This window comes from Streptomyces sp. NPDC094143 (assembly GCF_040303825.1).
Classification (GTDB): domain Bacteria; phylum Actinomycetota; class Actinomycetes; order Streptomycetales; family Streptomycetaceae; genus Streptomyces.
This window is the reverse complement of record NZ_JBEOTZ010000029.1, coordinates 69,455-120,476: the sequence shown is the minus strand read 5'-3', so window position 1 is coordinate 120,476 and position 51,022 is coordinate 69,455. Positions and strand designations below refer to the sequence as shown.

46 protein-coding genes, 2 tRNA genes and 4 pseudogenes are annotated in these 51,022 nt (G+C 69.0%); 12 read left to right on the top strand and 40 right to left on the bottom strand.

The genetic code is table 11. The features are described 5' to 3' along the window. Positions 1–122: 122 nt before the first annotated feature. From ABTZ58_RS30220 to ABTZ58_RS30095, 26 genes and pseudogenes are all read right to left on the bottom strand, one after another. Positions 123–554, bottom strand: a pseudogene (locus ABTZ58_RS30220) (DUF2550 domain-containing protein); the annotation flags it as partial. A gap of 130 nt (positions 555–684) precedes the next feature. Beyond that, positions 685–1,062 carry a F0F1 ATP synthase subunit epsilon gene (locus ABTZ58_RS30215; RefSeq protein ID WP_309094277.1) on the bottom strand — a complete coding sequence of 126 codons (378 nt, stop codon included), beginning with the start codon at positions 1,060–1,062 and terminating at the stop codon, positions 685–687. A 131-nt stretch (positions 1,063–1,193) separates the two neighbouring features. Then, entirely contained in the window at positions 1,194–2,642 is a 1,449-nt protein-coding gene (gene atpD / locus ABTZ58_RS30210; protein ID WP_094055914.1) for a F0F1 ATP synthase subunit beta, read from the bottom strand. Between the two features lie 3 nt (positions 2,643–2,645). After that, a complete protein-coding gene (locus ABTZ58_RS30205; protein WP_309097131.1) occupies positions 2,646–3,563 on the bottom strand; it encodes a F0F1 ATP synthase subunit gamma in 918 nt (305 codons plus the stop codon). Between the two features lie 20 nt (positions 3,564–3,583). Then, positions 3,584–5,173 (bottom strand): F0F1 ATP synthase subunit alpha, encoded by a 1,590-nt coding sequence (gene atpA / locus ABTZ58_RS30200; protein WP_351363414.1) that lies wholly within the window; start codon positions 5,171–5,173, stop codon positions 3,584–3,586. Between the two features lie 124 nt (positions 5,174–5,297). Next, positions 5,298–6,113, bottom strand: a complete 816-nt coding sequence (locus ABTZ58_RS30195) for a F0F1 ATP synthase subunit delta (protein ID WP_351363411.1) — start codon at positions 6,111–6,113, stop codon at positions 5,298–5,300. Next, a complete protein-coding gene (locus tag ABTZ58_RS30190) occupies positions 6,110–6,658 on the bottom strand; it encodes a F0F1 ATP synthase subunit B (protein ID WP_309097134.1) in 549 nt (182 codons plus the stop codon). Before ABTZ58_RS30190 ends, ABTZ58_RS30195 begins: the two co-directional genes overlap by 4 nt. Positions 6,659–6,700: 42 nt before the next feature. Next, on the bottom strand, positions 6,701–6,931 hold the full coding sequence (gene atpE, locus ABTZ58_RS30185) for an ATP synthase F0 subunit C (RefSeq protein WP_030049631.1): 231 nt from the start codon (positions 6,929–6,931) through the stop codon (positions 6,701–6,703). 76 nt (positions 6,932–7,007) lie between these two features. Further along, positions 7,008–7,826: a F0F1 ATP synthase subunit A gene (atpB, locus tag ABTZ58_RS30180; protein WP_502996150.1), complete on the bottom strand. Its 819-nt coding sequence runs from the start codon at positions 7,824–7,826 to the stop codon at positions 7,008–7,010. A gap of 225 nt (positions 7,827–8,051) precedes the next feature. Continuing rightward, positions 8,052–8,489, bottom strand: coding sequence for a Cg1360 family ATP-synthase-associated protein (locus ABTZ58_RS30175; RefSeq protein ID WP_351363407.1), 438 nt, complete (start codon positions 8,487–8,489; stop codon positions 8,052–8,054). Between the two features lie 297 nt (positions 8,490–8,786). Then, entirely contained in the window at positions 8,787–10,133 is a 1,347-nt protein-coding gene (locus ABTZ58_RS30170) for an MraY family glycosyltransferase (protein WP_351363404.1), read from the bottom strand. Positions 10,134–10,261: 128 nt separating this feature from the next. Next, positions 10,262–11,500 carry a serine hydroxymethyltransferase gene (gene glyA / locus ABTZ58_RS30165; protein ID WP_351363401.1) on the bottom strand — a complete coding sequence of 413 codons (1,239 nt, stop codon included), beginning with the start codon at positions 11,498–11,500 and terminating at the stop codon, positions 10,262–10,264. Positions 11,501–11,568: 68 nt separating this feature from the next. Continuing rightward, positions 11,569–12,246 (bottom strand): arsenate reductase/protein-tyrosine-phosphatase family protein, encoded by a 678-nt coding sequence (locus ABTZ58_RS30160; RefSeq protein ID WP_351363398.1) that lies wholly within the window; start codon positions 12,244–12,246, stop codon positions 11,569–11,571. Then, positions 12,243–12,890: an L-threonylcarbamoyladenylate synthase gene (locus ABTZ58_RS30155; RefSeq protein WP_309097139.1), complete on the bottom strand. Its 648-nt coding sequence runs from the start codon at positions 12,888–12,890 to the stop codon at positions 12,243–12,245. Before ABTZ58_RS30155 ends, ABTZ58_RS30160 begins: the two co-directional genes overlap by 4 nt. Positions 12,891–12,987: 97 nt before the next feature. After that, a complete protein-coding gene (prmC, locus tag ABTZ58_RS30150; RefSeq protein ID WP_309097140.1) occupies positions 12,988–13,833 on the bottom strand; it encodes a peptide chain release factor N(5)-glutamine methyltransferase in 846 nt (281 codons plus the stop codon). 30 nt (positions 13,834–13,863) lie between these two features. Beyond that, a complete protein-coding gene (prfA, locus tag ABTZ58_RS30145; RefSeq protein WP_351363393.1) occupies positions 13,864–14,940 on the bottom strand; it encodes a peptide chain release factor 1 in 1,077 nt (358 codons plus the stop codon). Between the two features lie 108 nt (positions 14,941–15,048). Continuing rightward, the gene (gene rpmE / locus ABTZ58_RS30140) at positions 15,049–15,270 is read right to left on the bottom strand and encodes a 50S ribosomal protein L31 (protein WP_003992975.1); all 222 of its coding nucleotides are present in this window, start codon (positions 15,268–15,270) and stop codon (positions 15,049–15,051) included. A gap of 187 nt (positions 15,271–15,457) precedes the next feature. After that, on the bottom strand, positions 15,458–16,594 hold the full coding sequence (locus tag ABTZ58_RS30135) for an LCP family protein (protein ID WP_351363389.1): 1,137 nt from the start codon (positions 16,592–16,594) through the stop codon (positions 15,458–15,460). 207 nt (positions 16,595–16,801) lie between these two features. Continuing rightward, positions 16,802–18,598, bottom strand: a complete 1,797-nt coding sequence (locus tag ABTZ58_RS30130) for a trypsin-like serine protease (protein WP_351363429.1) — start codon at positions 18,596–18,598, stop codon at positions 16,802–16,804. 122 nt (positions 18,599–18,720) lie between these two features. After that, positions 18,721–20,742, bottom strand: coding sequence for a transcription termination factor Rho (gene rho / locus ABTZ58_RS30125; protein ID WP_351363386.1), 2,022 nt, complete (start codon positions 20,740–20,742; stop codon positions 18,721–18,723). Between the two features lie 403 nt (positions 20,743–21,145). After that, the gene (gene thrB, locus ABTZ58_RS30120) at positions 21,146–22,075 is read right to left on the bottom strand and encodes a homoserine kinase (RefSeq protein ID WP_351363383.1); all 930 of its coding nucleotides are present in this window, start codon (positions 22,073–22,075) and stop codon (positions 21,146–21,148) included. Positions 22,076–22,438: 363 nt separating this feature from the next. Continuing rightward, complete coding sequence (gene thrC, locus ABTZ58_RS30115; RefSeq protein ID WP_351363380.1) at positions 22,439–23,497, bottom strand: threonine synthase; 1,059 nt, start codon at positions 23,495–23,497, stop codon at positions 22,439–22,441. A gap of 6 nt (positions 23,498–23,503) precedes the next feature. Then, entirely contained in the window at positions 23,504–24,796 is a 1,293-nt protein-coding gene (locus tag ABTZ58_RS30110; protein WP_351363377.1) for a homoserine dehydrogenase, read from the bottom strand. 169 nt (positions 24,797–24,965) lie between these two features. Next, complete coding sequence (gene lysA / locus ABTZ58_RS30105) at positions 24,966–26,357, bottom strand: diaminopimelate decarboxylase (protein ID WP_351363374.1); 1,392 nt, start codon at positions 26,355–26,357, stop codon at positions 24,966–24,968. 14 nt (positions 26,358–26,371) lie between these two features. Then, complete coding sequence (nrtL, locus tag ABTZ58_RS30100; protein ID WP_351363371.1) at positions 26,372–27,499, bottom strand: ArgS-related anticodon-binding protein NrtL; 1,128 nt, start codon at positions 27,497–27,499, stop codon at positions 26,372–26,374. Between the two features lie 369 nt (positions 27,500–27,868). Beyond that, a pseudogene (locus ABTZ58_RS30095) lies at positions 27,869–28,246 on the bottom strand (response regulator); the annotation flags it as partial. 166 nt (positions 28,247–28,412) lie between these two features. Here ABTZ58_RS30095 and ABTZ58_RS30090 point away from each other — a divergent pair. Further along, positions 28,413–28,484, top strand: a tRNA-Arg gene (locus tag ABTZ58_RS30090). 232 nt (positions 28,485–28,716) lie between these two features. Here ABTZ58_RS30090 and ABTZ58_RS30085 read toward each other — a convergent pair. From ABTZ58_RS30085 to ABTZ58_RS30040, 10 genes and pseudogenes are all read right to left on the bottom strand, one after another. Next, positions 28,717–30,123, bottom strand: coding sequence for a tyrosine-type recombinase/integrase (locus ABTZ58_RS30085; protein ID WP_351363368.1), 1,407 nt, complete (start codon positions 30,121–30,123; stop codon positions 28,717–28,719). Then, a complete protein-coding gene (locus tag ABTZ58_RS30080) occupies positions 30,120–30,314 on the bottom strand; it encodes a helix-turn-helix transcriptional regulator (RefSeq protein ID WP_351363365.1) in 195 nt (64 codons plus the stop codon). Before ABTZ58_RS30080 ends, ABTZ58_RS30085 begins: the two co-directional genes overlap by 4 nt. Beyond that, positions 30,290–31,591, bottom strand: a pseudogene (locus ABTZ58_RS30075) (replication initiator). Before ABTZ58_RS30075 ends, ABTZ58_RS30080 begins: the two are co-directional and overlap by 25 nt. A gap of 157 nt (positions 31,592–31,748) precedes the next feature. Further along, positions 31,749–31,994, bottom strand: coding sequence for a SpdD protein (locus tag ABTZ58_RS30070; RefSeq protein ID WP_351363362.1), 246 nt, complete (start codon positions 31,992–31,994; stop codon positions 31,749–31,751). A gap of 25 nt (positions 31,995–32,019) precedes the next feature. Then, positions 32,020–32,214: a hypothetical protein gene (locus tag ABTZ58_RS30065; RefSeq protein WP_102910781.1), complete on the bottom strand. Its 195-nt coding sequence runs from the start codon at positions 32,212–32,214 to the stop codon at positions 32,020–32,022. Between the two features lie 14 nt (positions 32,215–32,228). Continuing rightward, positions 32,229–32,420 carry a mobile element transfer protein gene (locus ABTZ58_RS30060; RefSeq protein ID WP_351363359.1) on the bottom strand — a complete coding sequence of 64 codons (192 nt, stop codon included), beginning with the start codon at positions 32,418–32,420 and terminating at the stop codon, positions 32,229–32,231. Positions 32,421–32,430: 10 nt separating this feature from the next. Continuing rightward, a complete protein-coding gene (locus tag ABTZ58_RS30055) occupies positions 32,431–33,102 on the bottom strand; it encodes a DUF2637 domain-containing protein (RefSeq protein ID WP_351363356.1) in 672 nt (223 codons plus the stop codon). Between the two features lie 83 nt (positions 33,103–33,185). Next, positions 33,186–34,562, bottom strand: coding sequence for an FtsK/SpoIIIE domain-containing protein (locus ABTZ58_RS30050; RefSeq protein ID WP_351363353.1), 1,377 nt, complete (start codon positions 34,560–34,562; stop codon positions 33,186–33,188). Then, the gene (locus ABTZ58_RS30045; RefSeq protein ID WP_351363350.1) at positions 34,562–34,918 is read right to left on the bottom strand and encodes an SCO3933 family regulatory protein; all 357 of its coding nucleotides are present in this window, start codon (positions 34,916–34,918) and stop codon (positions 34,562–34,564) included. Before ABTZ58_RS30045 ends, ABTZ58_RS30050 begins: the two co-directional genes overlap by 1 nt. Before the next feature lie 166 nt (positions 34,919–35,084). Beyond that, on the bottom strand, positions 35,085–35,873 hold the full coding sequence (locus ABTZ58_RS30040) for a GntR family transcriptional regulator (RefSeq protein ID WP_351363347.1): 789 nt from the start codon (positions 35,871–35,873) through the stop codon (positions 35,085–35,087). 107 nt (positions 35,874–35,980) lie between these two features. Between ABTZ58_RS30040 and ABTZ58_RS30035 the strand changes: the two genes are divergently transcribed. The 5 genes from ABTZ58_RS30035 to ABTZ58_RS30015 all read left to right on the top strand — a co-directional run bounded on the left by ABTZ58_RS30035 (position 35,981) and on the right by ABTZ58_RS30015 (position 42,443). Continuing rightward, complete coding sequence (locus ABTZ58_RS30035) at positions 35,981–36,388, top strand: NUDIX hydrolase (RefSeq protein WP_062931480.1); 408 nt, start codon at positions 35,981–35,983, stop codon at positions 36,386–36,388. 46 nt (positions 36,389–36,434) lie between these two features. After that, positions 36,435–36,860 carry an ATP-binding protein gene (locus ABTZ58_RS30030; protein ID WP_351363344.1) on the top strand — a complete coding sequence of 142 codons (426 nt, stop codon included), beginning with the start codon at positions 36,435–36,437 and terminating at the stop codon, positions 36,858–36,860. Next, positions 36,860–37,240, top strand: coding sequence for a hypothetical protein (locus tag ABTZ58_RS30025; RefSeq protein ID WP_351363426.1), 381 nt, complete (start codon positions 36,860–36,862; stop codon positions 37,238–37,240). Before ABTZ58_RS30030 ends, ABTZ58_RS30025 begins: the two co-directional genes overlap by 1 nt. Before the next feature lie 336 nt (positions 37,241–37,576). Beyond that, positions 37,577–39,226: a GmrSD restriction endonuclease domain-containing protein gene (locus tag ABTZ58_RS30020; protein WP_351363341.1), complete on the top strand. Its 1,650-nt coding sequence runs from the start codon at positions 37,577–37,579 to the stop codon at positions 39,224–39,226. A gap of 1,564 nt (positions 39,227–40,790) precedes the next feature. Then, positions 40,791–42,443, top strand: a complete 1,653-nt coding sequence (locus ABTZ58_RS30015) for an N-6 DNA methylase family protein (protein ID WP_351363338.1) — start codon at positions 40,791–40,793, stop codon at positions 42,441–42,443. Here the strand turns inward: ABTZ58_RS30015 and ABTZ58_RS30010 are convergent. Continuing rightward, positions 42,424–43,059 (bottom strand): hypothetical protein, encoded by a 636-nt coding sequence (locus ABTZ58_RS30010; RefSeq protein WP_351363335.1) that lies wholly within the window; start codon positions 43,057–43,059, stop codon positions 42,424–42,426. The genes ABTZ58_RS30015 and ABTZ58_RS30010 overlap by 20 nt on opposite strands. Before the next feature lie 413 nt (positions 43,060–43,472). Between ABTZ58_RS30010 and ABTZ58_RS30005 the strand changes: the two genes are divergently transcribed. Then, positions 43,473–43,555 (top strand) — tRNA-OTHER (locus tag ABTZ58_RS30005). Between the two features lie 555 nt (positions 43,556–44,110). Next, on the top strand, positions 44,111–44,593 hold the full coding sequence (locus tag ABTZ58_RS30000) for an Asp23/Gls24 family envelope stress response protein (protein WP_351363332.1): 483 nt from the start codon (positions 44,111–44,113) through the stop codon (positions 44,591–44,593). A 22-nt stretch (positions 44,594–44,615) separates the two neighbouring features. On the opposite strand, the gene ABTZ58_RS29995 is transcribed toward ABTZ58_RS30000, so the two are convergent. Together ABTZ58_RS29995 and ku are read right to left on the bottom strand one after the other, a co-directional pair. Next, complete coding sequence (locus ABTZ58_RS29995; protein WP_351363329.1) at positions 44,616–45,488, bottom strand: MBL fold metallo-hydrolase; 873 nt, start codon at positions 45,486–45,488, stop codon at positions 44,616–44,618. 48 nt (positions 45,489–45,536) lie between these two features. After that, a complete protein-coding gene (ku, locus tag ABTZ58_RS29990) occupies positions 45,537–46,556 on the bottom strand; it encodes a non-homologous end joining protein Ku (RefSeq protein WP_502996149.1) in 1,020 nt (339 codons plus the stop codon). Between the two features lie 63 nt (positions 46,557–46,619). On the opposite strand from ku, the gene ligD reads away from it, so the two are divergent. Then, positions 46,620–47,501 (top strand): non-homologous end-joining DNA ligase, encoded by an 882-nt coding sequence (gene ligD, locus ABTZ58_RS29985; RefSeq protein ID WP_351363326.1) that lies wholly within the window; start codon positions 46,620–46,622, stop codon positions 47,499–47,501. 193 nt (positions 47,502–47,694) lie between these two features. On the opposite strand, the gene ABTZ58_RS29980 is transcribed toward ligD, so the two are convergent. Then, positions 47,695–48,498 (bottom strand): nuclease-related domain-containing protein, encoded by an 804-nt coding sequence (locus tag ABTZ58_RS29980; RefSeq protein WP_351363323.1) that lies wholly within the window; start codon positions 48,496–48,498, stop codon positions 47,695–47,697. 186 nt (positions 48,499–48,684) lie between these two features. Between ABTZ58_RS29980 and ABTZ58_RS29975 the strand changes: the two are divergent. The 3 genes and pseudogenes from ABTZ58_RS29975 to ABTZ58_RS29965 all read left to right on the top strand — a co-directional run. Continuing rightward, positions 48,685–49,165 (top strand): annotated as a pseudogene (locus tag ABTZ58_RS29975) (protein-tyrosine phosphatase family protein). 109 nt (positions 49,166–49,274) lie between these two features. Beyond that, positions 49,275–50,099 (top strand): hypothetical protein, encoded by an 825-nt coding sequence (locus ABTZ58_RS29970; RefSeq protein WP_502996148.1) that lies wholly within the window; start codon positions 49,275–49,277, stop codon positions 50,097–50,099. After that, on the top strand, positions 50,096–51,022 hold a 927-nt coding region (locus tag ABTZ58_RS29965), incomplete at its 3' end, for a HAMP domain-containing protein (RefSeq protein WP_502996147.1). The genes ABTZ58_RS29970 and ABTZ58_RS29965, both read left to right, overlap by 4 nt.

Below are 51,022 nucleotides of genomic sequence, written 5' to 3'. Positions count from 1 at the left end.
ACAAAAAAAACTGGCTGGGCAGTCCCCTGTTTCCCTACCCCTATCCCCCCAACTCCCCCCCCCCCCCCCCGGCCCGGGGGGCCCCCCCCCCCGGGGGCTCCGCGGCCCACCCCCCCCCCCCCCCGCTGTCCGGGCGGGGCCGCCTCAAGCCACGCGAGGAAACCGGTCAGCGCGTCCTCGCTCATCGCGAGCTCGAGACGCGTGCCCCGGTGCAGACAGGCCAGGATCACGTGGTCGGACAGGAGCGCCAGCTCCTCCTCGCCCTCCGGTACCCGGCGGCCCGCCACCTCGATCGCGGACCGCTCCAGGACGCGGCGCGGGCGCGGCGAGTACGAGAAGACGCGGAACCACTCGACGCGGTCGCCGTTGTACCGGGCCACCCCGTACGCCCAGCCCTTGCCGTTGGTGTCGCTCTGCTCCGCGACGTCCCAGCGCAGGCTGGCGTCGAAGGTGCCGCCCGAACGCTGGATCAGCCGGCGGCGCAGCCCGAAGACGAACAGGCCCACCACCACGAGGGCCACCACGATTCCGCACACAGTCAGAGCGAGGACCATCGACACCGACCTCCTCGTCTCCTAGGTAACGGAACGTAAAAAACACCCACATCCGCCTCAGCCGCGGCCGGGTCCGGATCTCTCCGGTACCCAGCCGCGGCTGAGTGACGTCTTCACACGGCCGGCGGCGTCAGCGCGCCGCCGTCGCAGCCCGCAGCCGGACGTCCGCGCGGCGCTTGGCCTCCGCGTCGTCCTCCGCCTTCGCGCGCTCCAGCTCCCGCTCCGCGCGCTGGACGTCGATCTCGTCCGACAGCTCGGCGACTTCCGCCAGCAGCGAGAGCTTGTCGTCGGCGAACGAGATGAAACCGCCGTGCACCGCGGCGACGACCGTCCCGCCGTCGCTCGTGCGGATGGTCACCGGGCCCGACTCCAGCACACCGAGCAGCGGCTGGTGACCGGGCATGACGCCGATGTCGCCGGACGTGGTGCGCGCGACGACCAGGGTGGCCTGGCCGGACCAGACCTCACGGTCGGCCGCGACCAGCGCGACGTGCAGCTCAGCAGCCAAGGGTGGCTCCTCGGGTCACCACCCGGCGGGAGTGCCGGGTGTTGGTTACAAGTCTAATGGGCGTGACGAAGGGGGCGGGACGTTCCCCGCCCCCTCCGGCGTGAGCACGAGGCTCACATCGAGCACGAGGCTCAGGAGACGCCGAGCTCCTTGGCGTTCTTCTTCAGGTCCTCAAGACCACCGCACATGAAGAACGCCTGCTCCGGGAAGTGGTCGTACTCGCCGTCGCAGATCGCGTTGAACGCGGCGATCGACTCGTCCAGCGGCACGTCCGAACCGTCCACGCCGGTGAACTGCTTGGCGGCGTGGGTGTTCTGGGACAGGAAGCGCTCCACGCGACGGGCACGGTGGACGACGAGCTTGTCCTCCTCGCCGAGCTCGTCGATACCGAGGATCGCGATGATGTCCTGCAGGTCCTTGTACTTCTGCAGGATGTTCTTCACGCGCATCGCGGCGTTGTAGTGGTCCGCCGAGATGTACCGCGGGTCGAGGATGCGGGACGTCGAGTCCAGCGGGTCCACGGCCGGGTAGATGCCCTTCTCGGAGATCGGACGGGACAGAACCGTCGTCGCGTCGAGGTGGGCGAAGGTGGTGGCCGGGGCCGGGTCGGTCAGGTCGTCCGCGGGGACGTAGATCGCCTGCATCGAGGTGATCGAGTGACCACGGGTCGAGGTGATGCGCTCCTGCAGGATGCCCATCTCGTCGGCCAGGTTCGGCTGGTAGCCCACCGCGGAGGGCATACGGCCGAGCAGGGTCGACACCTCGGAACCGGCCTGGGTGAAGCGGAAGATGTTGTCGATGAAGAACAGCACGTCCTGCTTCTGGACGTCGCGGAAGTACTCCGCCATCGTCAGGCCGGCCAGGGCCACGCGCAGACGGGTGCCCGGGGGCTCGTCCATCTGGCCGAAGACCAGGGCGGTCTTGTCCAGAACGCCGGACTCTTCCATCTCCGCGATGAGGTCGTTGCCCTCACGGGTGCGCTCGCCGACGCCCGCGAAGACGGAGACGCCCTCGTGGAGGTTGGCGACACGCATGATCATTTCCTGGATCAGCACGGTCTTGCCGACACCGGCACCACCGAACAGACCGATCTTGCCGCCCTTGACGTACGGGGTGAGCAGGTCGACGACCTTCAGGCCCGTCTCGAACATCTCGGTCTTCGACTCGAGCTGGTCGAACGCGGGGGCCTTGCGGTGGATGGGCCAGCGCTCGCCCGTGTGGACCTCGTCGCTGTTCAGCACCTCACCGAGGGTGTTGAACACCTTGCCCTTGGTGAAGTCGCCGACGGGGACGGAGATGCCCGCGCCGGTGTCGGTCACCGGGGCCTGGCGGACGAGACCGTCGGTGGGCTGCATCGAGATGGCGCGGACCAGGCCGTCACCCAGATGCTGGGCGACCTCCAGGGTCAGCGTCTTCTTCTCGCCCGCCAGCGCCGGGTCGGCGACCTCGACGTGAAGGGCGTTGTAGATCTCCGGCATCGCGTCGACGGGGAACTCCACGTCGACGACCGGGCCGATGACCCGCGCGACGCGGCCAGTGGCCACGCCAGCAGGAGCGGTCGGCTCAACAGTGGTGGTCATTTGTCAGTCACTCCCCGCGGTCGCGTCGGCCAGGGCACTGGCGCCACCGACGATCTCGCTGATTTCCTGGGTGATTTCGGCCTGGCGGGCCTGGTTGGCAAGCCGGGTGAGCGTCTCGATGAGCTCGCCGGCGTTGTCGGTGGCCGACTTCATCGCGCGCCGCGTGGCGGCGTGCTTGGAGGCGGCCGACTGGAGCAGCGCGTTGTAGATGCGGCTCTCCACGTAACGCGGCAGCAGGGCGTCCAGGACGTCCTCCGCCGAGGGCTCGAAGTCGAACAGCGGGAGGATCTCGCCCTTGGCGGGCTTCGCCTCCTCGGCGACCTCGTCGAGGCTGAGCGGCAGCAGCCGTGCCTCGATCGCCGTCTGCGTCATCATCGACACGAACTCGGTGTAGACGATGTGGAGCTCGTCCACGCCGCCCTCGGCCGTCTCCGTCTCGATGGCCTCGATCAGCGGTGCCGCGACCTTCTTGGCGTCCGCGTACGACGGGTCGTCGGTGAAGCCCGTGAACGACTCCGCGACCTTGCGCTCGCGGAAGTTGTAGTGGGCGACACCACGGCGGCCGACGATGTAGCTGACGACCTCCTTGCCCTCGGCCTCCAGCTTCGCCGTGAGCTTCTCCGCGGCCTTGATGGCGTTGGAGTTGAAGGCGCCGGCCAGACCGCGGTCGCTCGTGAGGAGCAGGACCGCGGCGCGGGTCGGGTTCTCCGCCTCCGTCGTCAGCGGGTGCTTGGTGTTGCTACCGGTGGCGACCGCCGTGACCGCCCGGGTGAGCTCGGTCGCGTACGGGGTGGAGGCCGCCACCTTGCGCTGCGCCTTGACGACGCGCGAGGCGGCGATCATCTCCATCGCCTTGGTGATCTTCTTGGTCGCGGTGACGGATCGGATGCGACGCTTGTAGACCCGGAGCTGGGCTCCCATGAGTCAGGTCCCTTCCGTCGTCACTTGCCGGCAGCCGGGGCGTCCTCGCCGAGCAGCTTGCCGTCGGAGGTCTCGAACTGCTTCTTGAACTCCGCGATGGCCTCGGCGACGGCCTGCAGGGTGTCGTCGGACATCTTGCCGCCCTCACGGATGGAGGTCATCAGGCCCTGCTCCTTGCGGTGCAGGTACTCCAGCAGCTCCTTCTCGAAGCGGCGGATGTCGGCGACGGGGACGTCGTCCATCTTGCCGGTGGTGCCGGCCCAGACGGAGACGACCTGGTCCTCGGTGGCCATCGGCTGGTACTGCGGCTGCTTCAGCAGCTCGACCATGCGCTGACCGCGCTCCAGCTGCGCCTTCGACGCGGCGTCCAGGTCGGAACCGAAGGCGGCGAACGCCTCCAGCTCACGGAACTGGGCGAGGTCCACGCGCAGACGGCCGGAGACCTGCTTCATCGCCTTGTGCTGCGCGGAACCACCGACTCGGGAGACGGAGATACCCACGTTCAGCGCGGGGCGCTGACCGGCGTTGAACAGGTCCGACTCCAGGAAGCACTGGCCGTCGGTGATGGAGATGACGTTGGTCGGGATGAACGCCGAGACGTCGTTGGCCTTGGTCTCGACGATCGGCAGACCGGTCATCGAACCGGCGCCCATCTCGTCGGAGAGCTTGGCGCAGCGCTCCAGCAGACGGGAGTGCAGGTAGAAGACGTCACCCGGGTAGGCCTCACGGCCCGGCGGGCGGCGCAGCAGCAGCGACACGGCGCGGTAGGCGTCGGCCTGCTTCGACAGGTCGTCGAAGATGATCAGGACGTGCTTGCCCTGGTACATCCAGTGCTGGCCGATGGCCGAACCGGTGTACGGCGCCAGGTACTTGAAGCCGGCCGGGTCGGACGCCGGGGCGGCGACGATGGTCGTGTACTCCAGCGCGCCGGCCTCCTCCAGAGCGCCGCGCACGCCGGCGATGGTGGAGCCCTTCTGGCCGATGGCGACGTAGATGCAGCGGACCTGCTTGTTCGGGTCGCCCGTGCGCCAGTTGTCGCGCTGGTTGATGATCGTGTCGACGGCCAGGGCGGTCTTGCCGGTCTGACGGTCACCGATGATCAGCTGGCGCTGGCCGCGGCCGATCGGGGTCATCGCGTCGACGGCCTTGTAGCCCGTCTCCATCGGCTCGTGCACCGACTTGCGGACCATGACGCCCGGGGCCTGCAGCTCCAGGGCGCGACGGTCTTCGGTCTCGATCTCGCCGAGGCCGTCGATCGGGTTGCCGAGGGGGTCCACCACGCGGCCGAGGTAGCCCTCGCCCACCGCGACGGAGAGAACCTCGCCGGTGCGGGAGACCGGCTGTCCCTCCTCGACGCCGCTGAACTCGCCGAGGACGATGGCACCGATCTCGCGCTCCTCGAGGTTGAGGGCGAGGCCGAGGGTGCCGTCCTCGAACTTCAGCAGTTCGTTGGCCATGGTCGAGGGCAGGCCCTCCACCTTCGCGATGCCGTCGCCGGCAAAGGTGACCGTACCGACCTCCTCGCGCGAGGCCGCGTCCGGCTTGTACGCCTGGACGAAGTTCTCCAGCGCGTCCCGGATCTCCTCCGGCCGGATCGTGAGCTCCGCCATCTGGGTTCCCTGCTCTCCTTGTTGGGCCCGAAGTTTCTTAGGGGGTCTGGGGGCGACCCCCAGGATTCTTCTGCACGGCCCAACCAGGGCCGTCGTAAGTACGTTGTGCCTATTGAGTTGCTGCTCAGCCGGCGAGCCGGCGGCTGGCGTCCTCGATGCGGTCCGCGAGGGAGCCGTTGATGACCTCGTCGCCGACCTGCACCCGGATTCCGCCGAGGACCTCGGGGTCCACGTCCAGGTTGAGGTGCATCGTGCGGCCGTAGAGCTTCGCGAGGGCGGCGCCCAGGCGCTGCTTCTGCGGGTCGCTCAGCGGCACCGCCGAGGTCACGGTGGCGACCGTGCGGTTCCGCCGGTCGGCGGCGAGCTTGGACAGGGACTCCAGTCCCGACTCCAGGCTACGTCCCCGCGGCGCGGTCACAAGGCGCGTCACCAGACGCTCGGTGGCCGACTGGGCCCTGCCGCCCAGCAGGCTGCGCAGCAGCTCGCTCTTGGCGGAGGTCGTGGCCTTGCGGTCGGTCAGCGCGGCGCGCAGCTCGGTGCTGCCGGAGACGATCCGGCCGAACCGGAACAGCTCGTCCTCGACGTCGTCGAGCTTGCCGGCCTGCTGTGCGGCGGTGAGGTCCGCGGTGTCGGCCAGCTGCTCCAGCGCGTCCACCAGATCGCGCGAACGCGACCAGCGGGAACGCACCATGCCCGCGACCAGGTCGGCGGCGGGGCCGCTGACCTGCGTGCCGAGCAGGCGCTGGGCCAGCCCGGCCTTGGTCTCACCGGCCTGCGCCGGGTCGGTGAGGACCCGACGCAGCGACACCTCGCGGTCGAGCAGCGCGGTGACGGCGGCCAGCTCGGCGGCGAGCTTCCCTGCGTCGACGGACGTGGAGTCCGTCAGCGCGTCGAGACGCTCTCGTGCGGCTGCCAGGGCCTCGCGGCTCGCTCCGTTCATCGGCCGGCCTCGGCCTTCTCCTCGAGCTCGTCGAGGAACCGGTCGATCACGCGGCTCTGGCGGGCGTGGTCCTCGAGGGACTCGCCGACGAGCTTGCCGGCCAGGTCGGTGGCGAGCTTGCCCACGTCCTGGCGCAGCGCGGACGCGGCGGCCTTGCGGTCGGCCTCGATCTGGGCGTGACCGGCGGCGACGATCTCCTCGCGCTGCCGCTGGCCCTCGGCCCGCATCTCGGCGATGAGGGCGGCACCCTGCTCCTGCGCCTCCTGGCGCAGGCGCGCGGCCTCGTGCCGGGCCTCGGCGAGCTGTGCCTTGTACTGCTCAAGGACGCTCTGGGCCTCGACCTTCATGGTCTCGGCCTCTTCGATACCGCCTTCGATCGCCGCGCGGCGCTCCTCCAGAACCTTGTTGATGTTCGGAAGCAGCTTCTTCCAGAAGAAGAAGAACACGATGGCGAAGGCGATGGTGCCGACGAGCAGCTCGGGGCCCGGAGGGATCAGCGGGTTCTGCTTCTCCTCGGCCGCCAGCTGCACCAGGTTGGCGATCACATCAGTGCCTTCCGTTGAAAGGTTTCGATCGTCCGGTCGTCTTTAGTAGACGAACGGCATGACGATGCCGATGAGGGCGAGCGCCTCACAGAACGCGAAACCGAGGATCTGGTTGGCACGGATCAGACCGGCCGCCTCGGGCTGGCGGGCCAGGGCCTGGGTACCGTTGCCGAAGATGATGCCGACGCCGACGCCGGGGCCGATGGCGGCAAGGCCGTAGCCGATGGAGCCGAGGTTGCCTTCGACGGCGGCGAGGGTCTCAAGGGCAGCCATGCTGAATCTTCCTTCTCTTTCAGGACCGATGGGGGTTGGCCACCGGACGTTCTGGGGGGCTGAGAGTGGTCGGGGCTCAGTGATGCTCGGCGAGAGCGCCCTGGACGTACGTGCAGGCGAGGAGTACGAAAACGTACGCCTGGACGGCCTGCACGAAAAGTTCGAAGACGATCATGACCGTGGCCATGACGAAGGAGACACCGGCCGCCGGGATCATCCAGCTGTTCAGCAGGTACCAGGACGCGACGGTGAACATGACCAGCATCAGGTGGCCGGCGAACATGTTGGCGAAGAGTCGCACCGCGTGCGTGAACGGTCGGACGAGCAGGTTCGAGAAGAACTCGATGAGCATCACGAGCGGCAGCACCGGGCCGAGCGACTTGTCGTAGCCGGTGACGTTCTTGAAGAACCCGACGAAGCCGTGCCGCTTGAAGGTCAGCCCGACCCACGTCACGTACACCACCGCGGCCAGGACGGCCGGGTAGGCGATGATCGAGGACACCGGGAACTGCGCGAGCGGGATCACGGACCAGATGTTCATGATCCAGATGAAGAAGAACAGCGAGACCATCAGGGGGACGTACTTCTCGCCCTCCTTCTTGCCGAGGGTCTCGTAGACGATGCCGCGGCGGACGAAGTCGTAGCCGGCCTCACCGACCATCTGCAGCTTGCCCGGCACCACCTTGGCCTTGCCGAAGGCCGCCCAGAAGAAGCCGATGACAAGGATGGTGGTGATGATGGCAAGCAGCATCACCTTGTTGAACTCGTACCCCCCGACCGTGCCAATCGGCTTGAAGAGGAACGAGTGCAGGCCCGGAGCCGGAAAACCACACCCGTTGTCGGACATGATCCGACAGCTCCAGTCAAAGGCGAGCTGGGTCTGGTCAGCACTCACCGCGGGCTCCTTCGGCGTGACGCATGGGTACGGCAACCTCGTTGTGTCGGCGCGGCGCAGGGCCGCGGTTCGGCACGGGACTGGTGTTACGGATGTGGGGGCGGCTGGGGGGCATCTCGCCTCGCGATGGAGCAGGCGTCAGCTCGGATGCCCGCGCCCGCGATGCCGCAGTTGGCACCGGACGATAGCAGGAGATCTCATGCCTCTTTATCCCGGCCCTATCCCTCACGACGAGTGCCCCGATTTTTCGGGCTTCCCGCCCGTCGTCGAATCGGGCTCGACGTAAAGGATCTTGGCCTTCATATGGGCACGCGCCTGCGCGGCGATCCATGCGAGAGTGCCGGCGACGAGCGTGAGGGCGAAGGCCTTGGGATGGAACAGCGTGGTGTTCTTGAACGCGGCCATGAAGACGAACAACAGCAGGATCTGCGCCGCGTAGAGCATCAGGCCCATCGCCTGGAAGAGGTGCGGAAGCGATTTGGCGGTGCGCTGCAGGACGTAGAGACCGATCCCCATGAACAGGATCACCACGAGCGTCGCGACGACCGCGCCGACCACCCCCTTGCCACCGGCCACCAGGCCACTGACGACGGCGGCGACAGCACCGACGGCAGCCGTGGGCACGGCGGCCTGGGCCAGAATCCGGGCGTCATTGGACGGCATGGCGGCAACTCCGCTTTCGCAGGGGGCAGGGGTGTCGTCATGGACGAGCGTAGTCCCGGGCTGAGTGAAGACCTCACGCCGCTGGACCGTCGCACTGCGGTCCTGCGGCTCTATCCGGGGGTTCTCGTGAACCGTATCACAAACTATTTGATGCAGTCTTTACCTGAAGGTGTGCGCACCGTCACACATGAGAGTGAATCCGCGCGTCTGAGCAAGAACTTCGCCGAGATGTCTGATATTGGGGCGCTTCGCACCCCCATCACCACCCCACGACTTGGCAATGCTCTAGTCAGATTCTTACCTTGTCCCGGCCTTGCGCCGGTCGGCCAGGCGTGAGCGGGCGCCGATGGCGGTCGCGCCGTTGACCCCCGCGACGCCGGACGCCACGGGGGTGCGGCTCCCGGGTCCGGCCGGGACCGGCTGGTCCGCCGCGGACGCCGGCGTCGAGGCCTCCGGCGCCAGGGCGGGGACCGCTCCGCGGCGCCGGTAGCGCGGCGGCACGAACCGCTCCATCCAGCGCGGCGTGCGCGGCGTGAACCGCGGCAGCAGGAGCAGCACCAGGCCGATCGCGCTGAGGAACACCACGCCGAGCACGATCCACATGGACGCCGAGTTGACCGAGTAGGCGAGCGCGCCGAAGGCGATGAGCGCGGACCAGAAGTACATGATCAGCACCGCGCGGCTGTGCGAGTGGCCGATCTCCAGCAGCCGGTGGTGCAGATGCCCGCGGTCGGCCGCGAACGGCGACTGGCCGCGCCAGGTGCGGCGCACGATCGCCAGGATCAGGTCGGCGGCCGGCACCGCGATGATCGTCAGCGGCAGCAGCAGCGGGATGTAGACCGGGACCGTCTGGTGCACGGCCTCCTTCTCGGACCCGACGTACAGGTTGAGCGCGTCCGGGTCGACCTGGCCGGTGACGGAGATGGCGCCGGCGGCCAGGACCAGGCCGATCAGCATCGAGCCCGAGTCGCCCATGAAGATCCGCGCCGGGTGCATGTTGTGCGGCAGGAAGCCCAGGCACATGCCCATCAGGATCGCCGAGAACAGCGTGGCCGGGGCGGCGGCCTCGACGCCGTACGAGTACCAGATGCGGTAGGCGTACAGGAAGAACGCGGTGGCCGCGATGCAGACCATGCCGGCCGCGAGGCCGTCCAGGCCGTCGACGAAGTTGACCGCGTTGATGGTGATGACGACCAGCGCGACCGTCAGCAGGGTGCCCTGCCACTGGGTGAGCGCCACCGAGCCGACGCCCGGGATCGGCAGCCACAGGATCGTCAGGCCCTGCACGACCATCACGCCCGCGGCGATCATCTGGCCGCCCAGCTTGATCAGGGCGTCGATCTCGAACTTGTCGTCCAGCACGCCGATCAGCCAGATCAGCGCGGCCCCGGACAGCAGCGCCCGCGGTTCGTTCGACGTCTCGAAGACCTGGTTGAGGTTGGTCAGGTGGTCGGCGACCAGCAGGCCCACGCACAGGCCGAAGAACATCGCGATACCGCCGAGCCGCGGAGTGGGTTCCCGGTGCACGTCACGTGCCCGGATCTCCGGCATCGCCCCGGCCACGATCGCGAACTTCCGTACCGGCCCTGTCAGCAGATACGTCACCGCGGCCGTGACGCAGAGCGTCAGCAGGTATTCACGCACGGGCTTCCCCACAGGTCTCGCTGGCCATCTCAGCTCCACACCCTAGCGATGCGCGCATATGGGTGGGGACTTCCGGGTAGCGACGATGGTTGCACGAGTGGCTGTGCACCTGGTGCGCTTATCCCGAGTCAGCGGGGATAGGGCGGAAATGCACCGGCCAGCTCCCGCACTTCTTCACGGGCTCTCGCGGGATCCGTCACACCCCGCAGCACACCCGCGAGCAGCTTGGCGATCCGGGCCGCCTCCGCCTCGCCCATGCCCTGCGTGGTGATCGCGGCCGTCCCGAGGCGCAGGCCCCGGGCGTCGCCGTGCGGCAGGGCGCAGCAGTCCAGGACCAGACCGGCCGCGGCGAGACGGCCCCGGGCGGTGCGTCCGTCGACGTCGAGCGGGGCCGGGTCGGCGGTGATCAGGTGGGTGTCCGTGCCGCCGGTGGTGACGGCCAGTCCCTCGGCGGCGAGCCGGGCCGCGAGGACCCGCGCATTCGCCACCACCTGATGGGCGTACGCGGCGAACGCCGGTGTTGCCGCCTCGCCGAACGCGACGGCCTTGGCGGCGATGGTGTGCATCTGGGCGCCGCCCTGTGTGAAGGGGAACACGGCCCGGTCCACCCGCTCGGCCAGTTCCGCCCGGCACAGGATCAGACCGCCGCGCGGGCCCCGCAGCACCTTGTGGGTGGTCGCGCAGACGATGTCCGCGTACGGCACCGGGCTGGGCGCCGCTCCCCCGGCCACCAGCCCCATCGGGTGCGCGGCGTCCGCGACGAGGTAGGCGCCCACCTCGTCGGCGACCTCGCGGAAGAAGGCGTAGTCGAAGTGGCGGGGGTAGGCGATCGAACCGCACACGATCGCCTTGGGCCGGTACGTGCGGGCCAGGGTGCGCACCTGCTCGTGGTCGACGAGCCCGGACTCGGCCTCCACGCCGTAGCCGACGAAGTCGAACCAGCGGCCGGAGAAGTTCGCCGGGGAGCCGTGGGTGAGATGACCGCCGTGCGGCAGGCCCAGGGCGAGGACGGTGTCCCCGGGGCGCAGCAGGGCGGCGTAGGCGGCCAGCACCGCCGAAGAGCCCGAGTGGGACTGGACGTTGGCGTGGTCGGCGCCGAACAGGGCCTTGGCCCGGTCGACGGCGAGGCGCTCGGCGACGTCCACGATCTCGCAGCCGCCGTGGTGCCGCGCCCCCGGATAGCCCTCGGCGTACTTGTTGGCGAGCGGGGAGCCGAGGGCGGCCAGCACGGCCGGGGAGCAGAAGTTCTCGGCCGCGATCAGCTGCAGGGTCGTCGCCTGCCGCTCCCGCTCGCCGAGCAGGACTTCGGCGACCTCGGGGTCCTGACGGCGCAGGACGTCGGCCTCGATGGCAGGGGTGACCGTCATGGTGGGCTCCGGGCGTCGACGGTGACGTACGACCAATGTAGGCCCGGGGCCCTGGGGGCGCTCGGTCGTTACGTCCGTGCGGGGACGCCGGTGAGCGCCGTGACGACCGGGTCGAGCGCCTGGTGTATCTCGTCCCCGATGGACCGGAAGAACGTCAGGGGCGCCCCGTACGGGTCGTAGACCTCGTCCGCCTCGGCGTTCGGGGCGAGCAGCCACCCGCGCAGAGCCGCCGCGGCACGGACCAGGGCACGCGCGCGGACGACCACGCCCTCCTCCAGGGGCGGCAGGGTCGTCGGGTCGATGGCCTTGACCAGGCGGGTGAATTCCTTGAGCGTGAAGGTCCGCAGGCCCGCCGAGTGGCCCATCGAGATGACCTGGGCCCGGTGGTCCCGGGTGGCGGTCAGCACCAGGTCGGCGCGGATCACGTGCTCGTCGAGGAGTTCGCGTCCGGTGAAGCCGGAGGCGTCCGCGCCGAAGTCGGCCAGGACCGTCTCCGCGTGTGCCTCCATGGGCGCGCCCTCGTGGCCCCAGGTGCCCGCGCTCTCCACGATGAGACCGCCGCCCAGGATGCCCAGCCGCTCCTGCACGAAATGGCGGGTCAGCCGCTCGGTGATGGGCGAGCGGCACACGTTGCCGGTGCTGACGTGGAGGATGCGGAAGCTGTCGCGCGGAAGGCCCACGAAGGTCGTCGTGATCTCCGCCGCGCTCTCCCCGTCGCCTATGCCACGCCCCTCAGGGGCCGTCAATTCGCCACCTCGAGGTCGGGTACGACCTTCCTCAGCTCGTCCGCCGAGAGCGCGCCGGCGCGCAGCAGCAGCGGCACCTCACGGGTCACGTCGACGATCGACGAGGGCACGTTGCCGGGGGTGGGGCCGCCGTCGAGGTAGACGGAGACGGAGTCGCCGAGCATCCCCTGCGCCGCGTCGCAGTTCTCCGGCGCCGGGTGGCCGGTGAGGTTGGCGGAGGACACGGCCATGGGGCCGACCTCGGTGAGCAGCTCGATGGCGACGGGGTGCAGCGGCATCCGCACGGCGACGGTGCCCCGGGTGTCCCCCAGGTCCCACTGCAGGGACGGCTGGTGCCTGGCGACCAGGGTCAGCGCGCCCGGCCAGAAGGCGTCGACGAGCTCCCAGGCCAGCTCGGAGAAGTCCGTGACGAGCCCGTGCAGCGTGTTCGGGGAGCCGATGAGGACGGGGGTGGGCATGTTGCGGCCGCGGCCCTTGGCCTGCAGCAGGTCGGAGACCGCCTCCGAGGAGAACGCGTCGGCGCCGATGCCGTACACCGTGTCCGTCGGCAGCACCACGAGTTCGCCACGGCGGACGGCGGACGCTGCCTCACGCAGACCGGTCACTCGGTCGGTCGCGTCGTTGGTGTCGTATCGCCGTGCCATCTTTAGCTGGCCTCCTCGTACACGTGCTGCTGGGATGAAGTCCGCGACGTACTCGACGTACTCGACGTCCGTGCGGACCGCGGGATGTCCTGGGTGCTCACGGCAGTGCCTTGCGGGCCGTGGCGAAGCGCGGACGGTTGTTCAGGTCCGGGTGGTCGGCCGCGTCGGTCCAGCCGCGGTCCTCGGCGAAGATCCACGGCACCTGGCCGCCCTGGGTGTCGGCGTGCTCCACGACCACCACGCCGCCGGGGCGCAGCAGCCGGTGCGCGGTCCGCTCCAGGCCGCGGATGAGGTCCAGGCCGTCCTCACCGGAGAAGAGGGCCAGGCCGGGGTCGTAGTCCCGCGCCTCGGGAGCGACGTACTCCCACTCCGTGAGGGGGATGTACGGCGGGTTGGAGATGACCAGGTCGACCTGGCCGTCGAGGTCCGGGAAGGCCGTCAGGGCGTCGCCCTGGCGCAGCTCGACCCTGGACCCCTCCACGTTCTTACGGGTCCACTTCAGGGCGTCCTCGGACAGCTCCACGGCGTGCACGCGCGAGCGCGGGACCTCCTGCGCGAGGGCGAGCGCGATGGCGCCGGAGCCGGTGCACAGGTCGACGATGCACGGCTCGACGACGTCCATGGCCCGGACGGCGTCTATGGCCCAGCCGACCACGGACTCGGTTTCGGGCCGCGGCACGAACACCCCTGGGCCGACCTGGAGTTCCAGGTACCGGAAGTAGGCGCGCCCGGTGATGTGCTGGAGCGGCTCACGGGCCTCGCGGCGGGCGATGACCTCCCAGTACCGGGCGTCGAAGTCGGAGTCCTTGACGGTGTGCAGCTCGCCGCGCTTGACGCCGTGCACGAACGCGGCGAGCTCCTCCGCGTCGGTACGCGGCGAGGGCACGCCGGCGTCGGCGAGCCGCTGGGTGGCCTGGGCCACCTCCGCGAGCAGCAGATTCACGCAAGTCCTCCGAGTGTGCTCGTTCGTGCCTTACGCAGCCGCCAGCTTCGCCGCCGAGTCCGCGTCGACGCAGGCCTGGATCACCGCGTCGAGGTCGCCGTCCAGGACCTGGTCCAGGTTGTACGCCTTGAAGCCGACGCGGTGGTCCGAGATGCGGTTCTCCGGGTAGTTGTACGTGCGGATCTTCTCGGAGCGGTCGACGGTGCGGACCTGGCTGCGGCGGGCGTCGGCGGCCTCCCGCTCCGCCTCCTCCTGCGCCATGGCGAGCAGCCTGGAGCGCAGGATACGCAGTGCCTGCTCCTTGTTCTGCAGCTGGCTCTTCTCGTTCTGGCAGGAGGCGACGACTCCGGTCGGGATGTGCGTGATGCGCACGGCGGAGTCGGTGGTGTTGACGGACTGCCCGCCGGGCCCGGAGGACCGGTAGACGTCGATGCGCAGGTCGTTGGGGTTGATCTCGACGTCGACCTCCTCCGCCTCGGGCGTGACGAGCACACCGGCCGCCGAGGTGTGGATGCGGCCCTGGGACTCGGTCGCGGGCACGCGCTGCACGCGGTGCACGCCGCCCTCGTACTTCAGCCGGGCCCACACGCCCTGTCCGGGCTCGGTGGCGCCCTGGCCGCCCTTGGTCTTCACGGCGACCTGGACGTCCTTGTAGCCGCCCAGCTCGGACTCGGTGGCGTCGATGATCTCGGTCTTCCAGCCGACACGCTCGGCGTAGCGCAGGTACATGCGCAGCAGGTCACCGGCGAACAGGGCCGACTCGTCGCCGCCGGCGCCCGCCTTGATCTCCAGGATGACGTCCTTGTCGTCGCTGGGGTCGCGCGGGACGAGGAGGAGGCGCAGCTTCTCCGTCAGCCCCTCCTGCTGCTTCTCCAGCTCCTTGACCTCGGCCACGAAATCGGGATCGTCGGCGGCGAACTCACGCGCGGTCTCGATGTCGTCGCCCGTCTGCTTCCAGGAGCGGTACGTCGCGACGATCGGGGTGAGCTCGGCGTACCGCTTGTTCAGCTTGCGCGCGTTGGCCTGGTCGGAGTGGACCGACGGGTCGGCGAGCTTCTTCTCCAGGTCGGCGTGCTCGGCGACGAGTTCCTCGACGGCCTCGAACATCTTGGGGCTCCTGTGTACGGACGGGGGTGAAGGGCGGGCGACCAAAAACGCCGGTCCCGGCGCGCCCCTGGGTGGGGACACTGCCGTGGACCGGCGAAATGGGGCTCGCTACTTCTTGGAGCCGGCGGCCTTGCCGAAGCGGGCCTCGAAGCGGGCCACACGGCCACCGGTGTCGAGGATCTTCTGCTTGCCCGTGTAGAACGGGTGGCACTCGGAGCACACGTCGGCCCGGATGGTGCCGGACTCGATGGTGCTGCGCGTGGTGAACGACGCGCCGCAGGTGCAGCTGACCTGCGTCTCGACGTACTCGGGGTGGATGTCGCGCTTCAAGGTGTCTCCTAGGTTTCGGGAGGGCGCCGGGTCGCCGCCGCGGGGTGCGGGAGCGTGAACCGGAGCCGACGTACCAGTCTGCCAGGACTGGGGCCATCCCCCAAAACCGGGGGTTGCGGTGATCTATTCCCCGCGGGCCGGTGGGGGCTGCTCGCGCAGTTCCCGCGCGCCCCTGGGGACGTGTCCCTCAGGGGGCGTTCACGACGCCCTTGGCCTCGCCGGTCGCCGTGTCCTTCGTGGCGCTCTTCGGGATCGGCTCGTCGTTCGCCAGGGCCTGCCAGATCTGGTCGGCCTTCTTCTCCTGGAGCAGGACGCGGTTGGGGTCGGCCGGGTCGTAGACGACCGGCATCGTGACCATGTGCATGCTGGCGGGGCTGATGCCCTGCAGGCCGCTCGCGAAGGAGGCGAGCTTGTTGACCGAGCCGAGGTCGGAGTCGGTCGTCACCGTCTTGGTCGCGGTCTCCGCGAGGTCGAGCAGCTTCTTGGGGTTGGTGAAGACGCCGACGTCCTTGACCTGGTTGACCAGCGCCTTGATGAAGGCCTGCTGCAGCTGGATACGGCCGAGGTCGGAGCCGTCTCCGACGCCGTGCCGGGTGCGGACCAGGCCAAGGGCCTGCTCGCCGTCGAGTCTGTGCGTGCCGGCCTTCAGCTTCAGGTGGCTGTCGGGGTCGTCGATGCTCTTGGTCGTGGTGATCTCGACGCCGCCGAGGTCGTCGATGAGCTTCTGGAAGCCGGCGAAGTCGACCTCCAGGTAGTGGTCCATGCGCAGGTCGGTGAGGGACTCGACGGTCTTCACGGCGCAGGCGGCGCCGCCGGTGGAGTACGCGGAGTTGAACATCGCGTTCCGCGCGGCGGGGTGCTCGTCGCCCTGGGTGTCCGTGCAGGCGGGCCGGTCGATGAGGGTGTCGCGCGGGATGGAGACCACGCTGGCCTTCTTGTGGCCCTTGTAGAGGTGCACGATCATCGCCGTGTCGGAGCGGGCGCTGCCGTCGTCGGTGCCGCCGCCCAGCTTCCTGTTGCTGCCGGAGCGGGTGTCCGAACCGAGGACCAGGATGTTCTCCGAGCCGTTGTCGGCCGCCTTGGGCCGGTCGGTGCCGAGGGCCTGGTCGATGTCGACGCTCTTGAGGTTGCCGTTGAGCTTGAAGTACACGTAGCCCAGGCCCGCGCCGCCCAGGACGACGATGCCCGCGGCGGTCCATGCCGTGATGATCAGGCCCTTGTGGCGCTTGCCGGGGGCGCGGCGGCGGCCCTTGCCGCGGTGACGCGGCTCCTTGGTGCCGGTCTCGCCCGGTATGCCCGGATCCGGCGTGCTCTCGGCAGACATGTGCTCCTCAGCTCGTCTACGGTCGGTTACCCCCTGCGGTCAGCGCCAGGCGTGGGCCGTCGGAACCCTTCCTCACACCATCGTCGCTCCGCCTGGTCAGACGGGGAAACTCGGGAAAGGGTTGCACAACGGACCGTGCCCACCGCGTGGGGCGGTGGGCACAGTGTGTGGCCGGTGGTGCCGGAGGTACTCGGCTCACCTGCTGTTTCAGCCGAAGATGTCGTACTGCTTGAAGTCGGTGGCGACGGACTTCCTTGTGGCGAAGATCTCGCTGGTCGCCTTGCCGGTGCCGGCGTACAGGTAGAGCGTGCCGCCGGGGGTGCGGGCCAGGAAGTCGGCCTTGCCGTCGCCGGTGATGTCACCGACCGCGTCGAAGGCGTTGTACGTGGTGCTGCTCCAGGTGCGCACCTTGACCCGGGCGGAGAACGCCCCGGTGCCGGACTTGCCGGTGCCCTTGTACAGGTAGATCGTGCCGCCGGTCTTGCTGCGGGCGATCAGGTCGGTCTTGCCGTCGCCGGTGAAGTCGCCCTTGCCGCGGACGGAGTTGTACTGGTTCCAGCCGGAGCCGACCTTCACGCGCGGGGCGAAGGTGCCGTTGCCCTTGCCCGGGTAGATCCACATCACGCCCGCGGAGTCGACCGAGAGCAGGTCGGGCAGGTAGTCGCCGGTGACGTCACCGGGGGTGATGATGCGGGTGCGGGTCTTCCAGTTGTCGGCGATCTGCTTGGTGGACCAGGTGCCGCTGGAGATCACGTAGTGGGTCCAGTAGACGTCGCCGGTGGTGCTGACCCGGTAGACCAGGTCCTGGTAGCCGTCGCGGTCGAGGTCGGTCTGCAGGACGACGTTGACGCCGCTCCAGTCGCCCCAGGACTCTCGGGCGGCGAGGGAGGTGCCGTTGGAGTTCTTGGAGTAGCCGGTCCTGGTGGAGGCGTTGCGCACCCACACGTCGGCCCGGTGATCGCCGTTGATGTTGGTGTCGTCGAGCCGCGGGTAGGTGGCGCCGACGTAGGTGCTGACCTTGCTGAAGACGCTGTAGGCGCCCTTGGCGACGCAGTCGGTCACGCCCCAGGACACGACACCCACGATGCGGTTGTCGACGACCAGCGGGCCGCCGGAGTCGCCGTTGCAGGCGGTGGTGGTGCCGGTGTCGCTGCCGCTGGCGGGCTTGCCCGCGCAGACCATGTGGCCCTTGACGAAGTCCGCGCCGTACGCGGCGGAGCAGGTCGCGTCGGACTGGATGGGCAGCGTTGCCGTCTTCAGCGTCTCGGAGATGGCGTCGCTGGTGGAGCTGGTGCGGCCCCAGCCGTAGACCTTGGCGCTGGTGCCGGTCGCGTACGAGGCGGTGTCGCCGGACGTGGTCATGCGGATCGGCGTCGCCCTGACCGGGACGGGCAGGGTGAGGACCGCGATGTCGTTGTCGATGGTGCTCGCGCTGTACGACGGGTGGCTCCACTGCCGCCAGACGCCGGTGACGGTGCCGCCGTGCAGGTCGGTGCCGTCCTGCGAGGGCAGCTGGGCGGTGCCGGTGACGATGGCGCCGTTGCCGTGCCAGTCGTAGTCCTTGACGCAGTGGGCGGCGGTGAGGATCTTCGTCGGCGCGACGACGGCGCCGCCGCAGAAGAAGCCGATGTCGTCGCCGGTGCCGGAGGTGCCCCGGTCGTCGTAGTAGTGGAGCTGGGCCATCCACGGCGCCGAGGTGATGGTGGTCTGGCTGCCACCGATGATCTTCGGGTCGATGCCGCTGGTGCCGGTGCTCGCGCTGAGCGAGGCCTTGCTCGTCTTGCCGGCCGTGTCGTCACCGGCCATGGCGCCGGCGACGCGCTTCTCCAGCTCGGCGAGCGACGGCGAGCCGGCCACGGCGGGCTTGACGGCGGGCTGCGGCAGCGGGGTGGCGGCCCCGGCGGACGTCGTCAGCAGCGCTGCGGCCACGGCTGCGGCCACACCGGCCGCCGCGACGGGCAGTGCGAAACGTATCCGGCGTCTGTGCCGGCCGCCCCCGGGCATGGATGTACCCACGAATGTCCCCCTAGGGATCACAAGTTCGAAGAGAGCGTGATCCTACCCGCCCCGGAACAGCGCGAAGGGCCGCCCCGTACCGGGAGCGGCCCTCTCGCGCAGTCCTCGCCTCAGTCGCCGTTGCCCGGCGTCGGCGTCGTCTTCTGGATCTGCATCAGGAACTCGGCGTTCGACTTCGTCTGCTTCATCTTGTCGAGAAGCAGCTCGACCGCCTGCTGCTGGTCGAGGGCGTGCAGCACCCGGCGCAGCTTCCAGACGATGGCCAGCTCGTCGTTGGCGAGCAGGATCTCCTCCTTGCGGGTGCCGGACGCGTCGACGTCCACCGCCGGGAAGATCCGCTTGTCGGCGAGCTTCCGGTCGAGCTTGAGCTCGGCGTTGCCCGTGCCCTTGAATTCCTCGAAGATCACCTCGTCCATGCGGGACCCGGTGTCCACCAGGGCGGTGGCGAGGATGGTCAGCGAGCCGCCGTCCTCGATGTTGCGGGCCGCACCGAAGAACCGCTTCGGCGGGTACAGGGCGGTCGAGTCGACACCACCGGACAGGATGCGGCCGGAGGCCGGGGCGGCGAGGTTGTACGCACGGCCCAGACGCGTGATCGAGTCGAGCAGCACGACCACGTCGTGACCCAGCTCGACCAGACGCTTGGCGCGCTCGATGGCCAGCTCGGCGACCGTGGTGTGGTCCTCGGCCGGGCGGTCGAAGGTCGAGGAGATGACCTCGCCCTTCACCGACCGCTGCATGTCGGTGACCTCTTCCGGACGCTCGTCGACGAGGACGACCATCAGGTGGCACTCGGGGTTGTTGTGCGTGATCGCGTTGGCGATCGCCTGCATGATCATGGTCTTGCCGGTCTTCGGCGGGGCCACGATCAGACCGCGCTGGCCCTTACCGATCGGCGACACGAGGTCGATGATGCGGGTGGTGAGCACGCCCGGGTCCGTCTCCAGACGGAGACGGTCCTGCGGGTACAGCGGGGTGAGCTTGTTGAACTCCGGGCGGCCGCGGCCGTGTTCGGGCGCCATGCCGTTGACGGAGTCCAGGCGCACCAGCGCGTTGAACTTCTCGCGCCGCTCGCCTTCCTTGGGCTGGCGGACCGCACCGGTGATGTGGTCGCCCTTGCGCAGGCCGTTCTTGCGGACCTGGGCGAGGGAGACGTACACGTCGTTCGGCCCGGGCAGGTAGCCGGAGGTCCGGATGAACGCGTAGTTGTCGAGGATGTCCAGGATGCCCGCGACGGGGATCAGGACGTCGTCCTCGTTGATCTGCGGCTCGGTGGTCATCTCGTCGCGGCCGCGACGGCCCCGGCGGTCGCGGTAACGGCCGCGACGGCCGCGACGGCCGCCCTCGAAGTCGTCGTCGTCCTGCTGTTGCTGCCCACGGTCCTGACGGCCGCCGCCCTGCTGGTTCTGCTGCTGGCCGCGGTCCTGGCGGCCGCCGCCCTGCTGGTCGTCGCCCTTGCCGCCGCGGCGGTCGCGGTCACGCCCGCGGTCCCGGTCGCGGTCACGGCGGTCGCGGCGACGGCCCTCGCCGCCGTCGGCGTCGGACCTGGCGTCGTTGTTCTGCGACTGCTGCTGGGCCGGCGTCTCGGCCCTGGCCTCGTTCTTCGCCTCGGCGGCGACCGTCTCGGGCGCGGAAGCGGGGGATCCGGCGTCGGCGGTGGCGCGGCGACGACGGCGCTCGGAGGGAGCGTCGTCGGAGGCCGGCTGGCCGGGGATCTCGATCTGCTGCTGGGCGGTGGCCTTCTCGGCCTTCTCCGCGGGGGCCTCGGAGGCCTCCTTCGCGTCCGCCTTCTTCTCGGCCTTCTCACCGTTGTCGCCCGTGCGGGTCCGCGAGGTGGCGCGGCGCTTGGGCTTGGTCTCGGCGGGGGCGTCGGCCTTCGGGGCCGGAGCGGCGCCGTCGGACGCCTGCGCCTCCTTGATGACCTCGATCAGCTGGCTCTTGCGCATGCGCGCGGTGCCCCTGATGCCGAGGCCGGATGCGACCTGCTGCAGCTCGGCCAGCACCATGCCCTCGAGGCCGGTACCGCGGCGCCGCCGGGAGCCGGCACCGGTGGCAGGCGCGGAGGCGTCCGTGGCGGGCGCGGCAGCGGTCTCCTCGACACGTGCGCCCATCAGATCGGTGGTGTCGCTCACGAAGGGTCCTTCCCTGGAGCGGACGTCGGCCTGTCTGGCTCGGCGACCGGTTGTGCTGTCCGGCTTCGGTCCGTGTGGTGTGAACCGTGCCGGGGCGGTGGTCCGCCTAAGCGGCGGAGGAATCTGGTGATGGCGCTTCCTTGAGCCCGTGGCACCCAGTGTCAGTGTCACGCGGCGTGGTCGCACCGGTTCCGGAGCGTGCCCTGCGCCCCGCTCAGTGTGCCTGTACGGCGTACGGTCCGACGTACGGAACACAGTGCGGCTTGGGGGGCTCCCGGAAGAATGTCTGTCCCGGACGGGGACACGAGGCACCTCGCCATGGTGGGGTCGGGTGCAGACTTGAGGTTAACACTACCGGATCCAACAAACATTCCCCCTCTCGAAATCCGGCAACCGCGCGCCTTCAGATGTCACCGGCGGTCGCCAGCGGCAGCACGCTCGCGCCGTGTGCGTCCAGGCTCAGCCGGTTGGCGGCCCAGTCCGCGCCCGCCAGCGCCTCGACCTTGTCGGCGGTGCCCGCGTCGGCCAGCGCCATGACCGTGGGTCCGGCACCGGAGATGACCGCGGGGATGCCGTCGCCGCGCAGTCGCTCCACCAGTGCCGCGCTCTCCGGCATGGCCGGGGCGCGGTAGTCCTGGTGCAGACGGTCCTCGGTGGCGGGCAGCAGCAGTTCGGGGCGCCGGGTCAGGGCCTCGACGAGCAGGGCGGCCCGGCCCGCGTTGGCGGCGGCGTCGACGTGGGGGACGGTGCGCGGGAGCAGGCCGCGCGCCGTCTCGGTGAGCACCGGCTTTCCGGGCACGAAAACCACCGGAACGACGGAATCGGCGGGGTCCATCCTGATCGCGCGGGCGGCGCCGCCCTCCATCCAGGACAGGGTGAAGCCGCCCAGCAGACACGCGGCGACGTTGTCGGGGTGACCCTCGATCTCCGTGGCGAGTTCGAGCAGCGCCGTGTCGTCGAGCTTGGCCTCGGCGCCTATGGTCACGGCGCGGGCGGCGACGATCCCGGCGCAGATGGCGGCCGAGGAGGAGCCCAGGCCCCGGCCGTGCGGGATGCGGTTGGCGCAGACGATCTCCAGGCCGCGGGGCTGCCCGCCCAGCAGGTCGAAGGCGGTGCGCAGGGACCGCACGAGAAGGTGCCGCTCGTCGCGCGGGAGCGTCTCGCTGCCCTCACCCGCGATGTCGATGTGCAGCCCGGAGTCGGCCACCCGGACGACCACGTCGTCGTACAGCCCCAGCGCGAGGCCGAGGGCGTCGAAGCCCGGGCCGAGGTTGGCGCTGGTGGCGGGAACGCGCACCCGGACGGCGGCGGCGCGGAACGCTGGACCGGCCATCGCTCGATGACTCTCCTTGAGCTGCGTGATTGTCGAATGACGGTCGATGGACATTCGATGACGTACGAGAACCCGGGGGGCCGCTGCCGACCCCGATGGGGCCGGCCGCTGTCCCGGCCGCACAGACGGCGCGGCACCGCGCTCCATGCGGAGGCATATGCGGCGGGCGGGTTCAGTACAGCCTATCGAAGGAAGGTTCTGTGGCGACATAGGGCGCACAGAAGGCGCACGATGCGTGTCGTAAGCCCCCTGTGCACCCCCCGTAGGGAATCTCCCCGTCCTGGCGCCGTCTTACGCCGGGACGTGTCGGACGTGACACCGGCGCTCGGTGCGTCGGCGCACGTCAGGTCGGTTCGAGCGCCGTCAGGCGAGACCCAGGCGCTCCGCCGCGGCCGCCGCGTCGACGGGCACGGTGACCGGCTGCGGGGCACCGGCGACGGCCCAGTCGGGGTCCTTCAGTCCGTTGCCGGTGACGGTGCAGACGATGCGCTGCCCCGGGTCGACCTTGCCCTGCTCGGCGGCCTTCAGCAGACCGGCGACGGACGCGGCGGACGCCGGCTCGACGAAGACGCCCTCCTGCGAGGCCAACAGCCGGTAGGCGCGCAGGATCTCACGGTCCGTCACCTCGTCGATGAAGCCGCCCGACTCGTCCCGCGCGGCGAGCGCGTACTGCCACGAGGCCGGGTTGCCGATGCGGATCGCGGTGGCGATGGTCGAGGGGTCCTTGACGACCTCGCCGCGCACGATGGGCGCGGAACCGGAGGCCTGGAACCCCCACATGCGCGGGGTCCTCGTGGAGACGCCGTCGGCGGCGTACTCCGTGTAGCCCTTCCAATAGGCCGTGATGTTGCCCGCGTTGCCCACCGGCAGGACATGGATGTCGGGCGCGTCGCCGAGCATGTCCACGATCTCGAAGGCGGCCGTCTTCTGGCCCTCGATGCGCACCGGGTTGACCGAGTTGACCAGGGCCACCGGGTAGTTGTCGCTCAGGCCGCGCGCGAGCGTGAGGCAGTCGTCGAAGTTGCCGTCGACCTGGAGGATCTTCGCGCCGTGGACGAGGGCCTGGCCCATCTTGCCGAGCGCGATCTTGCCCTGCGGCACGAGCACGGCGCAGACCATCCCGGCCCGCACGGCGTAAGCCGCGGCGGAGGCCGAGGTGTTGCCGGTGGAGGCGCAGATGACGGCCTGCGCGCCCTCCTCCTTGGCCCGCGTGATGGCCATGGTCATGCCGCGGTCCTTGAAGGATCCGGTCGGGTTCGCGCCCTCCACCTTGAGGTGGACCTCGCAGCCCGTGCGCTCGGAGAGCACCTGCGCGGGCACGAGGGGCGTGCCGCCCTCACGGAGCGTCACGACCGGCGTGGTGTCGGATACCGGCAGCCGGTCCCGGTACTCCTCGATGATTCCGCGCCACTGGTGGGTCATTGCTGGTTACTCTCCTTCAACCCGCATGATGCTGGCGACACCACGCACGGTGTCGAGCTTGCGCAACGCCTCGACGGTCCCGGTGAGGGCGGCGTCGGACGCACGGTGCGTGACGACGACGAGGGACGCCTCGCCGTCCTTCCCCTGCTGGCGAACCGTATCGATCGAGACGCCGTGCTCGGCGAAGACGGTCGCGACCTGGGCGAGAACACCCGGTTTGTCGGCCACGTCGAGGCTGATGTGGTAGCGCGTGACGACGTCGCCCATCGGGGACACGGGGAGGGCGGCGTACGCGGACTCGCCCGGTCCGGTCGCGCCGCCGATACGGTTGCGGCAGACGGCGACGAGGTCGCCGAGCACGGCGGAGGCCGTGGGGGAACCGCCCGCTCCGGGGCCGTAGAACATGAGCTGCCCGGCGGCGTCGGACTCGACGAACACGGCGTTGTAGGCGCCGCGCACGGAGGCCAGCGGGTGGCTCAGCGGGATCATCGCCGGGTGCACGCGCGCGGTGACCGACGCCCCGTCCGCAGCCCGCTCGCAGATGGCCAGCAGCTTGATCGTGCAGCCCATCTCCTTCGCGGAGGCGAAGTCGGCGGCGGTCACCTCGGTCATGCCCTCGCGGTAGACGTCGTCGAGGCGCACGCGCGTGTGGAAGGCGATGCCGGCGAGGATGGCGGCCTTGGCGGCGGCGTCGAAGCCCTCGACGTCGGCGGTCGGGTCGGCCTCGGCGTAGCCCAGGGCGGTGGCCTCGTCGAGGGCCTCCTGGTACCCGGCGCCCGTGGAGTCCATCTTGTCGAGGATGAAGTTGGTGGTGCCGTTGACGATGCCCATCACCCGGTTGATCTTGTCCCCGGCGAGGGACTCGCGCAGCGGCCGGATCAGCGGGATGGCACCGGCGACGGCGGCCTCGTAGTAGAGGTCCTTGCCGTGCTCCCCGGCGGCGGCGTGCAGCGTGGCGCCGTCCTGGGCGAGCAGCGCCTTGTTGGCGGAGACGACGGAGGCACCGTGCTCGAAGGCGGTGGTGATGAGGGAGCGGGCCGGCTCGATGCCGCCGATCACCTCCACCACCACGTCGATGTCGCCGCGTTTGACGAGGGCGGTGGCGTCCGTGGTGATGAGCGCGGGGTCGATGCCCTCGCGTACGCGGTCGGGGCGGCGGACGGCGACACCGGCCAGCTCCACCGGGGCCCCGATCCGGGCCGTGAGGTCGTCGGCGTGCGTCGTCATGATGCGCGCCACCTCTGAGCCGACCACGCCACAGCCCAGCAGCGCCACCTTCAGCGGACGCGTACGCATCATCCGACCTCGTTTCCTCATGACCGTCTACGGTGCAACCAGTCTCACCCACCGAACGGGACTTTCTGCCCTTGGTCCGGATCGTGAGACGTCTATTTCATTTTCACGAGGGTGGAAGACAGGAGATCTTCCACCCCGCTGTCCTGCGGCTCGCGCGGGGCTGCCGTGGGGATCAGCCGACGTCCAGGCGCAGCAGGTCCTCCTCCGTCTCGCGGCGGACGATCACCCGGGCCTCGCCGTCGCGCACGGCGACCACGGGCGGCCGCAGCACGTGGTTGTAGTTGCTGGCCATGGACCGGCAGTAGGCACCCGTCGCGGGCACGGCGACCAGGTCACCCGGTGCCAGGTCGGCCGGCAGGAAGGCGTCCCTGACCACGATGTCCCCGCTCTCGCAGTGCTTGCCGACGACCCGGGCGAGCATGGGCTCGGCGTCGGAGGTGCGGGAGACCAGGGCGATGCTGTACTCGGCGTCGTACAGCGCGGTGCGGATGTTGTCCGACATGCCGCCGTCGACGGAGACGTACGTCCGCAGCCCGTCGAGGGGCTTGATCGTGCCGACCTCGTAGAGCGTGAAGGCGGTCGGCCCGACGATGGCCCGCCCCGGCTCGACGGAGATGCGCGGCGTGCGCAGCTTGGCGGCCTCGCACTCCCGGGTGACGATCTCGGTGAGCGCCTTGGCGATCTCGTGCGGCTCGCGGGGGTCGTCGTCGCTGGTGTACGCGATCCCGAGCCCGCCGCCGAGGTCGATCTCGGGCAGCTCGACACCGTGCTCGTCGCGGATGTCCTTCAGCAGCCCGACCACCCGGTGGGCGGCGACCTCGAACCCGGACATGTCGAAGATCTGCGAGCCGATGTGGCTGTGGATGCCGACGAGCTCCAGCCCGTCGAGCTGCAGCGCCCGCCGTACGGCCTCGGCGGCCTGCCCGCCGGCCAGCGGGATGCCGAACTTCTGGTCCTCGTGGGCCGTGGCGATGAACTCGTGGGTGTGCGCCTCCACGCCGACGGTGATGCGGATGAGCACCTTCTGCCGCCTGCCGAGGCCCTGCGCGATGTGGGCGACACGGACGATCTCCTGGAAGGAGTCGAGCACGATGTGGCCCACGCCGGCCTCGACGGCCCGGGTGATCTCGTCCACGGACTTGTTGTTGCCGTGGAAGGCGATGCGCTCGGCGGGCATGCCGGCGGAGAGCGCGGTGGCCAGTTCGCCGCCGGAGCAGACGTCGACGTTCAGCCCTTCCTCGTGCAGCCAGCGCACGACGGCCCGGGACAGGAACGCCTTGCCGGCGTAGAACACGTCGGCGCCGGTCCCGAAGGCGGTGCGCCACGCGCGGGCCCGGGCCCGGAAGTCCGCCTCGTCGAGGACGTACGCCGGGGTCCCGATCTCCTCGGCGAGCCGCGTGACGGGAATCCCGCCGACGGTCACGACGCCGTCCTCGTCGCGCGTGACGGTCTCGGCCCACACCTTGGGGTCGAGCGCGTTGAGGTCGGCGGGCGGGGCGGAGTAGTGGCCCTCGGGGAGGACATCGGCGTGACGGGGCCCGGCGGGGTGTGCGGAACGGCTCATTGCGTCGTGCTCTCTCAGAGATGGTGGGGTGCGTCGATGCCGAGCAGGGACAGGCCGCCGGCCAGCACCGCCCCGGCGGCTTCGGCGAGAGCGAGCCGGGCACGGTGGGCGGCCGAGGGTTTCTCCTCACCGAGCGGCAGCACGGCGGGCAGCAGGGGCAGCGTGGCGTCGGCGACGGCGACGAGGTGCCGGGCCAGTCGGTCGGGGGTGTCCTGGGCGGTGGCGAGGACACGGGGGTGGTCACCGAGCAGGGCGAGCAGTGCGGTGGCGTCCGTCTCGCGCGGGGGGTCGGGCGTCTTCTCGCGCAGGGGGCCGGGCGTCTCGCGTACGGGGCCGGGCTCGGGACGGAAGCCCAGGTCGGCGGCGTTGCGCAGCAGGGCCCGGGTGCGGGCGTGGGCGTACCGGACGCGGAACAGGGGGTTGGTCTCCCGCTGCACCAGGTGATCACGGGTGATCCGGGGCCGGTCGTGCGCGGCCGGGTACAGCAGGGCCCAGCGGGCGGCGTCCCGGCCGAGGGGCAGGGGGTCGGCGGGGGCGGGCACAGGGCGCACGGTCAGGTCGACGTCGACGTCGCTGTCGCTGTCGCTGTCGCTGTCGCTGTAGACGAGGGTGCGAGGCCCGCGCGGGTCCTCGGCGTCGACGCCGAGGGCCGACGTCCACTCCACCGCGGGCGGCCCGTCGTAGTGCACACGGACGACGTCGCCCTGGCTGCGCCGCACGCGGGCGATGGCGTCCGCGACCACGACGGCACGGACCTCGGCCGGGCACCGGAGCCGGACGACCGTCCCGCTGGACCCCACGCCGTGGCCGTACCGCCGCCCGCGGCTCAGGATCTCCCCGACGAGGTCGGCGGAGGCGGTGCCCTCCAGGCTGAGGTTGAGGAAGCCGGGCCCGGTGACGACGACGTCGGCGAGGCGGTGCTCGTCGAGCAGGCGCACGCGGAGGATCTCGGCGACGCGCCGCGGCGGCTGCCCCGCCGCACGGGCCAGCTGCAGGGCGATGTTGGTGGCGAAGTCTCCGCACCCTCCGGGCCCCGGCGGCGTGACCACGGCCCGCTCCGGCACGGTCACGCTCAGCTCCCCCGCGTCGACAGCGCGGCGCACGGCGTGCAGCACGGTGCGGGAGAGCTCGACGGGGGTCACGGACACCAGCGTATGGGAGGAGGGGGGTGGGTAGGCGAGCCGGTTTGGCGGACGGTCCGGGATGTGGACGCGGAGTCCACCCGTCCAGGTCCGGGGGCCCGTGTACGACGAACACGACTGCACACGACATGCGCACGACTGCGTCGCGTCGGCCCGCCTCTACGGTACGGCCGGCTGATCGACGGCGGAGGGGGCCGGGGGGGTGTCGGGGTCGATGGCGTCATGGGCGAGGGCGTCGTGGGCGAGGGCGTCGTGGGCGAGGCGCCCAGGGCCGGTGCCCTCCCCGGCGTCGGCGGTGGGACCTTCGGCGCTCTGCCGCCCACGGCTCCGGCTGTGGCTCTGAACCTGGCTCCGGCTCTGGCTCCGGCTTCGCGCCTGCTCGATCAACTGCCGGACCATGGCCACCAGTTCGGCCGGCTCGAAGGGCTTGGCGAGGAAGGCGTCGACGCCGACGTCGAGTCCGGCCTCGACCTCGTACTGAGTACAGGCACTGACGATGGCGAGGGGCACGTCCCGGGTCCGCGGATCGGCCCGCAAACGGGAGGCGGTCCTGAGCCCGTCCAGCCGCGGCATGGCCACGTCGAGCGTCACGGCGTCGGGCCGCACCTGATGAACGACATCAAGACACTCGGCACCATCGGCCGCGGTCACGACCTCCAGCCCCTCCAGCTCGAGGTTGACCCTGATCAGCTGCCGGATGACCTTGTTGTCGTCCACAACAAGAACCCGGCCCCACGCGCCTGGCACAACTCGAGAGTAGGTCGCCCCCGGCCATCGCGTCCGGGTTTTCCCCACTTCCACCCCGCACGAGCGACCACACCCCGTCCCGGCAGCGGAAACCCGTTCATGACCACCCCGAGGGAGCTGGTAGTGTTCTACCCGTCGCCGCGAGCGAACAGCTCACGCTCGACACGCCCCCGTAGCTCAGGGGATAGAGCAACGGCCTCCGGAGCCGTGTGCGCAGGTTCGAATCCTGCCGGGGGCACCTTGGATCAGGTGCCCAAAGACCCCGCCATCAGCGCTTTCGCTGGGACGGGGTCTTCGCGTGTGTGCAGGCGTGTGCCGCTTGGAGCGGCTGTGTGTCGAGCGCCGTGGACTATGCGTGGACTGGCCGCAGGGCAGGAATCCGCAGGTCAGGCCCGGAAAAGGCCGAGGCCCCCGGACCGTAGTCCAGGGGCCATCATGCCGCAGGTGCGCGTGTCGGAGGGGTGTCGGGATCAGGTCCCGTCGCCGGGCTCGTCCTCCTGGCCGTCGTCCTCACCGAGGAGCTCGGCGATCCGGCGGTTGGCGATGTCCTGGCGGCCGTCGAGGCACTTCGCGTACCGGCTCAGCAGCACTTCGACGCTGTTGCCCGCACGCTCCGCAACCTCGGTGGGGTCGACGCCTGCATTGAGCCAGGAGGAGAGCGCGGCGTGCCTCAGGTCGTACGGCCGAGCGGCCAGCGGCGAGGCCACCTGTTCCGGCGTGAGCGCCAGGTGCCGGGCCTCGTCCCAGACACGCCAGTACGTAGTAGAGGCGACCACTCCCCCACGTTCGTTGGCGAACAGCCGCCCGTCCTTGGCGGTGCCGAACTCCTCGATGTGGGCGAGGAGCATGCGGACGAGGCGAGGTGGGATCGGGACGATGCGGGTTTCGCTCGCGGGGCGATTCTTGAGCCCGCGGTTGTCGTGAACCTCGCCGGTCCCGGTCCAGCGCTTCCCAACGGTCGGCCGGGTCTTCTCCAGGATCAGCGAACCCCACCCAGTCCCCGGCAGCGTGCAGTCCGGACGACGCAGCGCCACAGCTTCCGCCGGCCGAAGCCCACCGAAGTACATGCAGGCGAAGAGCGCGACCAGGCGCCGCCCACGGGCCCTGCGGTAACCGCCGACGTACGAGACGGCGGCCAGGAGCTCGCGTGCCTGCCGAGGGTTCACCACGACCCGGTGGTCCACTTCCTTGGTCACCTTCGGCGGCTTCCACTTAACGAGCGTGACCGGGTTCTCCGGGAGCTCCCCCAGTTCGACCGCGTAGGCGAGGGCGTTGAAGAGGACCGCGCGCTTGCGCCGTACCGTCTCGGCGGCTGCTGGAGCGCCGGACAGCTTGAGCTTGAGCGAGTCGAGGACGCGGCGGATGTCTGCCGGATTCTTGAGCGTCGCCAACGGCAGCGAGGCCTTGGCCACCCAGCGAAGAGCGTTCGCGATGTCGACCGGCGGAGCTTCCTCGTCCGAGGCTTGGACGACGAAGGCCCAGCCCCGCAACGCACGGCGCAAGACGTCGTCAGCCGGACGCCCAGGCCGATCACCCAGCAGCTGAGTCGTGACGAGCGTCATCGTCTCGTTCAAGCTGTCGCGCGAGTTCGGAGCCGCATGCGGCCACTTCATGGCGACGTAGGTCCGTGCGAAGTCGTACCAGGTGCGAGACGCCTTGGCGGGTGCCATGGAGTCCGGCAGACCGGTTTCCGTGTCGAATGCCTCCCCCTTCTGGGCAGCCCGAAGAAGCTTGGCTCGGAAGTTGTCGGCGAGCGCCTTCGTCCGGAAGGTCTCGGAGAATGGCGGGGCATCGCCGACCTTCCATCGCACGTCGTACGACGGCGTCTTGTACGGCCGCTTGCGGATGCCCCACACCCTCACGTCGTGCGACTTCACGCGGCCTCCGCGAGCCCATGGAGCCACGCGTCGAAGTCGCTGCGCCAGACGCGGAGCTCACCATTCGGCAGCTTGATCGCTTCCGGAGCCTGCCCCAGCTCGCGCCAGCGGTAGAAGGTTCGGCGGGACACTCCGCCGAACTCGGCGAGGATCTGCGGGACAGTCATCAGTTCGTCCCGTCGGCGGTCCATGTCGGTTCTCCTTCCGTTCCGGGGGCGGGTTCGAGAGATGCGGCAAGCCAGGCTTCGGCGTCGGAGAGGCCAGTACCGGCGAAGGCCCAGTGCGCGAGGACGTACGTTGTTTCAGGCCCGCTGTCGGGGGTGTCGGCAGCGGCTTGTGCTCGGCGCCATTCGGCGCGGGCGTCACGGAGGGCGCCGAGGGTCGTGGAGTAGCGGCGGGACTTGGTGGAGAAGTGGCCGCGGAATCCGAGCATGTGGGCCCAGGCGCGCAAGCGGAGGTGTTCGAGGTCCTTGCGTGCGCCGAGGAACCAGGCGGTGCGGATCAGGCGGCGTGCGTGGTCGCTGATGTCGAGCTGCGCGAGTTCGGCGGCGAACTTGAGCGGCCGGTCGAGAGCTCCTGTCGCGGTTTCAGCGCCTTAGGTGGCGTACTTGGCGATGTAGGCGGCGACGGCCCGTTCCGTGAGCCCCTGGCCGTCGTTGAAGTCGGCCGAGCGGATGGTGCGGACGTCGAGTTGGCGGCCGAAGGTGAAGGTGTGGGTGCGGCCGTCGATCGTCGGTCCGTCCACGCGGACCTTGGCGGTTGCAGCGTGGATGGCGTCCGTGAGCAGTTCGGCGGTTGCCCATGCCGGGGGCGGGGTGTCGCCGCCGCTGGGGCCGTCGATGCGGATGACGGCGTGGAAGTGGACCGCGCCGCGCTTCTGGTACTCGGCGACCTTGGCGAAGCTCACCCGGGCGTGCTCGCGAAAGCGCCGCTGGGAGAGGCCGGCGCGCTTGGCCACCTCCCGGCGCAGGTAGGTCGAGAAGCGCCGCCAGAGGGGACCGGCGTGGGCGTTCCAGAGCACGGCGGCTTCGTAGTCGTAGGTGTCCGGGTCGAGCGCGGTGCCGAGTACGTCGTCGGTCTGGTCGTGGTGGGTGCCGCAGCGGCAGGGGCGCCCGCTGGAAGGGCGGTTGTGGACCGGACCGAAGCTCGGCGCGGTGAAGGTGGCGAACACGCGCGGGTGCGTAGCGACGTGCTCGGGGGTGCCCTTACCGCCGCGCAGGCCGGAGGTGATCAGGTGGAAGGTGTCGCGACGGTAGACCTCGGCGCAGGCCGCGCAGCGGGTCGTGCGGCGGTTGTTGCAGCGGACGAGGAGCTGTCCAGCCGGGAGGCTGGACGAGTCGAGGCGGTGGAGAACGTTGCCGATCTCGCCGGTGGTGGTGTCGACGTCGTACTCGATGCGGTGGCCGTCGAGGCGGATCGGGTGAGTGCAGCCGCCGAGTCCGGAGAGTTGGCGGAGGATACCCGGCAGCGTGCCCTGCGCGGCCAGGTTCGCGAGTTCCGGGAGAGGTGCCGGAGTGGTGCGGGTGAAGATGGCGATTCCCCTTCTGACTGGCTCGGTCGGGAGGAAAGGCCCCGGGGCGGCGAAATGCTTGATCGTGTGCCGCCGCCCCGGAGGCCAGCGCGGTTCAGCGGCGGTGGTGGTCGCGGAGCATGGAGCGCAGGACGACGGCGGCCACGGCAACGGAGATGGCCGTGACGGCGACGGCCGCCAAGAGCGCGGTGAGGACGACCCCGCCGACGACCAGGGCCACGACGGTCTTCTGATCGATGGAGACCGACGGGAGCGAACGCCGGACGGGTGACGGCTCGGTCGGGGTGTGGGTGTGCGCGGGCGGCGGGGTCGGGTTGTCGGGGTACTTCGGGAGGAACACGGGCCAGGTCTCCTTATCTACTCGTCTAGGCGTGTGAGCCGTTTATGACGGTCACGCCGGAGCGGGTGCCGGACTCGATGGCGGGTGCGAGGAAGGTGCGGGAGAGCCAGAAGCCGAACAGGGCGATCAGGACGACGATCCAGACGCGGACGCCGAGGAACCTCACTGCTCCCCAAGCGAAGAAGCCGAGGACGACGACAAGCGGCAGGCTGACGGTCACGGGCGAGGGTCCTTTCAGCGCACAGGGCAGCGGTGGGTGCGGGCGGCGAGCTCAGCAGCCGGGCGGCCGTCGTAGTCGGTGGAGAAGCCGCAGCGAAGCGCGAGGCAGGCGGCGGTGTGCTTTTCCTGGCCCCGGCCGTCGTAGTACGTGCCGACCCGGACGGGGCCGATGCGGACGACGTTGCGGAAACGGCGGTTGGCGGTCACGAGGTCTCCTTCAGAGGTGGGTGACGATGGCTTCGGCCATGGGTGCTGGGACTCCGAGGCGGGCTCGGAGGGTCGGGGTATCGATGGGTGTTCCGGTGCGGGTGTGGTGCTCGGCAGCGACCTTGCGGGCGTGGGTGACCAGGGCGGCCGGAACGGGCAGGGCGGGACGCTCAGGCTGTTCCGGTTCGTCGGCCGGTCGCTGGGGCGGGGCTTGTTTGGCGGTTGGCCGTGCGGGCGGCTCGGAAGGGAGTTCGGGTTCGTCCGCCTGGTCGTGGACCTCGTTGTCCGTATCGGGTTCGGTGGCGTGGCCGACCGTCGTCGGTGCCGAGTGCGCGAGCAGGGTGCCACCGAGGAAGGCGACCGCGGGCCAGCCCGCGACGAGGATGCGCAGCCAGGCCGGGACGTGGTTCATGTCGAGGAGGCCGGCGGTGGCGACGTTGGCTCCGAGGGAGGCGGTGAGGGCGACAACGAACCAGCACCACCCGGCAGCTTTGGCTTCCCCGGACCGCAATCGGCGCCAGGCGGCGACGAGCAGCAGGTCAACGCTGATCGGGTAGGCCCATGCTTTCCATCCGTCCTGCCCGGCCGCCGAGGCGATGTCGTGCAGGTGGGCGAAGGACAGTGCGGCGGCGATGACGGCTTGGATGAGCACCGCGTCAACGCGGGCCAGTTGGGCGCGCATGATGCGGCTCCTTCCGGATTCAGGCATGCGAGGGGTAGGGACTTGGCGTGAGACGGTCACGCCGACCGGGTTGGTAGAGGAGGTCAGCCGGTTGCCGGGCGCGGTTCGATGACCGGGGCCGGGGATTCAACCGGCGGTACCGTCACCTCGGGTTGGAAGGGCTTGAGTACGGGCAGGTCCGGCACCTGGTGCGCGTATTCGCGGCAAGTCTCGGCGGCGTCACCGAGGGACAGGTACGGCGTGCGGATGCGTGACCAGCCGCCGGAGGTGTCACCCGCGACGGCCAGGCCGGGGCGTTCGGGCGCGATGGCGCAGGCTGCCGTGACCGCTTCGGGTGCGATGTCGCCGAGCGCCATCTTCGCGGAGGCTTCGTCGTTGACGCGGTGGCAGACGCGGCCGGTCAACTGGGCGCGCAGCATGGTGGCCCCCTTGCCCAGCTCGGCGCCGAAGCGCTGGCCGCAGACCTCCAGGTAGATGCCGGCCGCGCGGCCGAGCTGGGCGAGGCGAATGAGCTGGGTGACCATCTCGTCCCGGCGTTCCTCGTCCTTCCTGGTGGCGACGAGGAACAGTTCAGCGACCTCGTCCACGAACAGCACCAGGGGAACGGGGCGTTCGGACTCGGGCAGTCCCCAGACGTCGGAGGTGATCTCCTCGGCCGGAGTGTTCGGGGCGATGCCTTGCCGGGCCTTGATCAGGTCGTATCGGTCCTCCATTTCCTTCACGAGCACGGGCAGCAACTCGGCGGCCTGCTCCGGATCGGTCGCCAGCGCGGAGAGGCGGGAGGCGAACGGCGCCAGCTCCACACCGCGCTTGCAGTCGATGCCGACCAGGGCGACCGGCTGAGGGGCGAGTCCAGCAATCAGGTGCCGCAGGTACATGGACTTACCCGACAGCGTGGCCCCGAGGGTCAGTTGGTGGGGCACGGTCCGGTAGCCGCGTATGAACGGCATGGCGTCCTCCCGCAGGGCCACCGGCACCTGAAGGAACCCGGCGTCCACCTTGCGCGGCATCCGCACCCGCCGCAGCACGTCGAAGCCGACCAGCCGCAGCTCAACCACACCGGGCTTGATCGTGGTCACGTACACGGCGTGTACGCCCCAGGCGTGCCGCAGCCGTTCCGCCGAGGCGGCGACATCAGCCGGTTCCTGTCCCGGAGCGAGCCGGAGCCGGAGCCGCAGCCCGGTCGAGGTGGGCCGGATGATGCCCCGACGCGGCGGTACGGGCCGGACCTCACGGCGGGTGGTGGCCTTGACCGCCAGCATCCACAGCCGGGACGGAGCCACGGTCAGGCCGCAGGCCTCCATGACCGAGCCGTAGGAGCTGAGGAGCCGGGCCGTGGATACCGGCAGGCCGACCGTGGACCAGTACACCCCGGGGTGGTTGGCCCGGGCGTAGGCGGCCCCGCCGCCGAGTGCGGCGACAGGGCCACCCACCTCCAGGAGTGTCATCAGGTCGGTCATCAGGCAGCGGCCCCGGTGGTGGCCGGGAAGGCGGCCGGTGTCACGGCGGCGGCGCGGTAGGCGATGCCGTGGCGCTGCTGCCCGTTGAAGACGCTCTCCCACGGCCGGGCGACCAGACCCGGCAGCGAGACCGGAGCCCCGAGCGTGAGCCCCTCGGACACTCCGCTCTCCGGAACGGTGACCTTGATCAGTGACGACTCGCCGTCTTCCAGGTAGACGACGCCGATCGCCATCAGTGCCTCTCCGCTGGTGGCGTCCTTGGCGATCTCGCCGGTCTGCCGGTCGCGGACCTTGGGCTCGGGCGCCTCGGTCAGCAGGATCGTTGCGGCGGAGGTCTCTACACGGATGGTGCGCAAGACTTCTTCCCATCTACTCGTCTATACAAGATGCGGTGTTCGAACCCGATCTCTCGGGAACGGCAACCACCATGCCACACAACTTGCCCACTCGTCTATACGAGTAAGCCTGTTGGGGTGTACGAGTTCGGAGAAGCCTCCCCGCGCACCACCACCGGTCAGGCGCTCACGTCGCCGGGAGCCGGTACGACAGGACGTACGCGTCGGCCGCCATGACCGTGTCGCAGACCTCCACAGCCCGTCCCTCCTGGTCGAACGCGGTGCGGATCAGGTGAATGACCGGCACACCGGAGGCCAGCCGCAGCGTGCGCACCTCATCGGGCGAGGGCATCCGGGCACGAATCTCTTCCTCGAAGTGGTCGAGACGGTGCCCCAGCTCCTCAAGCCGGGCGTAGATGCCGCCGGGCCCGGGGTTGGGCTCGGCGATCGGTGTGCCCCGTGCGATGTCGAGCGGCAGATACGAGGTGGCGAACTCCACCGGCCGCCCGTCTAGCAGATACCGGCGACGCCGGGCCAGCACCCGCCGCACGGACCCGAGCCGGGTGGAGACGTCCTGGCTGGCCTTCTCCTCCTTGACCTCCAGGCTGTCCACCTGCGGGTGACTGCCGGCGGCGTCGGCCTCAACGATGAACGCGGACTTCCCCTGCTCGCGGTGGCGCCGGGCGAACCGGTCGGAGGCGAGCCGCCTCACAGGAGGTCGTGGTCGTACGAAGACGCCCTTGCCGTGCTCGGCGTGCACCAGGCCCTCGCCCTGGAGGACGGAGAAGGAGTTTCGAACCGTCATACGGGAAACCCCGTAATGCTCGACGAGTTCGGCCTCGGAGGGCAGCTTTTCGCCCTCCCTGAATCGCCCACGGTCGATGGCCTCGCGCAGCTGGTCGGCGATCTGCCGGAAGACCGCACGATCGCTCGTGGGGTCGAGATCGCCGAGGAGGCCGGAGGAAAGAGAGGGCACGTGTACTCCTTTAGGTATCTAGACGAGTGGGCGAGCTTTGTTGCTACGGTGGAGAGCCTAGCCATCCGAGAGGGCAGAGGAACGTGAGCACCGACCGTCCGCACTCCGTGAGCGTCGCCGGAGTCATCGTCGACGACCAGGACCGCGCCCTCTTGATCAAACGCCGCGACAACGGCCACTGGGAACCCCCGGGCGGAATCCTCGAACGCGAGGAAACCATCCCCGAGGCCCTCCAGCGCGAAGTTCTCGAAGAAACCGGCATCAAGATCGCGCTTCCCGCGACCCTGACCGGGATCTACAAGAACATGAAGGGCTTGATCGTCTCCATGGTCTTCCGCTGTGAGGCCGCCGACGGCACGCCCACCACCGGGGACGAGACCCGCGCACTGCGCTGGGCCACCCGCGAAGAGGTCATCGAACTCGCCGACGAGGCATACGCGATCCGCGTCCTGGACGCACTCGACGCGGTATCCCCGCCGGCCATCCGCGCCCACGACGGCGTGAAACTCGTCTAGCCCGAACCCGCTGCACATGGCGGCCTACCAGCACGAAGGAACTTGTATGCACGAGTATACGAGCACCACCCGGGTCTGGGGACTCACTTGCCCAGGATTTCCGGAAGAGGTCAGCCGGGCCCGCCGCTGGACACGGGACATCCTGCGCGGATCTCCCCTGGCCGACGACGCCGAACTGATCGTGAGCGAGCTGAGCGCGAACGCGATCCTCCACACCGCGAGCGGCGGGGTAGGCAGCTTCCACCTGGCCCTCGCGGTCTCCCCCAAGGTGGTCGCCCTGTCGGTCACCGACGAGGGAGGCACGGGCACCGCCCCGAAGGCCGAGCAGCCGAGCGAGGACGCGGTGCACGGCCGCGGCTTGGGCATGGTCAGCGTCATCGCTCACCGGGTCGTCGTCCACGGCAGCCAGAGCGGCTACACCGTCACCGCCGAACTCTTCACGGACGCCCAGCCGGGAGGACACCCGTGCTGATGGACAAGCCCCAGCGGGGCTTCTGGTGCGAGTGCTGGACGCAAGACGTCAACGACGAGGCGGGGTTGATGGCACTTCGGGCATCCTTCGACGCCTACTCGGCACCACAGGCAGACAGATGGGTAGCGGTCGCCCTGCGCACGACCTCACCAGCACTCGACCCGGACGCCTCCGACGAGGCCTGGGCCTGGCTCTACGACGGCCGCATCGACACGCGACGAGCCCTCTTACGCATGGAGCCCTGCACGGTCTCTGTGACCCACGCCAGCACCCGCATCACATGGACGATCCGGCCAGTGGTCTTCCTGCCGTTAGCCCACCGCCAAGGCGTCGAACTCCCAACCTGTGCATACGACTTCGAGGCCCGCACCACAGACTGAGTTACAACTTTCTCTACTGGTTCAAGGCGGCTCGCTCCGCTCACCGCGCGCGGCCCGGCCCCCGACCGGGCCTGCGCTCCTGTCTCCGCCCCGCTCCAGCCCGGCCGGCGCCCGTGCCGCGCGCATAACAACCAGCCGCGTGACGTCAGAGGCCGGGATACACAGCGGCCGAGGAAGAGGTTTACGGCACCGTCCTGGCCTGGCGTTGCCACTGTCCAAAGTGCGTCGATCCCTGCACACCCATGCGCCTGGAGACTAAGCTGACAGGCTCTCAGACGCGACGACGGAGCCTCCGGGCGCCTTCTTAGCAGGACCGGCTGCGGATAGGAGTAACGAGTGCCCACACACATGGTGAACATGGATGCACTTATCCCGCGAGATGACTTCGAAGCGCTATCCTCCGAACCGGCAACACAGCCATCCATTCTAAGCACGACGATGAAAATTACCGACCTGGGGCCGGATAGCCTGATCTACAACGTCTTGCGGAAACCAGACTTCCAGCGAGAAACAGCCAACTGGAATCCTGAGAAGGTCGCCGAGTTGGTACGCAGCTTTCTCGAAGGTGACCTCATTCCCTCGGTCATTCTGTGGCGTTCACCGATCAGCGGCAACATCTTCGTCATTGACGGCGCACACCGCCTGAGCGCACTAATCGCATGGGTACACGACGACTACGGAGACCAGCACGCGTCGATCAGGTTCTTCGACAACAACATCCCTGCTGAGCAGAATAAGGCGGCACAGGCCACGCGTAAGCTTATCCAAGAATCCGTAGGTTCATATCGAGATCTGAACCTTGCCCTACGGAACTCCGATACGGCACCTAAAGACAGGGTGCGACTCGCCCGCAACCTCAGCGCATTCGCCATCAATCTACAATGGGTTAGCGGCGGCGCGGAAAAGGCCGAAAGCTCCTTCTTTAGGATTAATCAGCAAGCCACACCCATTGATCCGACCGAGCTTGAAATGATCAAGGCGCGGCGTAAGCCCAACGCACTCGCGGCGCGGGCCTTCATCAGAGCGGGCACAGGACACAAATACTGGTCGACATTCAGTGAACCAACTCAGGAAGAGATTGAATCCATCGCCAAGGATGTCTACGACCTAATCTTTCGGCCGAGTCTGGACTCTGCCGTTAGGACGGCCGACCTCCCTGTCGCTGGTCGAGGGTACTCGGCCGACAGTGTCAGGATGGTCTTTGAGTTGGTCAACTTTGTGAACAACCTGCAGCCCGACATGTGGAGAGAGGATACCGGTCGGAGGAGGCGAAAAAGGGTCGATGGTGACGCCCTGCCAGCCCTTTCCGATGATGAAGATGGAAGCACAACCCTCCAATTCATGAAGGCCGTAAAAAGGGCGGCTGGAAAAATTGCAGGAAATGAGCCTGCTTCTCTTGGCCTTCATCCAGCAGTGTACTTCTATAGCGCAACTGGGCGCTTCCAGCCTGCCGCATTCCTCGCAGCGGTAGCCTTTGTGAAAGATCTTGCAGACAAACGCAAGATTGCATCGTTCACCGACAAGCGTGCGGAATTCGAAGAATTCTTGGTGCGCTACAAGTACTTCCTCAATCAGATCGTTCGCTCCTACGGAAGCCTGCAGCGGTCCGTCCCTCCGACGCTCCTCATGTACCAGACCATTTTCGGTGCCCTACTCGAAGAGTGTTCTGATTCTGAAATCATCAAACGCCTGAAAGGTCAGTCGGCACTTCGGTCATCCATTAAAGAGATCAGCAGCGAGGACCGCGCCCACGGCCGCAATTTCTCCGCCGAGACTAAGAACTCCATCGTCCTTAAAGAGGCGATTCAGTCGGCACCCAAGTGTGGCATTTGTCGAGCGCGGTTGTACTTGAGGTTTATCACCGTAGACCACAAAGTCAGAAAGGAAGACGGTGGTGACGGCACTCCCGAAAACGGTCAATTGACGCACCCTTACTGCAACTCTGGTTACAAAGAGGGACGCCACGCCTCTGCCAGAGAGACATAGAGGAAGCTGCGTCACCGGCCGGCCACGCTGCGGCTTGCCCGGGTCGGCCCACTAGCAGCGTGGTTCGGACCGGTGGGGGTGCAGCGAGGCATACGCGTGCGTAGTAGGTAGGTGCGCCCGCCGCTGTGGCTGACTGTCGTCGGTTGAGGTTCAGGCGGGGCCGTCGAAGGTGCCCAGTCGAGTGCGCCGAGGCTGGGCCGTCCTTGGGTCACCCGTGGTCGCTCGACAGCAGCAATGGCGGCCAACTATGACACTTGCCGCCCACGAACCCTTCGCTCCTGGCCAGCGCCGATCCGACCTGGCTCGGTACGCTCCCCTAGTACGAGCGTCCCCTCACCCAAGAGTCTTTGGTCGAGTAGAAGCGTCCGGTCATCGACGGGTTCCATCGGAGACGCCGCTGCGCTGAATCCATGTAGCTTAGGTTGTGACACGAGATGTAGCTCACCTTGCAGCTCAACGTCGGTCCCGCCAAGGACAGCTCCGGGACACGGTCCGGCCTGGGTGCCACCAGGCCGGACCAGGGCCCGCGGAGCAGCGAGTGTGCCCGGCCGTTTAGAGGGCGGCCGGGCTCACCGCTTCACTTGCTCCGCGAGAGCAACGACGGCTACGACAAGGCTTATCGCGGACAACGTGACTTGCCAGCGATCCGGCCCAGGCCAGCGTTTCCCTGACCTTCTATACCGTCGGTCTCGCATTCGCTCTTTCCCTTCTTCCCAGTGCACCCTCAGCGAGTGCTCCGGTCGATCTGTCGCCAACCGGAGGTTCATGAGGAAGGGGAACCAGCGCGTAGAGCCTAGCGCGTCAACTGGGCACTTCACATGCTGACTTGACCATCGCACTTCCGTCGCACGCGACGGGCAGAGGTTCTCGAGGATTCGCTCGGGAAACTCTCGAGCTTCCGGGGTCATTTTTAACCTCCGGGCACCAGAACGGCCGTTAGGCAGCCACACAACGCTTGAGCGTGACCGGACAAGAGCTTCATCTTGAGCATGTGATGCTCACCACATCGCATGGGCTGCACGGCATAGCCGACACAAGAAGCACCGTGAGCGAGCCTGTGGCATGGCACTCTGGCTGGCTGATCGAATGTCAGTGCTAGGTGCTAGCTTGCGCTGCCGTGGTGAGGAAGAGGAGGAACCCATGCCGTGTCAGGCCGCCGGCATCGCATGTCATGAGGAGAGCTGCCCGCTACTGTGCTGCAGAACCTGCTCCAGCGGACAGCAAGGGTCACCGGCGTCGCCAGGCCGCGGAAGCAGGTCGAGAAACCCAGCCGCACTGGCTGGGCTAACTCACCGCGTGCGGTCAACGCGTTCGGTCGGGTGATATGTGTGCGATCTGGTCATGGACCGTGGGTCGGCAGCGCGGCGGCTCTCGCCGAACACACTCTGCGTCTCATTGCAGAGCCTCAGCGCAGACCGCAAGAGTGCGTCGACAAGAGCCCCACCGAGTGGGATCGCACCCGGGCATTCGCCGTTGCGTGCCGGCCGCGAACCCTAGCGAGAGCAACCCGAGATGCCAGCCTGCGCGCCCGTCGGGACGCTCCCTACAAGCTAGGCTCCCTGACGTGACGAGCAAGATGAGGCAACTTCCAAACCCCAGCGCAATCCCAGCCGAGTCCATCAACCACGGCGAGGTGTACACGCAGCGCTGGGTAGTTGATCTCATTCTTGACCTTGTCGGCTACACGCCAGACAGAGATCTTTCTGAGGTCGTAATCACGGACCCGGCCTGTGGCGGGGGAGCCTTCCTAGTGGGCATTACTGAGCGTCTCAGTGAGTCATGCAGGAAGTTCGGGAGAGAACTCCCCAGTGACGGAATCAGAGCCTTTGACATCCTGGCCCGAAACGTGTCTTCGAGCCGCGAAAAGATCTGCTCCATCCTTACAGCAGACGGCTGGGAACAGGGCGGCGCCGAGATCCTTGCAGAAAAATGGATCACTCAAGGCGATTACCTACTTTCAGACATCACACCAGCCGACATCGTGATTGGCAATCCACCATACATCCGTCTAGAAGATGTGCCCGCAGACAGGATGCAGAGCTATCGAGCTCGAAATCTGACTATGACGGGCCGCTCGGACATCTATGTCGGATTTTTCGAGCGCGGTCTCGAATCCCTCAAAGAAGGTGGAGCCCTCGGATTCATCTGCGCTGACCGATGGATGAGAAATCAATATGGCCGCGAACTCAGGAAGCTTATCGCAAGCAGATTCAGCGTCGATTCCGTCATCGTCATGCATGACGTTGACGCTTTTGAGGACCGGGTAGCGGCTTATCCTGCAGTCACGATTATTCGCAACAGCCCTCAAAGCGACACGATGGTGGCAGACACCTCAAAAGAACTCGGGCCGAAACAAGCAAGAAGGTTGCTCTCATGGCTCCAGAAGAGGGAGCCAACAGAAGTGACTGAAGTAGGTTTTACAGCCGCCCGCCTTCCCCATTGGTTCTCGGGCGACGAATCCTGGCCGACAGGAAGCCCAGCCCGACTTGCGCTCCTGGAACATCTCAACGACGCATTCCCCGTACTTGAGGAAACTGATACCAAAGTCGGCATCGGCGTCGCAACGGGTGCAGATTCTGTTTTCCTGACCACCGATGCGAATCTCGTGGAATCAGACCGCCTTCTCCCACTCTCTATGGTTAAGGATGCACGGTCTGGCGTATTTGACTGGACCGGCTCGTACCTAGTGAACCCGTGGACCGCTGATGGCGATTTGGTCTCGCTGGATAGTTACCCTCGGCTCAACAGTTATCTACAGAAGAATCGTGGCCTGTTGAGCCGCCGGCACGTCGCAAAGAAGCGCCCAGATCAGTGGTATCGCACAATCGACAAGGTTGATGCAAGCCTAGTAGGAAAGCCCAAACTGCTTCTCCCCGACATGCGACTCACTATCCATCCCACGCTGGAGCAGGGGGGTCACTACCCCCACCACAATCTCTATTACGTAACTTCGGAGAGTTGGGATTTGGAAGTACTAGGGGGCTTGCTACTTTCCCGTGTCGCTCAACTTTTTGTGGAATCTTATGCCGTACGCATGCGAGGTGGAACGCTAAGGTTCCAAGCTCAATACCTGCGCAGGATTCGGGTGCCACAACCAGATTCGTTGAGTGAAAGGAATCGGCGGGACCTGATCGCAGCCTTCCGTAGTCGAGACGTTGAGGCGGCAACAAGTGCTGCACTACGCGCCTACGGGATTCTTACGAGCCTTCCGAAGTAGTTTCCTCCGAGTGATGCGCTGCTACGTCCTCGTCCTGCACAGGCAACTCGCGGATTTCCCTTCGCTCCCTCACCTGAACATGCATGTCAATCGGCGTCCGCGCCAACACCGCATCGATAGACACTCTAAAGAATTGGTTGATGCTCAGGTCTTCCGGCACCAAGTCATGACGAACATGCACACTCGATGCGTCTCCCGGAGTCCAATCTGCCATCAAGACAGCCGTGGAGTCGTAGACATCATATTCAGCTCGCAGCTTGCGCAGCATATCTAGCGCGCGCTCATAGGATGCAGGTTCGTTGGCTTGAACAGAGGAGTGAAGGAGGAAAACAAATCCTATCGCTGCTAGTGGGTGCCGCCCCCGAAGGTTTTTTGCATCTCCGTAAGCCTCCTCGAAGCGATTAGGGAGGTTTTTTGCGAATGATGATGCCATAGTCTTCGTTGAGATGAGGATCTCTGGACCGCGCGCCCATTGGGCAACTACGACATCCACCTGCTTCACATAGGCTTTCCCCAAAATGCTGGCGTTCGACGGTGCTGTAGCTTTGTCTTTCACCAAGTATGTCTGCACCTGTGTGCGCAATTTCTGCGGCAGCTTACTGATGAAGATTCCCACCTCACGAGGCAAGACCCTGGGGGCGTCCCGCCGTGGCCATACCTCGTCAGCGTCGAATCCAGCCCTCCGGAGCTCGTGAGCTAACCAGGCGTCGAGCGCCTTCGCAAGGCGACCACTTTGCGAGTCCGCGTCCTCCTCGACGGGAATGGCAAGCAACTTTTCGAGAAGGGCAGTGTCGGCCTCATAGGACGGACCCGTGTCCGTCATCGTCCATGGGGACGCCGAGGACGCTCCTGACAAAATGGGATGTACTAGGTCAAAGATGTTGGCCAGCTTCTCAGGCACTCAGATTCCTACGCATAGTCGCTCCGATGGACGGGCCTGCGCCCCCTCGGCACGCTAGAGGATCTTCAGTCCTAGCGACAGCCAAACCGTGGACTGGGTGTGGACTGGCCTCCCGAAGACCGGGCCCCGCGCCTCGTGTGAGCTGCACAGATGCGAAAACATCAAGCGGCCTCCGGAGCCGTGTGCGCAGGTTCGAATCCTGCCGGGGGCACCCTGTATGAGGTGCCCAAAGACCCCGTCGTCAGCCGAAGCGCTGAGTGCGGGGTCTTGGCGTGTGTGCGGGTGCGCCGTCGAGGCGTTTCGCGGGCGGTGGGAAGACTCTCCTGCCGTGTTGCGCTGGTTGCCGCGCCCGAACGGTGTCGAGTTCGCCCGCCGTGGGGCGCGGCAGGGAACCCTGCCGCTTCACCCGTTACTACGGCAGGTTGATCACCGCTCCGCCGCGTCGACCGCCATGATCTCGCGGACCCGGTGGCTCAGTTGTCGTCGGTTCCGGCGGAACTCCTGCGTCGGCCTGCCGTCTTCATGTCTCCGGTCCGGGGAGCCCGGTGCCCTCGCGTCGCTGCGTGCTCTGCCCCGCCATACGCTGCCCAGCCAGATCGATCGGTGCGGAGACCCCTCGGGGTCGCTCCCCCGGGTCGCTTCTGGTCGGGGCGTTTGGAGAGCCTCATCCGGTGGGCATGTGCACTTTCGCCCCATTCGCCCCGTTGTTCTACCGTAGAGAGTAACGACGCTGCTCACCCCCTCACCCACCATCGAGGTGACGGTCATGACGGAGACCACTCAGCGCAGGCAGCAGGACGGGGCCACGGCATCGCAGGGGCAGAAGGGTGCTCCTGAGACCCGGGGCAGTACGACCATCGCCGATCCGGTCGTCGCGAAGATCGCCGGGATGGCCGCCCGGGAGGTGCCGGAGGTGCATCACCTCGGCGGTGGGATGACCCGGGCCATCGGGGCCGTGCGTCAGCGTGTGCCCGGTGGCGCGGCCGGCGGCGGCGTCACGCAGGGTGTGAAGGTGGAAGTCGGCGAGCGCCAGGCCGCCGTCGATCTGAATGTGGTCGTCGAGTACGGCGCCGCCATCGCCGACACCGCCGCCGACATCCGGAGCAACGTCATCAACGCCGTGGAGCGGATGACCGGGCTGGAGGTCGTGGAGGTCAACATCGCGGTCGCCGACGTCCATCTGCCGGACGAGCCGGATGACGAGGGCGAGGAGTCCGGGGGCGGGCAGGAGGGCGGGCGCGTGGTCTGAGGGCTGTCCCACGGCTGTCCCTTCAGGACACCGTCGGTACCGCCCCGGGCATGCTGGTGATCCGCGCGCGTCGTCCATGAGCACAGTGGACGACGCGGTCGGCGAGGCCGAGCCGGTCGGCCTCGGCGAGGAACGCGGACAGCGGTGAGCGCATGACCGTGTAGTCGCCGTAATGGACCGGCAGGACCAGGCGGGGGCGCAGGCGGCGGGCCAGTTCCGCGCCCTGGGCGCCGTCCATGGTGACGACGAAGCCGCCGGGGAGTGTGGTGCCGCCCAGGTGGAGGACGGCCAGGTCGGCGGCGGGGAAGCGGCGGGTGATCTCGTCGAGGCCGTCGTAGAGGAGTGTGTCGCCGGAGAGGTAGAGGCGCAGGCGGGGCGGGCCGCCGGTGGGGCCGAACTCCAGCATGCTGCCCATGACCGGCGGCAGCAGCCTGCGCAGTGCCGCGTGACCGGCGTGGCGGCCGGGCAGGGCGGTGACAGTGACCTGGGTTCCGCCGCGGGTGAGGGTGAGCGACGTCCAGGTGCGCAGGCCCGCCGTGCGGTGGAAGCCGTGCACCACCCTGAGGCGGCGGGCCGCGTGCGGGGTGGTCAGGATCGGCACCGTGTGGTCCAGGTGGCGGCGGGCGCGGCGGTCCCAGTGGTCGCCGTGCAGGTGCGACAGCACGATCCCGTCGAGATGGGGCAGTTCGTGCACGTCGAGGGCCGGTTCCGTGAGGCGGCGGCTCAGCAGGCCGTACCCGAGGTGGGCGTACTGCCCCCGGTGCAGGAAGTTCGGGTCGGTGAGCAGGGTGAGCGGGCCGTAGGACAGCAGCACCGTCGCGTTGCCGATGAAGTGGACGTCGATCGAGTCGTCGGCCGTGTTGCCGTCGGTGGCGTGGTCCGTGGGTCGTGGCATGGTGCTCTCCCGTCTCCCCCCGGGGGGCGAGTACCCGTCCTGCGTCTGTCAGGCCGAGCGCTTGCGGGACGTCGTCTTCTTCGCCGGTGTCTTCTTCGTCGTGCTCTTCGCCGCCGTCTTCTTCGCGCCCTGGGCCGACTTGGCCGTCGACTTCTTCGACGAGGCCGCCGTCTTCTTGGCGGCCGTCTTCTTCGCCGTCGACGTCGACTTCTTCCCGCCCGCCGGCTTGGGGGCCGCGCGGGACGTCTCGCGCGGCAGCGACTTGACCTCGGCGTGGTCCCCGGCCTCCTCGCCGCGGGACTCGCGGGCCGCGCGGACGCTGTTCTCCAGGGCCGCCATCAGGTCCAGGACCTTGCCGCCGGCCGCGGGTTCGGGCGCCTGCGGCGGGGCCTCACCGGCGACCTTCGCGGCGATGACCTCCTCCACGGCCTCGCGGTACTCGTCGTGCAGGTCCTCCAGGTCGACCTCGCCCAGGGTGTCCATCAGCGCGTCGGCGAGGTCCAGCTCCTTGTCGCGGACCGTGACGTCGGTGTCGGGGGCGACGCCCTCGGGGGCGCGGACCTCGTCGGGCCAGAGCAGGCCGTGCATCGCGATCGCGTCGCCGACCACCCGGAGCATGCCCAGCCGCTCCCGGCCGCGCAGGGCGAACTTGGCGATCGCCACCTTGTTGCTGCGCTTGAGCGCCTCCCGCAGCAGGGTGTACGGCTTCGCCGCCGGGGCGCCGCTGGCCTGGAGGTAGTACGCGGCGTCCATCTGGAGGGGGTCGATCCGGTCGGCCGGCACGAAGGCGACGATCTCGATCGTCTTGGCGGTGGGGAGGGGCAGGCTAGACAGGTCCTCCTCGGTGATCGGGATGATCGAGCCGTCCGCGTCCTCGTACCCCTTGCCGATCTCCCCCTGGGTGACCTCGCGGTCCTCCAGTTCGCAGAACTTGCGGTAGCGGATGCGGCCGCCGTCCTCGGTGTGGATCTGGCGGAAGGAGATCGAGTGGCTCTCGGTGGCGTTCACCAGCTTGATCGGAATGCTGACCAGGCCGAACGAGATGGCGCCGTTCCAGATGGATCTCACGTGCAGCACCCTTCCGGTCACGCTCAGGAGTTTTTGTCATGGTTTGCATGGGATTCTTATCGTATGGCGCCTATCACAGTGGTGGAGGGGCGACGGCTCGCGCTCAGCAATCTGGACAAGGTGCTGTATCCCGCCAGTGGCTTCACCAAGGGCGAGGTGCTGCACTACTACGCGACCGTCGCCGAGGTCCTGCTGCCGCATCTGCGGGACCGGGCGGTGTCCTTCCTGCGGTATCCGGACGGGCCGGACGGGCAGGTGTTCTTCACGAAGAACGTGCCGCCGGGTACGCCCGAGTGGGTCATGACCGCCGAGGTGCCGCGGGTGGAGGGGCCCTCGCGGATGGTGCTGGTGCAGGATCTGCCGAGCCTGATGTGGGCGGCCAACCTCGTCGCCGAGTTCCACACCCACCAGTGGCTGGTCGGCACGCCGGACGAGGCCGACCGGATCGTCTTCGACCTCGATCCGGGGGCGCCGGCGACCATCGTGCAGTGCTGCGAGGTCGCGCTGTGGCTGCGTGAGCGGCTGGCGCGGGACGGCATCCAGGCCTACGGCAAGACCTCCGGCTCCAAGGGGCTGCATCTGCTCGCCGCCGTGCGCGGGGCCTCCTCCGAGCGGGTGTCCGAGTACGCCAAGGCGCTGGCCGTGGAGGCCGAGAAGGCCATGCCGCGGCTGGCGCTGCACCGGATGACCAGGAGCCTGCGTCCGGGGAAGGTCTTCGTCGACTGGAGCCAGAACGCCGCCCGCAAGACCACGGCGACTCCGTACACCATGCGGGCCCGGGCGGAACCGACCGTCTCGGCGCCGGTGACCTGGGAGGAGATCGAGGAGTGCCGGGCGCCCGGCCGACTGGACTTCCACGCCCGGGACATCGCGCCGAGGGTGCGGGACTTCGGGGATCTGCTGGCGCCGCTGCTCGACGGGGGGCGGGCCGGGGAGTTGCCGTAGTCCGGGTGCGGGTGAGGCGTCCTGGCTCGGGGCGCCCGGAGCCGGTCCCGGGGTGGAGTGGGGTGCGTGTCGGCTCGGGGCGCCCGTAGCCCGACCTGAGGTGAGGTGCGCGCCGGCTCGGAGGGGGCGCCCGCAGTCGGTAGTGCGCCGGCTGGGAGGCGCGTCAGACGATGGGCTCCCGGCCCGGGATTCTTCAGACCCTTTCCCACGTGTTCCGGTCGCGGGCCATCGCGTGCAGGGCCTCCACGTCCGCCGGTTTCAGGACGCCCCCCTGCCGGGACAGGGTGTCCAGTTGCGCGTCGGTCAGGACGCGGACCTCGCGAGGGGCCGTGGGGACGGTCACCGCCGCCGGGTCCACCAGGACGAGGACGGGGCGGACCTCGGCCGTCAGGGCGTAGGAGGCACGGTCGGCGGCGGCGCGGACGGTGCGCAGGAGGGGGTGGGGGTCACGGCGGCCCACGGTGACCAGGGGGTCGGCGATGGTCACGCGGTGCCTGCGGGCGTGGAGCGTGTACAGGGCGAACAGGCCGCCGGGGCCGATCAGCAGATGGTGGACGCGGTCGCCGCCGGGCAGTGGCACCGAGTGCAGGGCGTGCCAGCCCGAGCCGTCCAGCCGGTCCAGGGCCTCGCCGACCGCCTGCTCGGCTTCCAGGGCCCTGCGACGCGGGTCGGGCCGCAGCCTGCGGGCCGGGCCGGGGTCGCGGTCGAGGGCGACGAGCAGGGCCTCGCCCGGGCGGTTGGGGGCCAGGTCGTCGTCAGGGTGGAGGGCGAGGCGGGCCAGTTCCGCCGGGGTGGGCACGGGCGGCGGTCCGACCGTCACCGGGCCGGTGATGAAGGGGCCGAGGGCCCTCATGACGTCGTCCTCGCGGTCCGCGCCGAGCAGATTGACCCGGGCCGCCTCACGGTCGTACCAGGCGATGTTCCGGCCGTCCGGGAGGCAGACGTACAGCCGCTCACGGCCGTGCCGCCAGGTCGGTACGACGCGCAGTCCGTTCATGCGGCATCACCCCCGACCATGGGAACAGGCGGGGTGCTGCCGGTGCAAGAAGCCGGATGGCGCGGGGAGGAGTTGGGCCTGCCGGCGGATCGGCCGCCGGGAGGACGCCGTGCCTGGTCGACGCCGCGCGGGCCCTCGTGCGGTGAGGGTGGGGAGGCATCGCTGCGTACCTGCGGCGGGGCCGATGTGCCGGCCCCGCGGAGCCCGTGGAACGAGGTCGTCCCCGGGCTGTGGACGGGGGGTCACGCGTACACGGGGTCGACGGGCCATCCGGAGTTCGACGTCGTACGGGACGAGTTCGACCTGGTGCAGACGCTGCTGCGGTTGCCGGGGCACGGGCCGGATCCGGGCGGGGCCGCACCAGGTGTGGCCGATCCCCGACGGGCCGCTGGACGGCACGCAGCCGTCGGGGGTGATCCGGCTCGCCGAGGCCACGTGCGAGGCGCTGGGTGAGGGCCGTTCGGTCCCGGTCCGCTGGTCCCACGGCTACAACCGCTCGGGGCTGGTCGTCGCGCACGCGCTGATGCGCCGGGGCAGCTCAGCCGATGCGGCGATCCGGCTGGTCCGGGAGCGCCGCTCGCCCTGGGCGCTGCACAACGACCTGTTCGTCGAGTACCTGCGGGCCGGGCTGGCCACGGCCCGGCCGCCGGAGGAGCTGACCGAGTAGCACGGCACACGCCCCCCTCGCGCGCAAATGGGACTTCCCTACGAATAAGGTGTACGCGGCCGACGGTCGTGTCCGCGCCACGTGAGGAACCGTGAACCGTAGGAGTGCAGTGCCCCGCAGCCGTCCCCGAAGCCGCCCCGGCCCGCCTGAGCGCCGGCTCGGCCGGGTCGGCCGGGTCGTGCGCCGGGCCGTCGTCGGCGTGCTGGTGCTGGCGGCCGCCGCGGGCTGTGGGGACGCCGGGGAGCTGGAGGGCGCGGGGTCCACCCCGACGGCGGTCGGCCCCGCGCGGCTCTGGCCGGAACTGACCCCGGCGTCCAGTCCTGCCTTCGAGATCGGCGAGGTGAACACGGAGCCGGTCCAGGGCGTCGAGGTCCCCGCCGACGGCGACATCCGCCGGGTGGACCCGGTCGGGATCGTCCGGGCCGAGATCGACGCGAACCCCGGCGACTACGCCGGCGACAAGGCGCCCCACCGCGACACCGACCGCCGGATGGCCGACTGCGCCAAGGGCCCGGGGCACGGGGAGTGCCCCGTGCTCAGGCCGTACTACCGGGACCTGACCGGTGACGGGCGCGACGATCTGACGCTGGGATTCCGGCTGCTGCCCGGCCGGACCACGGCCGTGCGGGTCTACACCGTCGACAAGGACCGGCTCATGCAGGTGATGGCGTGGGAGGACGCGCTCAGCGGCGTCGAGCTGGCGGGGCGTTCCCTGGTCATCCGGTCGCCGTCGGAGGTGGCGGGTTACGAGTACCGCCTGCAGTGGACCTGGGACCGGGACCAGCGGGCCATGCTCCTCACCCACGACGAGATGCTGCGCGCCGGCCCGCGGGGGCACTCACGGCACCCGTCCGCCTCGCCCTCCGCCCCGTCCACTGCCCCGTCCTCCTCCTCGCCCTCCCCGTCGGTCTCGCCCTCCGCGAGCGGCGGATGAGAGCCGTGCTGCCCCGGTGGTCCGGGACGCTCGCCGTGAAGGCCGCCGTGTTCATCACGGTGATGTGCTGTGCGCTCGCCGCCCTGCTCGGCGTCCTGGTGCACGTGCAGGTGACGAACCAGACCGTCGGCCAGGCCCGTCAGCAGGCGCTGCAGCGGCTGACGCAGGCGACCGAGCGGTACGAGGCCGGGGACGCGCTGCGGCGGGGCGCCGGGGTGGATCCGCCGGGGCTGCCGGGGTCCCTGCGGGAGCTGGCGGTCGACGGCGACCGGGGCACGATGGTCGCGGACCTGGAGGGGCGCCCCGTGATGTGGGCGGCTGGACCCGTGGACGGCGGCCGGGCCCTGGCGGTGGCGGTCGACTACTCCCAGCAGGCGCGCACCATCGACGGGCTGGACCGGGCGATCCTGTGGTCGTCGGGGCTGGCGATCGGGGCGACGCTGCTGGTCGGAGCGTTCGCGGTGACGCGGGTGACCCGGCGGTTGCACGCCACGGCGCTGGTGGCGCGGCGGATCAGCGCGGGCGACCTGGACGCGCGCGTGAACGACCCGCGCACCCGTCCCCGCCCCGGGCCGAGGGACCAGACACGTCTCAGGAACCCGGCGCGGCCGGACAACCAGGCACGGCCAATAGACCCGGCGCGGCCGACAAACCCGGCGTGGCCGACGAACCCGGCGTGGCCGACGAACCCGGCGCAGCCGAAGAAACCGGCGCGCCCGAGCAACGCAGCCCAGCCGGCGAACCCGGCGCAGCCGAGCAACCCGGCACGGCCGAGGAAACCGGCGTGGCTGAAGAACCCGGCCCGGCCGAAGAACCCGGCACAGCCAACGAACCCGGCACAGCCGAGCAACCCGGCACGGCCGAGGAAACCGGCGTGGCTGAAGAACCCGGCGCGGCCGAAGAACCCGGCACAGCCAACGAAC

Excerpts from the sequence above, each read along its gene's own strand:
- atpD (WP_094055914.1), bottom strand. The coding sequence starts at position 2,642 with ATGACCACCACTGTTGAGCCGACCGCTCCTGCTGGCGTGGCCACTGGC.
- ABTZ58_RS30205 (WP_309097131.1), bottom strand. The coding sequence starts at position 3,563 with ATGGGAGCCCAGCTCCGGGTCTACAAGCGTCGCATCCGATCCGTCACC.
- atpA (WP_351363414.1), bottom strand. The coding sequence starts at position 5,173 with ATGGCGGAGCTCACGATCCGGCCGGAGGAGATCCGGGACGCGCTGGAG.
- ABTZ58_RS30195 (WP_351363411.1), bottom strand. The coding sequence starts at position 6,113 with ATGAACGGAGCGAGCCGCGAGGCCCTGGCAGCCGCACGAGAGCGTCTC.
- atpE (WP_030049631.1), bottom strand. The coding sequence starts at position 6,931 with ATGGCTGCCCTTGAGACCCTCGCCGCCGTCGAAGGCAACCTCGGCTCC.
- ABTZ58_RS30175 (WP_351363407.1), bottom strand. The coding sequence starts at position 8,489 with ATGCCGTCCAATGACGCCCGGATTCTGGCCCAGGCCGCCGTGCCCACG.
- glyA (WP_351363401.1), bottom strand. The coding sequence starts at position 11,500 with ATGACGGTCACCCCTGCCATCGAGGCCGACGTCCTGCGCCGTCAGGAC.
- ABTZ58_RS30155 (WP_309097139.1), bottom strand. The coding sequence starts at position 12,890 with ATGGCACGGCGATACGACACCAACGACGCGACCGACCGAGTGACCGGT.
- prfA (WP_351363393.1), bottom strand. The coding sequence starts at position 14,940 with ATGTTCGAGGCCGTCGAGGAACTCGTCGCCGAGCACGCCGACCTGGAG.
- ABTZ58_RS30135 (WP_351363389.1), bottom strand. The coding sequence starts at position 16,594 with ATGTCTGCCGAGAGCACGCCGGATCCGGGCATACCGGGCGAGACCGGC.
- ABTZ58_RS30130 (WP_351363429.1), bottom strand. The coding sequence starts at position 18,598 with ATGCCCGGGGGCGGCCGGCACAGACGCCGGATACGTTTCGCACTGCCC.
- thrB (WP_351363383.1), bottom strand. The coding sequence starts at position 22,075 with ATGGCCGGTCCAGCGTTCCGCGCCGCCGCCGTCCGGGTGCGCGTTCCC.
- thrC (WP_351363380.1), bottom strand. The coding sequence starts at position 23,497 with ATGACCCACCAGTGGCGCGGAATCATCGAGGAGTACCGGGACCGGCTG.
- ABTZ58_RS30110 (WP_351363377.1), bottom strand. The coding sequence starts at position 24,796 with ATGATGCGTACGCGTCCGCTGAAGGTGGCGCTGCTGGGCTGTGGCGTG.
- lysA (WP_351363374.1), bottom strand. The coding sequence starts at position 26,357 with ATGAGCCGTTCCGCACACCCCGCCGGGCCCCGTCACGCCGATGTCCTC.
- ABTZ58_RS30080 (WP_351363365.1), bottom strand. The coding sequence starts at position 30,314 with ATGGACCGCCGACGGGACGAACTGATGACTGTCCCGCAGATCCTCGCC.
- ABTZ58_RS30055 (WP_351363356.1), bottom strand. The coding sequence starts at position 33,102 with ATGCGCGCCCAACTGGCCCGCGTTGACGCGGTGCTCATCCAAGCCGTC.
- ABTZ58_RS30050 (WP_351363353.1), bottom strand. The coding sequence starts at position 34,562 with ATGACCGACCTGATGACACTCCTGGAGGTGGGTGGCCCTGTCGCCGCA.
- ABTZ58_RS30030 (WP_351363344.1), top strand. The coding sequence starts at position 36,435 with ATGCACGAGTATACGAGCACCACCCGGGTCTGGGGACTCACTTGCCCA.
- ABTZ58_RS30025 (WP_351363426.1), top strand. The coding sequence starts at position 36,860 with ATGGACAAGCCCCAGCGGGGCTTCTGGTGCGAGTGCTGGACGCAAGAC.
- ABTZ58_RS30000 (WP_351363332.1), top strand. The coding sequence starts at position 44,111 with ATGACGGAGACCACTCAGCGCAGGCAGCAGGACGGGGCCACGGCATCG.
- ABTZ58_RS29995 (WP_351363329.1), bottom strand. The coding sequence starts at position 45,488 with ATGCCACGACCCACGGACCACGCCACCGACGGCAACACGGCCGACGAC.
- ligD (WP_351363326.1), top strand. The coding sequence starts at position 46,620 with ATGGCGCCTATCACAGTGGTGGAGGGGCGACGGCTCGCGCTCAGCAAT.
- ABTZ58_RS29980 (WP_351363323.1), bottom strand. The coding sequence starts at position 48,498 with ATGAACGGACTGCGCGTCGTACCGACCTGGCGGCACGGCCGTGAGCGG.